General features: G+C 57.7%; 50 protein-coding genes (1 of these 50 running past the window's edge). 17 read left to right on the top strand and 33 right to left on the bottom strand.

The window, feature by feature from the left end; genetic code table 11:
* From MHN28_RS07910 to acs, 4 genes are all read right to left on the bottom strand, one after another.
* Nucleotides 1-217, bottom strand: partial view of a sodium:solute symporter family protein gene (locus MHN28_RS07910; RefSeq protein WP_239337769.1) — the beginning only. It extends 1,742 nt beyond the left edge of the window; 217 of the gene's 1,959 nt are visible here — the first part of the coding sequence; the start codon lies at nt 215-217; its stop codon lies beyond the left edge, outside the window.
* A 5-nt stretch (nt 218-222) separates the two neighbouring features.
* Nucleotides 223-507 carry a DUF4212 domain-containing protein gene (locus MHN28_RS07905; RefSeq protein WP_239337767.1) on the bottom strand — a complete coding sequence of 95 codons (285 nt, stop codon included), beginning with the start codon at nt 505-507 and terminating at the stop codon, nt 223-225.
* A gap of 185 nt (nt 508-692) precedes the next feature.
* Complete coding sequence (locus MHN28_RS07900; protein ID WP_239338172.1) at nt 693-1,376, bottom strand: adenylate kinase; 684 nt, start codon at nt 1,374-1,376, stop codon at nt 693-695.
* A 7-nt stretch (nt 1,377-1,383) separates the two neighbouring features.
* On the bottom strand, nt 1,384-3,348 hold the full coding sequence (acs, locus tag MHN28_RS07895; RefSeq protein WP_239337765.1) for an acetate--CoA ligase: 1,965 nt from the start codon (nt 3,346-3,348) through the stop codon (nt 1,384-1,386).
* Nucleotides 3,349-3,775: 427 nt separating this feature from the next.
* On the opposite strand from acs, the gene dctP reads away from it, so the two are divergent.
* From dctP to MHN28_RS07880, 3 genes are all read left to right on the top strand, one after another.
* Complete coding sequence (gene dctP / locus MHN28_RS07890; RefSeq protein WP_239337763.1) at nt 3,776-4,792, top strand: TRAP transporter substrate-binding protein DctP; 1,017 nt, start codon at nt 3,776-3,778, stop codon at nt 4,790-4,792.
* Nucleotides 4,793-4,855: 63 nt separating this feature from the next.
* Nucleotides 4,856-5,485 (top strand): TRAP transporter small permease, encoded by a 630-nt coding sequence (locus MHN28_RS07885; RefSeq protein ID WP_239337760.1) that lies wholly within the window; start codon nt 4,856-4,858, stop codon nt 5,483-5,485.
* 3 nt (nt 5,486-5,488) lie between these two features.
* Nucleotides 5,489-6,892 carry a TRAP transporter large permease gene (locus MHN28_RS07880; RefSeq protein WP_239337759.1) on the top strand — a complete coding sequence of 468 codons (1,404 nt, stop codon included), beginning with the start codon at nt 5,489-5,491 and terminating at the stop codon, nt 6,890-6,892.
* 52 nt (nt 6,893-6,944) lie between these two features.
* Here the strand turns inward: MHN28_RS07880 and MHN28_RS07875 are convergent, their stop codons facing one another.
* From MHN28_RS07875 to rocF, 3 genes are read right to left on the bottom strand one after another with little or no spacing between them, the layout of a single operon-like run.
* Nucleotides 6,945-7,988 carry an ornithine cyclodeaminase gene (locus MHN28_RS07875; protein ID WP_239337758.1) on the bottom strand — a complete coding sequence of 348 codons (1,044 nt, stop codon included), beginning with the start codon at nt 7,986-7,988 and terminating at the stop codon, nt 6,945-6,947.
* Between the two features lie 6 nt (nt 7,989-7,994).
* The gene (gene ctlX / locus MHN28_RS07870) at nt 7,995-8,915 is read right to left on the bottom strand and encodes a citrulline utilization hydrolase CtlX (protein ID WP_239337757.1); all 921 of its coding nucleotides are present in this window, start codon (nt 8,913-8,915) and stop codon (nt 7,995-7,997) included.
* A complete protein-coding gene (gene rocF / locus MHN28_RS07865; RefSeq protein WP_239337756.1) occupies nt 8,915-9,835 on the bottom strand; it encodes an arginase in 921 nt (306 codons plus the stop codon). The genes ctlX and rocF overlap by 1 nt, the downstream gene beginning before the upstream one ends.
* An 86-nt stretch (nt 9,836-9,921) precedes the next feature.
* Between rocF and MHN28_RS07860 the strand changes: the two genes are divergently transcribed.
* Both MHN28_RS07860 and mprF read left to right on the top strand, forming a co-directional pair.
* Nucleotides 9,922-10,350, top strand: a complete 429-nt coding sequence (locus MHN28_RS07860; RefSeq protein ID WP_239337755.1) for an Lrp/AsnC family transcriptional regulator — start codon at nt 9,922-9,924, stop codon at nt 10,348-10,350.
* A 97-nt stretch (nt 10,351-10,447) separates the two neighbouring features.
* Nucleotides 10,448-13,057, top strand: coding sequence for a bifunctional lysylphosphatidylglycerol flippase/synthetase MprF (gene mprF / locus MHN28_RS07855; RefSeq protein ID WP_239337754.1), 2,610 nt, complete (start codon nt 10,448-10,450; stop codon nt 13,055-13,057).
* Between the two features lie 3 nt (nt 13,058-13,060).
* Here mprF and MHN28_RS07850 read toward each other — a convergent pair whose 3' ends face one another.
* The 6 genes from MHN28_RS07850 to MHN28_RS07825 all read right to left on the bottom strand — a co-directional run bounded on the left by MHN28_RS07850 (nt 13,061) and on the right by MHN28_RS07825 (nt 17,810).
* Complete coding sequence (locus MHN28_RS07850; RefSeq protein ID WP_239337752.1) at nt 13,061-14,623, bottom strand: efflux transporter outer membrane subunit; 1,563 nt, start codon at nt 14,621-14,623, stop codon at nt 13,061-13,063.
* An 11-nt stretch (nt 14,624-14,634) separates the two neighbouring features.
* Nucleotides 14,635-15,780, bottom strand: coding sequence for an HlyD family secretion protein (locus MHN28_RS07845; RefSeq protein ID WP_239337751.1), 1,146 nt, complete (start codon nt 15,778-15,780; stop codon nt 14,635-14,637).
* A 21-nt stretch (nt 15,781-15,801) separates the two neighbouring features.
* Nucleotides 15,802-16,164 (bottom strand): DUF3302 domain-containing protein, encoded by a 363-nt coding sequence (locus MHN28_RS07840; RefSeq protein WP_239337750.1) that lies wholly within the window; start codon nt 16,162-16,164, stop codon nt 15,802-15,804.
* Nucleotides 16,165-16,198: 34 nt separating this feature from the next.
* Nucleotides 16,199-16,768, bottom strand: coding sequence for a disulfide bond formation protein B (locus MHN28_RS07835; protein ID WP_239337749.1), 570 nt, complete (start codon nt 16,766-16,768; stop codon nt 16,199-16,201).
* Nucleotides 16,769-16,777: 9 nt separating this feature from the next.
* Nucleotides 16,778-16,933, bottom strand: a complete 156-nt coding sequence (locus tag MHN28_RS07830; RefSeq protein WP_239337747.1) for a DUF5993 family protein — start codon at nt 16,931-16,933, stop codon at nt 16,778-16,780.
* A 115-nt stretch (nt 16,934-17,048) separates the two neighbouring features.
* Nucleotides 17,049-17,810 carry a DeoR/GlpR family DNA-binding transcription regulator gene (locus MHN28_RS07825; RefSeq protein WP_239337746.1) on the bottom strand — a complete coding sequence of 254 codons (762 nt, stop codon included), beginning with the start codon at nt 17,808-17,810 and terminating at the stop codon, nt 17,049-17,051.
* A 214-nt stretch (nt 17,811-18,024) separates the two neighbouring features.
* Here MHN28_RS07825 and glpD point away from each other — a divergent pair, with 214 nt between their 5' ends.
* Nucleotides 18,025-19,617, top strand: a complete 1,593-nt coding sequence (glpD, locus tag MHN28_RS07820; RefSeq protein WP_239337745.1) for a glycerol-3-phosphate dehydrogenase — start codon at nt 18,025-18,027, stop codon at nt 19,615-19,617.
* Nucleotides 19,618-19,669: 52 nt separating this feature from the next.
* Here glpD and MHN28_RS07815 read toward each other — a convergent pair whose 3' ends face one another.
* The 3 genes from MHN28_RS07815 to metG all read right to left on the bottom strand — a co-directional run bounded on the left by MHN28_RS07815 (nt 19,670) and on the right by metG (nt 25,993).
* A complete protein-coding gene (locus MHN28_RS07815) occupies nt 19,670-22,807 on the bottom strand; it encodes an efflux RND transporter permease subunit (RefSeq protein ID WP_239337744.1) in 3,138 nt (1,045 codons plus the stop codon).
* A 3-nt stretch (nt 22,808-22,810) separates the two neighbouring features.
* On the bottom strand, nt 22,811-23,989 hold the full coding sequence (locus MHN28_RS07810) for an efflux RND transporter periplasmic adaptor subunit (RefSeq protein WP_239337743.1): 1,179 nt from the start codon (nt 23,987-23,989) through the stop codon (nt 22,811-22,813).
* A 285-nt stretch (nt 23,990-24,274) separates the two neighbouring features.
* Nucleotides 24,275-25,993, bottom strand: a complete 1,719-nt coding sequence (metG, locus tag MHN28_RS07805) for a methionine--tRNA ligase (RefSeq protein WP_239337740.1) — start codon at nt 25,991-25,993, stop codon at nt 24,275-24,277.
* A gap of 174 nt (nt 25,994-26,167) precedes the next feature.
* On the opposite strand from metG, the gene MHN28_RS07800 reads away from it, so the two are divergent.
* Nucleotides 26,168-27,106 carry a hypothetical protein gene (locus MHN28_RS07800; RefSeq protein WP_239337738.1) on the top strand — a complete coding sequence of 313 codons (939 nt, stop codon included), beginning with the start codon at nt 26,168-26,170 and terminating at the stop codon, nt 27,104-27,106.
* A 134-nt stretch (nt 27,107-27,240) separates the two neighbouring features.
* Here the strand turns inward: MHN28_RS07800 and MHN28_RS07795 are convergent, their stop codons facing one another.
* The 7 genes from MHN28_RS07795 to MHN28_RS07765 all read right to left on the bottom strand — a co-directional run bounded on the left by MHN28_RS07795 (nt 27,241) and on the right by MHN28_RS07765 (nt 34,192).
* Entirely contained in the window at nt 27,241-28,464 is a 1,224-nt protein-coding gene (locus MHN28_RS07795; protein ID WP_239337736.1) for an MFS transporter, read from the bottom strand.
* Between the two features lie 80 nt (nt 28,465-28,544).
* The gene (locus tag MHN28_RS07790; protein WP_239337734.1) at nt 28,545-29,141 is read right to left on the bottom strand and encodes a YceI family protein; all 597 of its coding nucleotides are present in this window, start codon (nt 29,139-29,141) and stop codon (nt 28,545-28,547) included.
* Nucleotides 29,138-30,352: a CynX/NimT family MFS transporter gene (locus tag MHN28_RS07785; protein ID WP_239337733.1), complete on the bottom strand. Its 1,215-nt coding sequence runs from the start codon at nt 30,350-30,352 to the stop codon at nt 29,138-29,140. The genes MHN28_RS07790 and MHN28_RS07785 overlap by 4 nt, the downstream gene beginning before the upstream one ends.
* Nucleotides 30,353-30,414: 62 nt before the next feature.
* On the bottom strand, nt 30,415-31,035 hold the full coding sequence (locus MHN28_RS07780; protein ID WP_239337732.1) for an ImuA family protein: 621 nt from the start codon (nt 31,033-31,035) through the stop codon (nt 30,415-30,417).
* A 60-nt stretch (nt 31,036-31,095) separates the two neighbouring features.
* On the bottom strand, nt 31,096-31,677 hold the full coding sequence (locus tag MHN28_RS07775; protein WP_239337731.1) for a TIGR02281 family clan AA aspartic protease: 582 nt from the start codon (nt 31,675-31,677) through the stop codon (nt 31,096-31,098).
* A gap of 41 nt (nt 31,678-31,718) precedes the next feature.
* Nucleotides 31,719-32,342, bottom strand: a complete 624-nt coding sequence (locus MHN28_RS07770; protein WP_239337730.1) for a MarC family protein — start codon at nt 32,340-32,342, stop codon at nt 31,719-31,721.
* Nucleotides 32,339-34,192 carry an ABC-F family ATP-binding cassette domain-containing protein gene (locus MHN28_RS07765; protein ID WP_239337729.1) on the bottom strand — a complete coding sequence of 618 codons (1,854 nt, stop codon included), beginning with the start codon at nt 34,190-34,192 and terminating at the stop codon, nt 32,339-32,341. The genes MHN28_RS07770 and MHN28_RS07765 overlap by 4 nt, the downstream gene beginning before the upstream one ends.
* A 106-nt stretch (nt 34,193-34,298) precedes the next feature.
* Here MHN28_RS07765 and MHN28_RS07760 point away from each other — a divergent pair, with 106 nt between their 5' ends.
* Together MHN28_RS07760 and ndk are read left to right on the top strand one after the other, a co-directional pair.
* Nucleotides 34,299-35,501, top strand: a complete 1,203-nt coding sequence (locus MHN28_RS07760) for a multidrug effflux MFS transporter (protein ID WP_239337728.1) — start codon at nt 34,299-34,301, stop codon at nt 35,499-35,501.
* Nucleotides 35,502-35,615: 114 nt separating this feature from the next.
* Complete coding sequence (ndk, locus tag MHN28_RS07755) at nt 35,616-36,038, top strand: nucleoside-diphosphate kinase (RefSeq protein WP_239337727.1); 423 nt, start codon at nt 35,616-35,618, stop codon at nt 36,036-36,038.
* A 56-nt stretch (nt 36,039-36,094) separates the two neighbouring features.
* On the opposite strand, the gene MHN28_RS07750 is transcribed toward ndk, so the two are convergent.
* Nucleotides 36,095-36,442 carry a TfoX/Sxy family protein gene (locus MHN28_RS07750; RefSeq protein ID WP_239337726.1) on the bottom strand — a complete coding sequence of 116 codons (348 nt, stop codon included), beginning with the start codon at nt 36,440-36,442 and terminating at the stop codon, nt 36,095-36,097.
* A gap of 150 nt (nt 36,443-36,592) precedes the next feature.
* Here MHN28_RS07750 and MHN28_RS07745 point away from each other — a divergent pair, with 150 nt between their 5' ends.
* From MHN28_RS07745 to MHN28_RS07730, 4 genes are read left to right on the top strand one after another with little or no spacing between them, the layout of a single operon-like run.
* A complete protein-coding gene (locus MHN28_RS07745; RefSeq protein ID WP_239337725.1) occupies nt 36,593-36,778 on the top strand; it encodes a hypothetical protein in 186 nt (61 codons plus the stop codon).
* Nucleotides 36,778-38,292, top strand: coding sequence for a CHAD domain-containing protein (locus MHN28_RS07740; protein WP_239337723.1), 1,515 nt, complete (start codon nt 36,778-36,780; stop codon nt 38,290-38,292). Before MHN28_RS07745 ends, MHN28_RS07740 begins: the two co-directional genes overlap by 1 nt.
* A gap of 3 nt (nt 38,293-38,295) precedes the next feature.
* Nucleotides 38,296-39,051 carry a ParA family protein gene (locus MHN28_RS07735; RefSeq protein WP_239337721.1) on the top strand — a complete coding sequence of 252 codons (756 nt, stop codon included), beginning with the start codon at nt 38,296-38,298 and terminating at the stop codon, nt 39,049-39,051.
* On the top strand, nt 39,048-39,515 hold the full coding sequence (locus MHN28_RS07730) for a CYTH domain-containing protein (RefSeq protein ID WP_239337719.1): 468 nt from the start codon (nt 39,048-39,050) through the stop codon (nt 39,513-39,515). The genes MHN28_RS07735 and MHN28_RS07730 overlap by 4 nt, the downstream gene beginning before the upstream one ends.
* Here the strand turns inward: MHN28_RS07730 and MHN28_RS07725 are convergent.
* The 5 genes from MHN28_RS07725 to MHN28_RS07705 all read right to left on the bottom strand — a co-directional run bounded on the left by MHN28_RS07725 (nt 39,512) and on the right by MHN28_RS07705 (nt 46,972).
* The gene (locus MHN28_RS07725; RefSeq protein ID WP_239337717.1) at nt 39,512-40,882 is read right to left on the bottom strand and encodes a HAMP domain-containing sensor histidine kinase; all 1,371 of its coding nucleotides are present in this window, start codon (nt 40,880-40,882) and stop codon (nt 39,512-39,514) included. The two genes, MHN28_RS07730 and MHN28_RS07725, sit on opposite strands and share 4 nt — an antisense overlap.
* Entirely contained in the window at nt 40,875-41,555 is a 681-nt protein-coding gene (locus tag MHN28_RS07720; protein ID WP_239337715.1) for a response regulator transcription factor, read from the bottom strand. Before MHN28_RS07720 ends, MHN28_RS07725 begins: the two co-directional genes overlap by 8 nt.
* Before the next feature lie 180 nt (nt 41,556-41,735).
* Nucleotides 41,736-43,172, bottom strand: a complete 1,437-nt coding sequence (locus MHN28_RS07715; RefSeq protein ID WP_239337713.1) for a Do family serine endopeptidase — start codon at nt 43,170-43,172, stop codon at nt 41,736-41,738.
* Between the two features lie 752 nt (nt 43,173-43,924).
* A complete protein-coding gene (locus tag MHN28_RS07710) occupies nt 43,925-44,524 on the bottom strand; it encodes an NTP transferase domain-containing protein (RefSeq protein ID WP_239337711.1) in 600 nt (199 codons plus the stop codon).
* A 30-nt stretch (nt 44,525-44,554) separates the two neighbouring features.
* Nucleotides 44,555-46,972: an FAD-dependent oxidoreductase gene (locus MHN28_RS07705; protein ID WP_239337708.1), complete on the bottom strand. Its 2,418-nt coding sequence runs from the start codon at nt 46,970-46,972 to the stop codon at nt 44,555-44,557.
* A 195-nt stretch (nt 46,973-47,167) separates the two neighbouring features.
* On the opposite strand from MHN28_RS07705, the gene MHN28_RS07700 reads away from it, so the two are divergent.
* Nucleotides 47,168-48,736 carry an ABC transporter substrate-binding protein gene (locus MHN28_RS07700; protein WP_239337705.1) on the top strand — a complete coding sequence of 523 codons (1,569 nt, stop codon included), beginning with the start codon at nt 47,168-47,170 and terminating at the stop codon, nt 48,734-48,736.
* 64 nt (nt 48,737-48,800) lie between these two features.
* On the opposite strand, the gene MHN28_RS07695 is transcribed toward MHN28_RS07700, so the two are convergent.
* The 3 genes from MHN28_RS07695 to MHN28_RS07685 form a co-directional block, all read right to left on the bottom strand.
* Nucleotides 48,801-50,108: an HlyC/CorC family transporter gene (locus MHN28_RS07695; RefSeq protein WP_239337702.1), complete on the bottom strand. Its 1,308-nt coding sequence runs from the start codon at nt 50,106-50,108 to the stop codon at nt 48,801-48,803.
* Nucleotides 50,109-50,171: 63 nt separating this feature from the next.
* Entirely contained in the window at nt 50,172-51,128 is a 957-nt protein-coding gene (locus MHN28_RS07690) for a site-specific tyrosine recombinase XerD (protein WP_239337700.1), read from the bottom strand.
* A gap of 2 nt (nt 51,129-51,130) precedes the next feature.
* Nucleotides 51,131-52,654, bottom strand: a complete 1,524-nt coding sequence (locus MHN28_RS07685) for a hypothetical protein (protein ID WP_239337699.1) — start codon at nt 52,652-52,654, stop codon at nt 51,131-51,133.
* Between the two features lie 218 nt (nt 52,655-52,872).
* On the opposite strand from MHN28_RS07685, the gene MHN28_RS07680 reads away from it, so the two are divergent.
* Both MHN28_RS07680 and aroB read left to right on the top strand, forming a co-directional pair.
* Nucleotides 52,873-53,460 (top strand): shikimate kinase, encoded by a 588-nt coding sequence (locus tag MHN28_RS07680; protein WP_239337698.1) that lies wholly within the window; start codon nt 52,873-52,875, stop codon nt 53,458-53,460.
* Nucleotides 53,461-54,573 carry a 3-dehydroquinate synthase gene (gene aroB, locus MHN28_RS07675; RefSeq protein ID WP_239337697.1) on the top strand — a complete coding sequence of 371 codons (1,113 nt, stop codon included), beginning with the start codon at nt 53,461-53,463 and terminating at the stop codon, nt 54,571-54,573.
* On the opposite strand, the gene MHN28_RS07670 is transcribed toward aroB, so the two are convergent.
* The gene (locus tag MHN28_RS07670; protein ID WP_239337696.1) at nt 54,574-55,644 is read right to left on the bottom strand and encodes a site-2 protease family protein; all 1,071 of its coding nucleotides are present in this window, start codon (nt 55,642-55,644) and stop codon (nt 54,574-54,576) included.
* 568 nt (nt 55,645-56,212) lie between these two features.
* Between MHN28_RS07670 and MHN28_RS07665 the strand changes: the two genes are divergently transcribed.
* The gene (locus MHN28_RS07665; RefSeq protein ID WP_239337695.1) at nt 56,213-57,361 is read left to right on the top strand and encodes a hypothetical protein; all 1,149 of its coding nucleotides are present in this window, start codon (nt 56,213-56,215) and stop codon (nt 57,359-57,361) included.
* Nucleotides 57,362-57,671: the final 310 nt, after the last annotated feature.

Here is a 57,671-nt window from a genome sequence, read left to right as displayed (position 1 = left end):
TGTCATAGCCGGTAAAGGCAATCAGGCCCGCCATCGAGATGAACGAGGCCGCAGACATCCAGTCTGCCGCAGTCGCCATACCGTTGGTGACCGGGTGAACGCCGCGACCGGCGGCGTAGAATTCGGATGTGGAACCCGCGCGGGCCCAGATCGCGATGCCGATGTACAGCGCAAATGACGCGCCGACAAACAGCAGGTTAATGGTAAACTGGTCCATTCTGCTTACTCCTCATCCACGCCGTATTCAGCGTCCAGCTTGTTCATGCGCCAGGCGTAGTTGAAGATCAGCACCAGGAAGACCAGAATTGATCCCTGCTGGGCGAACCAAAAGCCCAGGTCGGTGCCGCCGACTTCGATACCAGACAGTAGTGGACGCAGCAGAATGCCGAATCCAAAAGACACCAGCGCCCAGATCACGAGGCTGATGTAGATGAGACGCAGGTTCGCCTGCCAATAGCCCTTGTCGGCTTCGGCAGTCTGCGCGGAGTTTGTTGATTGATCCGCCATTGCGGGTTCCTCCTTCGCTTCCTCCTTGGGCGACCCTTTGTCCAAATCCTCCAGCGCGCGGGGCCGCTTTTCGTAATGCCGAATGCCGGCGTGGCATCAGGCAAGACTTCTCCGGTCCGCCAGGGCGGGTCCATTGAAGTTTTCCTTTAGGAATTGGGCCCTTATTCAGGGTGGGCCGTCCTCCCTTAGTTCATCGCGTCGCTGACGATCCTTTCCAGATTGCCTGCGATGTCTTCGATATTGCCCATGGCGTTCAGGCCTTTCAGAACGCCATGGTCTTGGTAATAAGTAATCAGCGGCGCGGTTTGCGCGTGATAAGCCGCCAGACGCGAGGCAACCGTCTCAGCGTTGTCATCGGCACGGCGCTTGAACTCGGTGCTGCCGCACTTGTCACATACACCCTCAACCGTCGGGACCTTGAACGTATCGTGATATCCTTCGCCGCACCCGGCGCAGGTGTATCGGCCCGAGATGCGGGTCACCATTTCGGCGTCTTCGACCTCGAGGCTGATGGCCGCGTTGATTTTCTGCCCGGTCTCCGAGAGTAGCGCGTCCAGCGCCTCGGCTTGAACCGTGGTGCGCGGAAAGCCGTCCAGAATAACACCCTTGGCGCAATCGGGCTCGGCCAGTCGATCGCGAAGGATGGCGATGACGATCTCGTCGCTGACCAGATCGCCGGCTTCCATGACGGCCTTCGCGGCTTTGCCAGCCTCTGTCCCAGCCGCAACAGCCGCACGCAGCAGGTCGCCGGTGCTGAGTTGAACCAGTCCGAACTTGTCTTCAAGCATCCGCGCCTGCGTTCCCTTCCCGGCGCCCGGAGGGCCGAGAAGGATGAGAACGGCGGGAGATATGGTCGTGGCAGCGTCCATCATATCCTCACTTGTTCGCACGGTTTTCGATCAGGTCTTCGACCACCGACGGGTCGGCGAGCGTCGAAGTATCACCCAGAGAGCCAAAGTCGTTCTCGGCAATCTTACGCAGGATACGGCGCATGATCTTGCCCGAGCGGGTCTTCGGCAGACCGGGGGCCCACTGGATCACATCAGGCGATGCAATCGGGCCAATCTCAGTCCGAACCCAGGTGCGCAGCTCTTTCAGCAGCTCATCCGAAGGCTCACGGTCATTCATCAAAGTGACATAGCAATAGATGCCTTGTCCTTTGATTTCATGGGGATAGCCGACCACGGCGGCCTCGGCTACAGCGGCATGTGCGACCAGAGCGCTTTCGACCTCGGCCGTGCCCATGCGATGGCCCGAGACGTTGATCACGTCGTCAACACGGCCAGTGATCCAGTAGTCACCATCCTCGTCACGGCGGCAGCCGTCACCGGTGAAGTAGTAGCCTTTGTAATCTGAGAAATAAGTCTTCTCGAACCGCTCGTGATCGCCCCAGACGGTGCGCATCTGGCCGGGCCAGCTGTCTTTGATGCACAGAACGCCCTCGACGCCATTGCCGCTGATCTCGACGCCAGATTGTGGGTCCAGAACGACGGGCTGAATACCAAAGAACGGCTTCATGGCTGAACCGGGTTTCATCGCGTGGGCGCCGGGCAGGGGGGTCATCAGGTGACCGCCGGTTTCGGTCTGCCACCAGGTGTCCACGATCGGGCAATTGCCCTTGCCGACGACCTCGTTGTACCAGTTCCATGCTTCGGGATTGATCGGTTCGCCCACGGTGCCCAGCACCTTCAGGTCGCTCAGGTCGCACTTTTCGACAAACTCATTACCCTGACCCATCAGGGCGCGGATCGCAGTCGGAGCCGTATAAAACTGGTTCACCTTGTGCTTTTCGCAAACCTGCCAAAAGCGGCTGGCGTCCGGGTAGGTTGGAACACCTTCGAACATCAGCGTCGTCGCACCGTTGGCCAGCGGGCCATAGACGATATAGCTGTGACCGGTGACCCAGCCCACGTCAGCGGTACACCAGTAAACATCGCCGTCGTGGTAATCGAACGTGATTTCATGCGTCATCGAGGCATAAACCAGATAGCCGCCGGTGGTGTGCACCACGCCCTTGGGCTGACCGGTCGAGCCAGAGGTGTAAAGGATGAACAGCGGATCTTCGGCGCTCATCTCGGCAGGCGCGCAGTAATCGTCCGCCTCCAGCGCCATTTCGTTGTAGTCATAATCGCGACCGCCGATCCAGGTGGTCTGACCACCGGTACGCTTGACGACCAGACACTTCACGGTGTCCTTACAGTGCAGCAGGGCGGCATCCGCGTTGGATTTCAGCGGGGTTTTGCGGCCGCCGCGCGGTGCTTCGTCGGCGGTGATGACGACCTTGGCGTCGCAGCCATTGATCCGAGCGGCCAATGCGTCGGGGGAGAAACCCGCGAAAACGATGGAGTGGATCGCACCGATCCGCGCACAGGCCAACATGGCATAGGCGGCTTCGGGGATCATCGGCAGATAGATCACGACCCGGTCGCCTTTGCGTACGCCCATCGATTCCAGAATGTTGGCCATCCGGCAGGTGCGACGGTGCAGCTCGGCATATGTGATGTGCTGCGCTTCGTCATTTGGATCATCCGGTTCCCAGATGATGGCGGTCTGATCGCCGCGGGTCTTCAGGTGGCGGTCCAGACAGTTTGCAGAAACGTTCAGCGTGCCGTCTGCATACCAGTTGATTCTGACCGAACCGAAATCATAGCTGACATCCTTGACCTGCGTGTAGGGTTTGATCCAGTCCACCCGCTTGCCTTGCTCATCCCAGAACGCCATGGGGTCGTTGATGGAGGCCGCATACATCTCATTGTATTTTTCAGCGTTGACATGTGCGCGGGCTATAGTGTCGGCGGACGGCGGAAAGGTCTTGGCATCTGCCTGGGCAGCGGTTGTCATTCTGAGGCTCCTCCCTCTGGACTATATTGAACTGAGCCGATTTTGCCTGCTGAACCGGCAATGTCGACCCATATCCTCCCTGCTGGCCATAATACGGAGGGTTGAAAACAATGAAATAAATTACAGAAAACTCAGGATTAGTTTGTAAATTTGTTTCGGTTCAATCGGTGTATTTGTAAAAAATTGGTGAAGAGATTGTAAAAATAGAATAAAAACAAATACATGTGTGTAACGATTTTGTCAGCTTGTTCAGGCGGTCGACGACGAACAAATGGGTATTCAGAACTCATCTTTGAGTTGTTAGCGTATGACGGTTCCTTTTGCCGTCGACTGGGATTGTTGTCCGGGGGTTGGCACATACCGATGTTGGCGCTAGCTTTGAGCACAAGCGCCTCGGCAAGGGGGTGCAACAAAGGGAGAAATCATTATGAAAAAGATGTTGAGCGGCGCCGCTGTGGCCGCTTTGGGCGTTGCGTTCGTGTCCGAGGCCGCCGCAACAGAGTGGAATGCGTCAGTCTGGGGCAAGCGCCGCGCATTCACCGAGCATGTTGAAAAACTCGCGGAACTGGTCAGCGAAAAGACCAATGGCGATTTCACCATCAACGTCAGCTATGGCGGCCTGTCCAAGCCGCGCGAAAACCTGGATGGTATTGAAATCGGTGCTTTCGAAATGGCGCAGTTCTGTGCCGGGTATCACCGCGACAAGAACCGCGCGATCACCGTACTTGAGCTGCCGTTCCTTGGCGTCAGCAATCTTGATGAAGAGGTCGCGGTCAGCCACGCTGTTTACGATCACCCCGCTGTCAAAGATGAGATGGCGCAGTGGAACGCCCGCATCATCATGACCTCGCCGATGCCGCAGTATAACCTGGTTGGCACTGGCGAGCCGCGCGATGAACTGGCCGAGTTCGAAGGGATGCGCGTCCGCGCCACGGGTGGTCTGGGTCAGGCGTTCGAAGCTGTAGGTGGTGTGCCGACATCGGTGCCTGCGACCGAAGCGTTCAACGCGATGGAATCCGGTGTTGTCGACACAGTGGCCTTCGCCCAGCACGCGCACCTGTCCTTTGGCACGATCAACGAAGCCGATTGGTGGACAGCCAACCTGAACCCCGGCACCGTCAACTGCCCGGTTGTGGTCAATATCGACGCCTATGAAGCATTGCCTGCTGAGCATCGCGAAGCGCTGGATAGCTCGATCGACGAAGCGATTGATCACTATCTGGCCAACTACGGCACCTTGCTGGAGCAGTGGGACGGTGTTCTGTCCGAAAAAGGCGTTGAAAAAGTGCAGATTGAAGATGCGGTAATCGCCGAGTTCCGCACAAAGGCTGCTGACCCGATCCGCGAACAGTGGATTTCAGACATGTCCTCTCAGGGTCTTCCCGCGCAAGACCTCTATGATCTGGTCCAGTCCACTCTGGAACAGCAACGCAGCGGTAACTAATCGCGAAATCCGGGTGCCCATCGGGGCGCCCGGACAACAATCAAAATACAGGGGAACACCGGAATGGCAGGACAGGCCACGGTGCTTGAGGACAACAGCCTTCTGAGTTCGCTGGATCGTAAACTGCTGAGGTTGGAGCGTTTTCTGGCTCTGATCAGCGGCCTTGCCGTGTTTGGGCTTATGGTTCTGGCCGTTGTCTCCGTCAGCGGTCGCAATGCAATCAACGCGCCATTGCCGGGATATGTCGACTGGATCGAACAGGCGATGCCACTGATTGCGTTTCTGGGGATTTCCTATGTTCAGCGCGATGGCGGTCACATCCGGATGGATATTGTAATCTCGCGCCTGCACGGGCGGGCACTGTGGCTGTTCGAGCTGATCTCGGTCCTGCTGATCCTTGTGCTGATGCTGGCGCTGGTCTGGGGCAGTTGGTCCCACTTTGACCGCTCGTTCGACTTTGGCGCGCCGATGTGGAGCCGTGACAGTTCGATTGATATTGGCATTCCGCTCTGGCCTGCCAAGCTGCTGGCGCCGGTGGCGTTCTCGGTTCTTTGTTTGAGGCTGCTTCTGCAGGTTTGGGGCTATGGTCGTGCCTTGATTCTGGGCATCGAAAGCCCGGTTGCGGTGCCTCTGATACAGGACGCGGCCGCACAAGCTGCCGCCGAAGCCGAGCAATTCGAAGGGCAGGACTAGCACATGGACACAATCGAGATTGGCCTTTGGGTCACGGGTGGCCTGCTGGTTCTGGTTGTTACGGGGATGCGCGTGGCCTTTGCCGCTGGCCTTGCGGGTCTGGTTGGACTGGTCTGGATATTCTGGGCCAAGTTTGGGTACGATCCGGACCGCTTTGGCAAAGCACTTACGGTCGCTGTCAAAACAGCTGGGCAGGTACCCCATTCCAAGGTTGCTGCCCACACGCTCAGCCTGATCCCGACCTTTATCCTGATCGGCTATCTGGCTTACTACGCGGGACTCACACGTGCGCTGTTCGAGGCTGCGAAACGCTGGGTCGCTTGGGTGCCTGGAGGGCTGGCGGTTTCGACCGTATTCGCCACTGCGGGATTCGCCGCCGTTTCCGGTGCCTCAGTCGCTACGTCCGCTGTGTTCGCCCGGATTGCCATCCCTGAGATGCTGAAGGTCGGCTATAATAAGCAATTCGCGGCCGGGGTCGTCGCCGCAGGTGGTACGCTGGCATCCCTGATCCCTCCGTCTGCGATCCTTGTGATCTATGCAATCATCGTGGAACAGGATGTCGGCAAGCTTCTGTTGGCCGGATTTATCCCCGGCGCGTTCTCAGCTGTTGTTTACGGCCTGCTGATCGTAGGCATAGCGGTTGTTTTCAAATCCGTCGGCCCGCCGGTCACAGGCTTTACCTGGAAACAGCGCTTTGCCTCGTTGCCCGGCGCGTTTCCAATCGTCGCCGTGATCCTGATCATCATCTGCTTTGTCTATAACCCGTTTGGAGAAAAAGCCTGGGGAACTCCGACAGAAGGCGGCGCAATCGGCGCTTTCATCGTCTTCTGTTTCGCGTTGTTCCACGGCATGCGGTGGCCCGAGTTGAAATCGGCCCTGCTGGAAACCGCAAAGCTGACAGCCATGATCTTCACGATCATCTGGGGCGTTTTGATTTATGTACGTTTCCTTGGGTTTGCCGATCTTCCAGGCGCGTTTTCGAACTGGATTACCTCGTTGGAAATGTCGCCAATGCTGATCCTGATCTGCATTCTGCTGGCCTATGCTGTTCTGGGCATGTTTATGGACGCTATCGGGATGTTGTTGCTGACACTGCCAGTGGTTTACCCGGCGGTCATGGCCTTGAACGGGGGCGAAACGGTCAGTGCCGCCGACAGCGCGTTCGGCATGTCAGGTCCGATGTGTGCGATATGGTTCGGCATTCTGGTGGTTAAAATGGCCGAGTTTTGCCTGATCACACCACCTATTGGTCTGAACTGTTTCGTGGTCGCTGGTGTGCGCCCGGATCTGAGTGTTCAGGACGTGTTCAAGGGGGTGACGCCGTTCTTCATCGCCGATGGCGTGACAATTGCACTGCTCGTGGCGTTTCCGGGCATCGTACTCTACCTGCCGTCTCTGGCCGGATAGAAAAAGCCCCCGGTGGTGAACCGGGGGCCAGTCGACGTGAAGCGCGGGTTCTTCAGTTCGCCCGCATCAACATCCCGTACAGGTCACGCGGGTCGTCGGGGTCGGCCAGCATGTCCAGAGGTTCAAAGAAATCAGTGCCTTCGATGGCGGACTGGATGTAACGCAGGGCCGAGAAATCCTCGATCGCGAAGCCAACGCTATCGAAGAGCGTGATCTGCAGGCCATCGGTGCGGCCCTTGGCTTGACCGGTCATGACCTGCCACATCTCGGTCACCGGATGATCGTCGTCCAATGCCTGAATCTCGCCTTCAACACGAGTTTGCTCGGGATATTCGACAAAGATCTCAGACCGCAAAAGGATATCGCGGTGCAGTTCTGTCTTGCCGGGGCAGTCACCGCCGATGGCGTTGATGTGAACACCCGGTCCGACCATGTTGTCGGTCAGGATCGTGGCGTATTTCTTGTCCGCCGTACAGGTGGTGATGACCTGTGCGCCTTCGATGGCATCCTCGGGCGTTTTGCACAACACAACGGTCAGACCGGAGTTCTTGAGGTTTGCAGCACATTTCTCAGTTGCAGCATGGTCGGTGTCGTACAGGCGCACGGTGTCGATCCCGCACATGGCCTTGAACGCCAGACATTGGAATTCGGACTGCGCGCCGTTGCCAATCATCGCCATAACGCGCGCGGACTTCGGCGCCAGATAGCTGCCCACCAGCGCAGACGTAGCCGCAGTTCGCAGAGCGGTCAGCATCGTCATCTCAGTCAGCAGGGTTGGGTAGCCGGTATAGACGTCAGCCAGCAGGCCGAACGCTGTTACCGTCTGCAGGCCCTCGGACGTGTTCTTGGGGTGGCCGTTGACATATTTGAACCCATAGGCCTCACCATCCGAGGTCGGCATCAGCTCAATCACGCCATGGGGTGAGTGGGCCGGGATGCGCGGGGTTTTGTCAAAGCTCTCCCAGCGTTTGAAGTCGGATTCAATCTGAGCCGCGATCTGAGTGATCATCTTTTCAAGCCCGATATGGTGCACCAGCCGCATCATGTTGTCGACGGATACAAAGGGCACAAGCGCCTTGTCGGAAGGTTGCATCATGGTCTCCTATCGGCGGGAAAGGTGGATTCCGGCGATCATGCAACGTACTGATCCTCCGGCTGTTTCTATGGTTGGAACCGACAAAGGCAGCAGGTTGGCGCTGTCTTCGATGGTGTCGATCTGTTTGGGCGTCAGTGCTTCTTTGGCGCGGCTGGACAATGCCAGTACAAGGCCTTCACGACCACTGAGCTCAATGGTGTTTCCGGCAAAATTCGCGATCTGCTCATGGGACAGGTCGATGACGGTGCGGCCGGATTCTTCCAATCGCGCCTGCACGGTCGTGCGGCGTTTGGGGTCGGTAATCATGTCGAGGCAGATCAGAGCAAAATGTGTGCCGATCCCCATTAGCACGTTGGTGTGATAGACATCTCGGCCTTCGGCATCCCGGGCTTCGAACGCGATGGGTTCGTAGTTGAAATTGGTGCAGAACCGCTCCAGCAGAACGGGGTCGGCGCGGTTGGATTTGACCGTATAGGCAATGCGCCCGACGTGATCGAGAACCATTGCTCCGGTACCTTCCAGCGCAAGATCGTCCTGTTCCAGCCCCGAATAATCGATCACGTCCTGAACGCGGTATTGCTGTTTCAGCAACTCGATGACATCTGTGCGGCGTTCGCGTCGGCGCGACGGAACAAACATCGGGTAGATCGCAATGTGCCCGCCGGGATGCGTCGAGAACCAGTTGTTAGGGAAAACACTGTCCGGCGTGTTCTGTTGACCGTGATCGTCAAAGACATGAACGGTGACACCAGCCCCACGCAGTTGTTCAACCGCCCGATCATGTTCATCGCGCGCGGCTGCTGACGTTGCTTCGGCAGAGCGGTGTGCCAGCGTCTGAAACGCATTGTCGTGGCGAGTCTCTGGGTTCGAAACAAACTCATGCGGGCGGACCATGACAACGGCAGAGGGAGATTGAAGAGAATTCATCAGAAGCTCCGGGTCGGGCGGTCGAAGATGCGGCGACCCAGCAGGGAGGCAGCCAGATCGACCATCAGTTTTGCGGTGCGTCCACGCTCGTCAAGGAACGGGTTCAGTTCGACCAGATCCAGTGAGCAGACCAGTCCGCTTTCGTGCAACAATTCCATCACCAGATGGGCTTCCCGTTCGGTGGCGCCTCCGGGAACGGTGGTGCCCACGGCCGGAGCGACCGAAGGGTCCAGAAAGTCGACATCCAGCGAGACGTGAAGAATACCGTTTTCCGCCCGGACACGGTCAAGAAATGCTATCAACGGTGCCTTGATACCATGCTCATCGATGCTGCGCATGTCGGCGAGCATGGCCTGATCCTGTTCAAGCCTTGCGCGTTCTGCAGGGTCCACGGACCTGAGGCCGATCATACCCACGCGGTCTGTCGGAACAGGGGCGGTCAATGGTGGGAAGGCGTCAAACCCGGGTTGCCCCGTAAAATATGCAACCGGAGTGCCGTGCAGATTACCGCTGCCGGTGCTGTCCGGAGTGTGAAAATCGCTATGCGCATCCAGCCAAAGCACGAACAACGGGCGTCCGATCCGGTCGGCATGCGTGGCCATTCCTGCAACGGTGCCCATAGACAAAGCGTGATCGCCGCCCATGAAGATCGGCAGGCCCTTGGGTGCGGTTTCCTGTGCCGCGCGGCTAAGCGCGCTGGTCCAGCCGACACATTCGGGTAGGGCAACTAGATGCGGGTGCTCTGGCACGTCCGACGGATCGGCGCTTACATTTCCGATATCCGCAACTTGATGCCCCAGATCTGTCAGGGCTTCTTGAAGGCCCGCTACCCGATACGCGTCGGGACCCATACGGCACCCCTGACGACGCTTGCCCGCGTCCATCGGCGCACCGACCAATATCACGTTTTTAGTATCCATATGTCTATGTACTCACACAGGATGGCTTGCGAAAAGACAACAAAATGTTCAAAATGACACTTTGATATACGAACTGGAAAGTAATCATGGACGATTTGGATGGCAGGCTGCTAAGCGCCTTACATCGGGATGCACGGGCATCGCTGTCTGAACTCGCTGAAACGCTGGGTGTGACGCGCACGACCGTCCGCAGCCGGTTGCAACGCCTCAAGCAGTCAGGCGAGATCGTAGGATTTACAGTTCTCACCCGTCAGGACGTGGCGCAAAGCCCGGTGCGTGGGCTCATGATGCTGGAAATCGAAGGCCGGGGAACCGAGCGCACGATGGCCCGCATCGCCGCAATGCGTCAAGTGCGCGCCGTGCATTCAACGAACGGCAGCTGGGACCTGATCGCCGAAATCTGGACCGAGACTCTGGCCGAGCTGGACGAGGTTCTGTTTCAGATTCGCCGCATGGAGGGGATAACCCGGTCCGAGACCAACCTGCTGCTCTCGACCCGAAAGGGGCGGTTCTGACCCCGTAGTGCTTTGAGCCTGAACGAAATTGTGCGAAAGTTGCTTTGCGTGATCCAACCGCGCCGGACGTGACAGGGCCTGAGAGCAGGGACAAAGCATGGCAACGCAAGAGAACGTCGAAGAACTCTGGGCTGTACGCTTGGCGGAACGGGTGGCGGGGTTTCTGGAGAAGCCCGCGGTCAGGATCGCGATACCGATTCTGGTAACCCTCATCGCACTGACAGTTCTGCACGAGCTGTCATCCCATGTGAAATGGGCTGATGTGCAGACGGACGTTGCGAACACGTCGTGGAAACTGATGCTCATTGCGCTGTGCTGGACAGCGTTCAGCTTTTTTTCGCTGTCGCTCTATGACGTATTTGCGGTGCAAAGTGTGGCAGACGGCGAGGTGCCATTGCCCGTGGCTGGTATGGCCGGGGCCTGCGGGTATGCAGTGTCGAATTGTCTTGGATTTTCCTACATTACGGGCACGGCGATCAGGTATCGGATCTATGCGTCCCTCGGGTTGGATTTAGGCAGAGTCGCGGGCGTTGTTGCCACCTCATGGATTGCTTTCTGGTCGGGTTTTGTTCTGCTGTTGGGCACTTTGCTGGCGCTGCATCCGGACGGAATCTCCAAGATTTTGCCCATAAGTGATGTCACCGAAACCGTGATCGGTGTGGGCTTGCTGGTAGCGCTGGCAAGCTTGTTCATTTGGCTTTCTAGGGGCGGGCGCAGACTGGCCACGGGTGGGTTGGGCTTCAACCTGCCGGGCGGCAAATTGGCTGGACTTCTGACGCTGGCCGCGGTCGGTGATCTGTTCGGGGCATCGATGACCCTATACGTTCTGATGCCGGATGATATTGGGGTTGGATATCCGTTCTTCTTCACAATCTACATCGGAGCCATCGCCGTCGGCATCCTCAGCCACGCCCCCGGCGGGATTGGCGCGTTCGAAGCAACTCTGATCGCAGGGCTAGGGGCCTCGGGGCGGTCCGACGTGATCGCAGCGTTGTTGCTTTATCGGTTGGTCTACACGTTTCTGCCTTTTGCGATCGCCACATTGTCTATCGCCGTGGCGTCGGCGCTGACGCATCGCCACCACATCAGCGGGGCGGCGACATGGGTTTATCGCGTGATCCGACCGATCATCCCGATGGTTGCCGCGGGCGTTGCTGCGGTTGCCGGAGTCATCCTGTTGGTATCCGGAGCGTTGCCCACCAGCAGCCAGAGTCTGGGCGCATTGCGTGACTTCCTGCCCTTGTCATTTGTCGAGGCGTCTCACCTTGCGGGTAGTGCGGTCGGGGTTTTGTTGCTCCTTGTGTCACGGGGGTTGTTCCGCAAGCTGTACCGCGCCTGGGTGGTCGCCATGTTGTTGATGGTTGCGGGGTTCATTGCGTCGCTGACAAAAGGCCTTCACACCCATGAAGCAATCACAATGTTGTGCACTATCGCCTTGCTGGCCACGTTTCGGGGGGCCTTTTACCGGGTCAGCGGCGCGTCGATCTTCCGCCTGAACATTCCGTGGCTGGTCAGCGTGATTGCCTTGCTGCTGGTCATTTTCTGGATCGGACTGTTTGCCTATTCACATGTCGAGTATCAGAACGCCCTTTGGTGGGAATTCGCCTGGAACGGAAATGCCTCGCGATTTTTACGCTCGAGCCTTGTGGTCGCCGTCATTCTTGGTGTGGTGGCAGTGAACTCTTTGTTCGGGCGTGAAGTACCGGAACCGATGAGGACCGAGATACCGGAAGTTGTCGAACGGCTGGCGCTGGAAAGCGAAGACACCGAGGCGCAGATCTCCTTGACCGGCGACAAACAGTTCCTGATTTCTCCAGACGACAAAGCGTTTCTGGCCTACGCCGATACCGGTAATGCTCTGATCAGCAAGGGTGAGCCCGTGGGGGATGAAACGGCTGGCCAGCAACTGGTCTGGCAGTTGCGCGAGATGGCGGATCGCGAGGGCAAGTTGTGCGCGTTTTACAGCGTCTCGACCAAGTACCTGCCGACCTTTCTGGATCTGGGCCTCTCCATCCTGAAAATCGGAGAGGTCGCGCGCGTTCCGCTCAAGGATTTTTCACTGGACGGAAAGCCGCGCAAAAGGTTCCGTCAAGCCAAGCACAGGGCCGAACGCGAAGGATACGTGTTCGAGATCATTCCAAAGGAAAAACTGGCCCCGGTTCTGCCAGAGTTGCGCAAGATCTCAGATGACTGGTTGGAGCACAAGGCGGGAGAGGAAAAGGGCTTTGCGCTGGGCGGATTCGACGATGAATATCTGTCTTATTTTGATTTCGCAGTTCTGAAGAAGGCCGATACCGGAAAGATCGTGGCCTTTGCCAACCTTTTCCAAGGCGGGCACAAATCCGAATTGTCGTTGGACCTGATGCGGTACGAGCCCGACGGATCGAACTTCATTATGGACGCGTTGTTTGCCGAGATGATGACCTGGGGGGCAGAGCAGGGCTTCCATTGGTTCTCGCTCGGGGCCGCACCGTTTTCGGGGATCGAAAACAGGCAGCTGGCATCCTTCTGGAACCGTGTTGGTGGGTTCGTTTATGAGCATGGCGAGCAGTTCTATCACTTCGAAGGACTGCGGTCCTTCAAGCAGAAATTCGACCCGGAATGGAGCCCGAACTATCTGGCCAGTCCCGGCGGTCTTGCGGCTCCGCGGATTCTGTACGAGGTGAACATCCTGATTTCCGGCGGGTTACGTGGGCTGACCAAGTAAGCGTCAGTTCAGGCTGGCACGCGTTGGGGTTTCCTCCAGCAGGTCACCCCAATCGGTGCGATATGCCATCTCGGCCAGAACGGTCTCGGGCAGGAATTCCTGATTCTGCCGGATTTGCCAGCCCCCGCCCAATCCTTTGTAGACCGCAACCAGATTGCTGGACACTTGCTGGCGCGCTTCGATCAGATTGGCCTGAGACCGCAGCAGGGCAGTTTGGGTGTTCAGGATTCGAGAATAGCTGGCGATGCCGTCCCGGTACTGATCGATGGCGATCTCGGCCGCTTTGCGCGACGCCGCCACGCTGTTCTCATAAAACCCGACCTGCTTGCGGGACTGTGCGTAGGCCACCATCGCGCTTTCGACCTCGGAATAGGCGGTCAGGACCGTATTCTGATAATTGGCGATCAGAGCCTGATAGGCGGCATCCTGCGCCCGCACGTTGTTCTTGATTCGGCCGTAGTTCAACACGTTCCAGACGACACCAGCGTTGGCGAGCCCTGTGTTGCTGGCCGACGAGAACAAATCTCGACCACCCGAGGCCTGCAGGCCAATTGAGCCGGACAGAATGAACTGCGGATAAAGATCAGCCAGCGCGATACCGACCTGAGCGGATTGCGTTGCCGCTGCCAGTTCTGCCGCGCGGACGTCGGGGCGGCGACGCAGTAGTTCTGCCGGAACACCGACCGCCACGTTTGAACGTGCAGAAGGGATGCGACCAGAGTTACCCAACAGGCTGGTCATGCGGGATGGCGTCGCGCCAAGCAATACCGCCAATGCGTTCTTGGCCTGTTGAAGATCGCTTTCGATTTCAGGAACCAGAGCCTTGGTGTTGTTCAGCAAGGCCTGCGATTCCTGAACGTCCAACTCTGTTGTAACGCCATTGTTGAACCGAAGCTCGGTCAGGTCGGCAGATTCCTGTTGCAGCTTGATGTTCTCGCGCGCGACCGCCAGCGACTCCTGCAGGGCCCGGATGTTGACATAGAGAGCCGCGACATCGCCGGTCAGCGTGACCAGAGCATCGTCATAGTTTGCCACCTGCAGCGCCAGATTGGACCGCGCCGCCTGCACGCCGCGGCGTTGCTGGCCCCAGACGTCCAGTTCCCACTGCGCGTCAAACCCGACCTGCGAGGTCGAAAACTCGGTGTCCAGCGGGATGATCCGGCGGATATCCGAAATTGGCCCGAGGTTGTCGCTGACCTGACGGCGTTCAATGGATGCGCCGATAGCCTGCGATTGCGGGTACAACTCACCGAACGCGATGCCCAGCTGCGCGCGTGCCTGCAGGACACGTGCGCCCGCGACCTGCAGATCCAGGTTCTGTGCATAGGCTTCGGCTATCAGTTTGTTCAAGGTGGGGTCGTTGAAGGTCTCCCACCATTTAACTACCGGCGCGCTGCGCGACGTTAGCCCGCTTTGCCCTGTGCTTGGGCTGTTCACTTCGATCCACTGCTTAACGACCGGAGAGTTGGGACGCACGAAATTCGGACCAACTGGTGCGCATCCCACCAGAAGCGTCGCACACAGGGCCGTGCCCATCAGTCGGCGGTAAAGTCTGGACCGGGTCATGCTAAGCGTCCTCAGATATCCAATGGTCGAATGAAGTTGGCGAAGGAGTACAGCCGGATATTAATCCGCCGCAGAAACTCAAAGCTCTTGCCTTGCCCTGTGTAAATCGCCACGGCTGCGTGACCGCCAGCAGGGAAGGTGTGCCCGTCAGGGATGTCGACCGAGATTTGCACCGCGATACGTCCCGGCAGTTTCGGCAGTTCAAAGCCGGGCAGGCGGCCCGAGGGCAGGTACTGGCCCTGACGGGTGGCCCACCAGATCGCCTCGACCTTGCCGGTCAGAATTTCGCCGGGGTAGAGGTCAAGCGCGACCTCGACGGGTTGGCCGACTTCGACAAATTTCAGGTTTTGTTGCCGGTAAGTGGCCAGAATGTAGGGATTGTCCTTGGTCACAAAGCTGGCAATAGCCCCCAGGCGGATATCGCCAACGACAAGTCCCGGACGCGCCTGTTGAGACACGATCATCCCGTCTTCGGGCGCGTAGATCGTTGTATTGTCAAGAAAATACTGAGCCTTATCCAGCTGAGCCTGTGCCTGCAGGATGCCCGTATTGATCCCATCTATTTGCGAAGCCAAAGCCAGATTGGCCTTTTCCAGATTTGCCTCGGCCTCTTTGATCTGCGCCTCGTCTTCTGTGACCTGCTCGTTCCAGCGATCCAGTTCGTCCTGACGCGCACCGCCTGCAGGTACCAGATTTTCGTACCTAGCCTGCTGCGTAAGCGCGTATGCCAGTTGGGCGTTCGCGCGTTCAACCGCTTCGGCTGCGACGATCACATCCTGTTCTAGGATTTTGGCATTTTGCTGTGCCGCAACCAACTGCGCGGTGGCTCCTTCGACTTCCAGCGCGAAAACGGTGTCGTCAAAACGATACAGGGGATCGCCCTTTTTGACTTCGGTATTCGGTTCCACCAGCACTTCGGTCAGGATCGTAGGCTCGGTCAGGCGCGGGACGATCTGGATGGTCGAGCGCACAACGTGACTGTCGATGGAAAACGGCTGAAAGAACCGCAGCGCGACCAGAAATACCAGCAACAGGTGTGCGCCCACCCAGAAGGTCACGATCCCCCAGGTGATGCTGAACTTCAGCCACTTCACTTTGAAGAAGATAAACCAGACGAAGATGATATAAAAAAGCGTAATGCCGAGGGCGACGAACATATTGAGTAGTTTCCTTTGGCCTTAGCTTTTCTGCGTCTCGTCGGGATCAAGCGGGTCGCGGTATTCCTCTGTCAACTCTCCGCCCAACCTCTTGATTTCCTTGCGAACGGCGTCTCGTTCGTCTTCGGGCATTCGGCGAATATCGACAACGGTTCCGTCGTGGAATGCCCAGATAAAGGCGTGGACCCACGGGACGATGGCCAGAAATCCCATCCACCCCATGATCTTTATCGCCTCGGCATGGGGGTGGTTGCGTTTGATCGCGATGCGTCCCGGCAATCCCATGACGAACAGGAACAGAGCCATCACCGCCGCCAGCAGCAATATCAATGCAAGAAACGTCAGGTAGTCATAGTAATCAAGCGGCTGCCCAAGTAACCCCATGTTCGTGCCTCCGTTTGGGAAGGTTACCCCATCCTCAATTGTTGGTGCCCAGTTCGTCAATCAATTTGTAACTGGTTGGCGGGTCGGCGCAAATTCCCGGGCCGCACTCGATCAAGGTTGAAACAGCGTTCAGCACTGCCAAGCCCAGCATGATGAAGAATGCCGTTTTGGCCAGAGTGCTGCCGCCAAAGCGCGGCTGGTCCGATGTGTCGGTGGCGTATTGCCGTTCAAACATCAGCATGATCGCCGTGCCCAACAGGATCAGGAAAAAGCAGATGGCGGCCCATGTGTAGTAATGGAGGCCTAGAACAGGCGAGCCATAATGTCCGGTGCCCGGAACAATATGTAGAAGGATCTGCCGCACTGCGACGCTGCCGCCGAACAACGCGGCAATCAGCATCAGCGCGTAATGTTGGGGGCGGGCTCCGTATAGCAGGTTCAATCCCAGACCAACGCCCACGGCGACAAATCCCACACGTTGCAGCAGGCAAAGCGGGCAGGGCAGTTCATACAGCGTCAGTTGGTAGATATAGGCCAGCAACAGCACGAGGCTGACGGCCAGCATGCCAATTGCGTTCAGAGTTCGGGACAGGTCCGGTGTCATCTCTGCCCCCTACAACTGGATCGTCAACTGGCTGGTGGCATGAAACTTCAGCCAGTACACGCTCAACGCAAGCGTGAAAATGAACAGCGTGTTGGCTGCTGTTGTTCTTCTAAAATAGTTCAGCCCCATGGTGGCTGTAAGTAACGCAAATAAAAGCGCTATCATGGCCCGGTTCTCCCCTTCCGTGCAACGATCGCAATACGGGGATACTGTCAGGCGAAATGGTATCTGGCAAGGAAAGGGTTGCAAGGTTCACCTTTTAGGCGAACCGCTTACGCCGCTATTGGCATATGCGCACGATCGTTTCCCAATCGTTGCACCGGTCGCGCAGATAGGCTGTCAGCGGTTGGTCGGTGTAGAACGTATCGATTTCGGCCAAAGACGAGATGCGGGCCGGAGCCGCCCTCTGAAACTTGGAATGATCGGCCACAAGAAAAGTGCGCCGTGTCTGGGCGAGGATTGTCTGGCTGACGTGGACTTCTTGAAAATCAAAGTCCAGAAGATCCCCATCGGCGTCCAGCGCAGAGCAGCCGATAACGGCGTAGTCGAACTTGAATTGCCTGATGGTCGATATCGTCAGATTGCCGATCAACCCACCATCCGAACGGCGCAGGACGCCCCCTGCAACGACAATTTCGCAATCGGGGTTTTCCACCAGAATGTTGGCGACGTTCATGTTGTTGGTGACGACCATCAGATCCTTATGGTTCAGCAATTGGCGGGCAACGGCCTCGGTCGATGTCCCAATATTCATGAAAACGGACGCGCCATCGGGAATGTCACCGGCGCAAGCCATCGCAATACGTGCCTTGGCATCTTCGTTCAGGGCGCGACGGTCTTCGTAGCCAATGTTGGAGACGCCGGACCGCAACACCGCGCCGCCATGTACCCGGTCCAATTTTCCCATATCGGCCAGTTCGGAGAGGTCGCGACGAATGGTTTGAACCGTAACGCCGAACCGCGCAGCCAATTCTTCCACCATTACCCGACCGTCTTGTCTGGCAATGTTCAGAATATCCGACTGACGAAAGGAAAGGGACATGTTTGGCTCCGGATGAGTGGGTATGTTCGTTTTTGTTCTATTTGAAGAATAAATCAAGCATTTGAACGAGGGTACGCTGTTCTTACAGTTACCTTGTGCTAATTCGTGCACTCTCCCGAAGTGAAAGCGAAAAAAACCGAATAGCGGCATTGACGAAACGCGCCTGCGCCGGGTTAATGGCCGCGACTTTTCCAGCATAGGGAATCATCCGGATATGGAACGGCAAAGTGGCGAGGTCACAGACCTTTTCATCATCGGTGGCGGGATCAACGGGTGCGGCATCGCGCGAGATGCAGTTGGGCGAGGGTTGTCCGTCACTTTGGCTGAGATGAACGATCTGGCCTCGGCGACTTCGTCAGCCTCGACGAAGCTGTTTCATGGCGGTTTGCGGTATCTGGAGTTCTTCGAATTTCGCCTGGTGAGAGAGGCTCTGATCGAGCGTGAAACGCTACTGCGCGCGATGCCCCATATCAGCTGGCCGATGCGCTTTGTGCTGCCGTATCACGCTGACATGCGGTTCGACTCCGAGACACCGACGTCCCGGTTGCTGAACAAGGTGATGCCGTGGATGCGGGGACAGCGCCCAGCGTGGCTGATCCGTTTGGGGTTGTTTATGTACGACCACCTTGGCGGGCGTAAAATCCTGCCGGGGACAACTTCGCTGAACTTGCGCAGCGCTCCGGAAGGTGCGCCGCTGCAGGATAAGTTCGAAACTGCTTATGAGTATTCCGACTGCTGGATCGAAGACTCTCGCCTGGTAGTACTGAATGCCCGCGATGCTGAGGCTCGCGGCGCGAGAATTCTGGTGCAGACCGAAGTTCTCTCCGCTGAACGGGTCGATGATCTGTGGAAGGTCACAATCCGTGATCGGCAAAATGGAGAAACACGCGTCGTTCGCGCCAGAATGTTGATCAATGCGGGTGGACCGTGGGTCGGAGACATTATCCAGACCAAGATCCGGGTCAATTCCCGCGAAGGGGTGCGCCTGGTGCGTGGCAGCCATATCGTGACGCGCAAACTCTTTGATCACGACAAGTGCTATTTCTTTCAGGGCGAGGATGGGCGCATTATCTTCGCCATCCCCTATGAGCGCGACTTTACCCTGATCGGTACAACAGATCAGGATCATCCGAACCCATCAGAACCACCGGTCTGTACTGAGGCAGAGCAGGATTATCTGTGTGCGTTCGCGACAAAGTACTTCAAGCAGCCGGTCGCGCGCGATGATATCGTATGGACCTATTCCGGCGTGCGACCTCTGTATGACGATGGGGCCAGCAGTGCGACGGCTGCGACCCGCGATTACACCCTGAAGGTCGACGCGCAGGGCGGGGCGCCTGTGTTGAACGTATTCGGCGGAAAGATCACCACGTACCGGCGTCTGGCGGAAAGCGCGATGGAAAAGGTAGCCGAGCACTTCCCCGATTTGCCAGGCCCATGGACAGCTGGCGTCGCGTTGCCCGGCGGGGATTTTCCGGTCGATGGCGTACAGGATTTGGTCGCAGGGCTATTGGCTGACTACGCGTTTCTCGACCGAGCCTGGGCCGAGCGGCTGGTCCGCGCCTATGGCACCGAAGCCCGGATCGTTCTGGGGGATGCCACCTCCATAGCAGATTTGGGCGAAGACTTCGGCGCAACCCTGACTGCGCGGGAATTGGCGTGGTTGATGGACAAGGAATATGCCCGCACGGCCGAGGACGTTGTGTGGCGCAGGAACAAGATGGGCCTGAGACTGACCGCCGAGCAAATCGAGCGCATTCAGGGGTGGATGGACCACCAAAACACGCCAGCGGTCGTTTCGGCCTAAGCAAGCCGGCCTAAAAAAAGCCCCGCCGGATTGGCGGGGTTTTTGTTTTGGATCAGGCAGTTTCCTCGGAAGAGCCCGGATCGTTTTTCGTTCCCTTGATCCACTCCCGCAGGCTTTGCATCAAGGCATACAGGACCGGCACGAGGATTACCCCGACCAGCGTCGCTGCCAGCATTCCGCCGAACACGGCCACACCGATGGCCTTCTGGCTTGCAGCGCCCGCGCCGCTTGCTGCGAGCAGCGGAACCACACCCAGCAGGAAGGACAAGGCCGTCATCATCACCGCGCGGAAACGTTGATACGCAGCTTCGGCGGCGGCGTCCCTGATCGAAAGGCCTTTGGCCCGCTGCTCCATCGCAAATTCGACAATGAGAATGCCGTTTTTCGAGGCAAGACCTACAAGCATGATCATCCCGATCTGCGTGTACAGGTTGATGTCGCTGCCAACGATGGCCACAGCGGCCACCGCACCGAACAGCGCAACGATCACCGACAGCAGGATCGATACCGGCATCGTCCAGCTTTCGTATTGCCCCACAAGGAACAGGTATCCAAAAAGGATCGCCAGCCCGAGGATGACGATGACCAGACCACCGGAAGCCAGCTGCTGTTGCGCCGTCCCGGTCCATTCAAAGGCGTATCCGGGGGGCAGGGCGGTGGTCGATTCCTCGGTCATCACTGTGATCGCATCGCCGGTCGAAAGCCCCTCGGCAGGAACGGCCGTCACAGTCGCGGACCTGAACAGGTTGTGACGCTTCAGCAAAACCGGACCCAGAACGTTTTCGACGTCAATGAGTGTACCCAGGGGCACCATCTCACCTTTGGTCGACCGCACGTAGAGGTTCGAGATATCGTCAACATTGTCCCGATACGACCCGTCGGCCTGGATCATCACCCGATACACCCGTCCGAACAGGTTGAAGTCGTTCACGTAATACGACCCCAATTGCGCCTGCATCGTCTGGAAAACCTCGGCAACTGAAACCTCCAGCGTCTTGGCTTTCTCGCGGTCCAGATCGACGAACAGCTGCGGCACGTTTGCGCGGAAGGTGGTATAGGCCTGTCCGATTTCTGGACGTTGGTTGGCCGCGTATACAAACGATCCGACCGCCGAGGCCAAGTCCTGAGGCGTGCCGCCCCCCGTTTGCTGAACCTCCATCTCAACACCCGCCGAGTTTCCGAGACCCTGAATCGGCGGTGGGTTGAATGCCACGATCGAAGCCGCGGACTCACCATATGCGATGGCCAGAACCTTTTGCAGAATGGCGTCCGCACTCAGGTCGTCTTCTTGACGGTCGTCCCAGTTTTCGAGGTTCACGAAGATCGCAGCGCCGTTTGTGGTCGTGCCGTTGAGGATCGAGAAACCGTTGATCAGAACGGTACTGGACACGCCCGGGATCTGCTGGATCTGGTCATCGACCCGACCGGACACGACCTCGGTGCGTTCCAGAGTCGCGGCGTCGGGAAGCTGAATATCAACAAACAGATAGCCGTTATCCTCAAGCGGAAGGAAGCCGCTGGACGTATTGGACATGATCGTGCCCGTGCCCATGGCCAGCACAACAATGACACCCAGCCCGACAACCGGCAGAATAAGCAGCTTGCGAACGATTGCGACATAGCCGGTCCGAATGGTGCCGATAAAGTTCTCGAACACCGCCAACAGCCCTTTGGGCGGGCCAGACCGCGGTTTCAGCACCAGCCCGCACAATGCAGGCGATAGAGTCAAAGCATTGATCGATGAGATCACAACCGCGGTCGAGATCGTCACAGCGAATTGCGAATAGAGCCGCCCCGAGATGCCGGGCATGAAGGTCACCGGTACAAACACCGCCAACAGAACCAGCGTGGTTGCAATCACCGGGCCAGTGATCTGCCCCATAGCTTTGCGTGTCGCCTCAGCCGGGGGAAGACCTTCGTCCGCGATGATCCGCTCGACGTTTTCGACCACAACGATGGCGTCATCCACCACGATCCCGATGGCCAGCACCAGCGCGAACAGCGAAATCGTGTTCAGCGACATGCCGAACAAGAGCAGGAACGCAAACGTACCGATCAGAGAGACCGGGATCGCAACCGCGGGAATGATGGTTGCCCGCCAGCTGCCAAGGAAAACAAACACAACCGTGATCACCAGCGTGAAAGTCAGGATCAGGGTCGTGACCACGTCATTCAGTGACTGTTCTACAAAGTCAGTGGTGTTGAAGGGAACGTCGTATTCGACATCCGTGGGAAAGGTGCGCGACAACCGTTCCAGTTCAGCCTCGACGCGTTCAGAGACCGCCAACGCGTTCGCACCGGGTGCCTGATAAATGCCGATTACGGTGGCCGGAACACTGTCAAAAAAACCAGAGGCTGCATAGTATTCCGCACCCAGCTCGACCCTGGCGATATCCTTGACCCGCACAATAGACCCTGCATCACCGGTTCGGATGACAATGTCACCAAATTCGGCAGCCGAGGTCAGGCGGCCTTTGGTTTTGATCGTGTACTGAAAAGTCTGTCCTTCTGGCACCGGAGGCGCACCGATGGAACCGGCCGAAACTTCGACGTTCTGTTCGCGAATGGCGTTGATCACGTCGCCCGGTGTGATGGACAGAGCTGCCATCTGATCGGGGTCCATCCAGATCCGCATGGCGTATTCCAGATTGGTCAGAACGTCCGCTTTACCAACGCCCTGAACCCGCGCCAGAGCGTCTTTCAGGTTGATTGAGGCATAGTTGGACAGGAAAACGCTATCATATGTGCCGTTCGGCGATGTCAGCGTCACCAGCAACAACATGTTGGTCGACGCCTTTTGTGTTACCACCCCTGACGATGTTACCTCTGCCGGTAGCGAGGACATCGCTTGTGCCACGCGGTTCTGCACGTTTACGGACGCGATATCGGGGTCAGTACCCACTTCAAACGTAATGTTCAGCGAATACGAGCCGTTGTCGGATGAGGTGGACGTCATATAGATCATGTCGTCCACACCGTTCACCTGCGCCTCAATCGGGGCGGCAACGGTGTTTTCCACGGTTTCGGCGTTGGCGCCGGTGTAGGTGGTCGTCACACTGACCACTGGTGGTGTGATGTCCGGGAACTGGGCGACCGGCAAAACCAGATAGCCGATGCCGCCCATGATGGTCAGGACAAGCGAAATAACAAGCGCCAGCTTAGGCCGGCTGATGAACAGGGCTGAGAACATCCGTTATTCTCCCGGCTGTTCAGAAGCGACGACGGCATCCACCGCCACACCCGGGCGAACCCTTTGCAGGCCCTCGACGATCACGCTTTCGCCTTCGCGCAAACCATCCAGCACGATGATCGCAGTTCCGACGGTATCGCCCGTGGTGATGTAACGCTGTTCGACCAGTTGCTTGTCATTGACCACCAGAACAAATTCGCCGCGCTGATCGCGCTGCAAAGCGGCCTGGGGGACCAACACCTGAAGCGTCGGCTCCAGCGCCTCGATCTGAACGCTCAGGAACTGACCGTCTACGATCAGGCGGGCGGCATTGGGGAATTGCGCCCGAAGTGTAATCGCACCTGTCAGCGGATCGATGCGGTTATCTACAAAAACGATCTCACCGGTTTCGTCCAGCGCTGTTCCATTGGGCAGGGTCAGGTGCACGTTCGGACTTTGGTCGCTTTCGGCCAAGGACGCTGCGCTTTCACCATATTGTTCAAGAACCGAAGTGAACTGTTTTTCGTTCAACGAGAAATTCACGAAGATGGGCGCTTCGCTGACAAGGTTCACGAGCGGCGGGTTTGTTGGCCCGACCACGTCGCCGACACTTGTATTCACGCGACCGATCCGGCCGGCAAACGGCGCGTGAATTTCCGTATAGCTCAGGTCTAGTTCGGCTTGCTGAATGGCGGCATTAGCAGCTTTTACCTCGGCTTCCGCGACCAGTTCGTTGGCGCGGGCGGTGTCACGTTCGGCTTCCGGAGTCGCATCGCGTTGATACAGCTCTTCCTTCCGGGCTAAATCAATCTTGGCCAGTTCCAGATTGGCCTCGGCGCGTTCCAGATCTGCTTTGCGAGCCTCTAAAGTCGCCTCATAAAGGTCGGGTTCGATGGTGAACAGCAGGTCGTCTTTTTGGACCAGAGCACCGTCATCAACATCCTGAGTTTCAAGAAACCCGTTTACCCGGGCAACGATGTCGACCTTGTCGATCGCCTCGGCGCGCCCGATGAACACTGCCTCATCCGTGATCTCTTCGGTGTATGCAGCCGCAATCGAGACTTTCGGTGGCGGGGCTTCGCTTTGGTCCTGTGCGACGGCGGCGTGTGCCAGTCCCAGACAGATCACAGCGGCGGAGGGCCAGAGGAATTTGCCGGCACGGCTGCTGTGAGGGGATTTCGAAAACGTCGGTACAAGGGACATGGCAATTGCCTCGTTGAAGAAAACTATACACGACCCGAACCGTCACTAACGGGCCGAGTCGCCAGAACTTTTCGTCAGGATGGCGGGTTTGAATGTATTTCTCAACCTTGTTGACGCCCGTTACTGGATGTCGGTTCCAGAAATTATCACGACAGGTCGCAGGTTTACCGGCAGCTTTTGACAATTGGTAGGCGGATTGGCGCCGTAGCAATTAGAGGGCAAAGTGGATAGCCAAAGAAAAAGGGGAGCAAATTGCCCCCCCCTTAGGTTGTCTGAATGATTTTCTTAGTCCCGCGTGCCTGCGAACCGGGACTGCCAGTCTTCACGTTGATCATCCGTGATTTTGGCGAACAGCACGTCCGGAACCGCGAAATCATGCCCGGCGGGCAGGGCATTCAACGCGGCCGCCACGTCTTCGGGCCAGCGGGTATCAAGCGTGTTCATCGCGCTGAGCATTTTAGCCGACGTTTCCGGAATGAACGGAGCGCTGAGCACTGCATAGAGACGGATCAGGTTGAGGCCCAGACGAACTTGTGCCGCTGCCTGTTCCGGATCTTCCTTAAAAGTCGACCAGGGGGCTGCCGCCTGCAGATATTCGTTGCCCGCAACCCAGATCGCGCGCAGCTCCTGCGCGGATTTGCGAACCTCCATCGCCTCCATATGCCCTTCATAGGCCCGGATTCGTTTGGTGAGCTCATCAATCAGCGCCTGTTCGCGTTCGCCATAGGCACCACCCTCGGGCACAGCCTCACCGAATTTCGAACGGCAAAACTTGGTGATCCGGCTGACAAAGTTCCCAAGAACATCCGCAAGGTCCTTGTTCACGGATTGCTGGAAGTTTTCCCAAGTGAATTCACTGTCACTGCTTTCGGGCGCATGGCTCAGGAGCCACCAGCGCCAATAATCGGCGGGCAGGATTTCAAGCGCCTGATCCATGAATACGCCACGGCCCTGGCTGGTCGAGAACTGGCCGCCGTCATAGTTCAGGTAATTGAACGATTTCAGGTGGTCGACCATCTTCCACGGTTCGCCCGATCCCAGAATAGTCGCCGGGAAAGACAGAGTGTGGAAAGGCACGTTATCCTTGCCCATGAACTGGACATAGCGCACGTCTTCGGCACCTTTGTCGGTGCGCCACCAGCGTTCCCAATCGGCGTCGGTCTTGCCGTTGGCGTCGGCCCATTCCTTGGCGCAGGCAATGTACTCGATGGGCGCGTCGAACCAGACGTAGAAGACTTTGCCTTCCATGCCCGGCCAGTCCCGATCGCCTTTCTTGACCGGCACACCCCAATCCAGGTCTCGGGTAATGCCACGGTCTTGCAGGCCGTCACCGTCATGCAGCCATTTCTTGGCAATCGAAGTGGTCAGGATCGGCCAGTCGTGTTTGCTGTCGATCCACGCATCCAACTGATCCTTCATTGCCGATTGGCGCAGATACAGGTGCTTGGTCTCACGCACTTCCAAATCGGTCGAGCCGGAAATGGCCGAGCGTGGCTCGATCAGGTCGGTCGGGTCCAGCTGCTTGGTGCAGTTCTCACACTGGTCACCACGCGCGCGCTCATAACCGCAATTGGGGCAGGTGCCCTCGATATAGCGGTCGGGCAGAAAGCGGCCATCGGCGTTGGAATAGACCTGTTTCTCGCTGACTTCGCGGATCAGGCCCGCGTCGTCCAGCTTACCGGCAAAATGTTGCGTCAGACGCTTGTTCTGTTCGCTGGACGAGCGACCAAAGTGGTCAAAGCTCAGCCCAAAGCGGTTGGCGATGTCGGACTGCACTCCATGCATCTCGGCGCAATACTCGGCGACTGGTTTGCCTGCTTTTGCCGCCGCTAATTCAGCCGGGGTGCCGTGTTCATCGGTGGCACACAGGAACATGACCTCGTTCCCCCGGCCGCGCTGGTAGCGCGCGTACAGATCTGCCGGCAATTGCGAGCCGATCAGGTTTCCGAGGTGCTTGATCCCGTTGATGTAGGGGATCGCCGAGGTGATGAGAATCCGAGCCATGTACCGTATCCACGTAACTGTCTGCGCGCCCGTCTACATTATGTAACGGGCCAGCAAAACCCCGCATTCACGGATAAGCGCCTGAAAGGCAGGTAAGAGCGGGTCTGACACGGGCCTTCGCGTAGTTTCCCGTAAACGTGTATTATTAGGCGCATCAGTCACGTGGGGGGCAATATGAAACTATTTTCGGTTGATCGCCTGAAACATCTGTCCGTTATTCTCTGTTTGAGCGTTTTTGCGGTACCACCTGGCGTTTGGGCCGATCAAAGTAAGGCCATGGACGCTGTCGGGGCCTTCGACAAAGCTATGCTGTCGATTTTTCGCCGGGGTCAGGATGCGCTGACGGCAGAAACCCGACCTGTAATGGTGATCGCGCGGGACGTTACCATCATGTCCGACAATGGCGAGGTTTCGTTCCCAAGGGGCGCACCGAACTATCTTATTTTCAAGTCAACTTCCCACGTTCTGCTGGGGATTATCGGAGCAGTCACCCCGTGGCCGAACGAAGACAGCGAGAATCCGCGCTGGAAGCGGGATTTTGCAACCATCGCACAGGAAATCGACACCCTCCTGCCCGCGATAGATGGCATCGACCTGCCGCAAGAAGAGATCGCCCGGCAACGACAAATGCTTGAGGGCGCTCGTAGCTTTGTGAGCGGGGCGGTCAAACGCGGGACACTCACGCGACAGGACGTGACAGATGCGATCAACGGCATGCGCCCGATCTGGGCGGCCAACATGCGTGAAGCGGCGCGGGCCGAGCTGGCCACGTTACACAAGGCCGTGTCGGACGCGCGCGCTGCGGTCAGCAAAGAAGTCTGGGACGACATGTATGTTGTTCATCACGGCGGGTCGAATGTGACGGGGATAAACGTTGTTGAGCTGTATCTGGAGCGGGTAATGCCGAAGAAAGTCGCGGCGGGCCAGGTCATGTTTGCCGAAAACGCGCATGGCAACAAAGCGATGGCCGATTTCGTCGGTTACGAGCGAATGCAACGTCTTGTCGGCGCCTGGGCGTTCGGGGATCCGGGGCGTATGGAAGTTGACCTGCTGGGATATGAAGCAGGCTCTCTTCTGGATGAAATGATCCCATCCCCGCCGCCGTCGGAGTAGCATTCCGGGCTCCATCCCTCGGGCAATCGCCTGAGCGGCCGACCATCGGACAAGTCGATAAGTTCGGGCTTGTCCCCGAAGAAGCTGCGACCAATCAATAACATAGCTGAGCCGGAAAAATCCCGCCTCTTGTGCTACCGGCCTTCGCGTGACCGCTTCAGTAAGCGACCAATCGTAAACGACGTGCGCGGCGCGTAGACATAGTTGGTTCTCTCTTCCGGTGTTGGGCGCGAGCGCATCCGCGCAAGGCCGAAGATGATCAGGAAAACATGTCCAAGCGCTACGAAAGCGAACAAGGCACCTGGGCCGAATTGCTGGATCAATGTCGAAGAGATATAGGGCGAGGCAATCGCACCCAGCGCGTACCAGAACATCAGCGCGGCCGATAGCTCAACCCGTTGTTCCGTTGTGGCAAAGTCATTTGCGTGCGCCGATGACACCGAGAAGATCGGGAACGTTGTGAAGCCGAACAGAACGGCGGCCGTCATGACGCCTATCGTGCCAGTCCCGCTTGCGGCCATTGTTATCCCGCAACTCAGGACCGCGGCAACGGAAAGCCAGATCAGCACCCAGCGACGGTCGTATTTGTCCGCAAGCCAGCCCATCGGATATTGGGCCAGCGCCCCGCCCAGAACAAAAGACGCCAGGAAGAAGGCGATTTGATCCACGCCCAGCCCAACCTCTTGCCCGTAGACGGGACCCACCATCCGGAACGAAGCCGAGCTCAACGCCGCCACGATCACACCAGCAACCGCCAATGGCGAACTGCGCCAGGCCAGTTTCGGTCGCAGGCGCGGAGCATCCGGCGTTTTGGGCTGGCTGGCTCGCGTCATCGTAAGGGGCAAAAGGGCGGCGCAGCAAAGAATCGCCAACAGGTTGTAAGAGACATAAGATGCGGGTGGCAGAACGGCGATGATCAGCTGCGCACCAAGGGACGCCCCCATATCGACAATGCGGTAGGTGCCCATGGCGCGCCCACGTGTCTCATTTGTGACCTTGGCGTTCAGCCATGCCTCGATCACCGTATAACTGCCTGCGACGCAGGTGCCGGATGCGATCCTGAGCGCGGCCCAGATATACGGGTTGTCGGTCAGTGTGTGACCGATCAGACCCATCGCACCCAAGGCTGTGCAGACCGCAAAGGCGCGAGAGTGGCCGACATTGCCCATAAGCCGCGGGGCCCACCAGCACCCGATAAAGAACCCAAGAAAATGCGCCGATCCCAACAGACCGATCTGCTCGGTTGTGAATTCAAGCGTGATGCCCGAGATCGCATCCAGAGGACCAACGCCGCCCGTCGAGAGCTGCAGAAGAATGACCGAAAGAAAAAGGGCGGCAAAAGAAATGATCGTGCGCATAGTAGGGCCAGCATTACCGCATTAACCAGCGGTGCGCGTTCTAATTCGACTTTTGCGCGTCGTTTTTTGCCTTTCGTGTGTCAGGTCTTCCGGATCAGTTCGGCTCGGATGTTGAGCGTGACGGTGTCCGCGACCAAATCCGGGTATCCGGATGCACCATACGCATGGCGATTCAAAGCACCGGATAGCAGAATGGACAATGCGCTCAGATCATCCGCTGCAGTTCCTGGCCTGCGGTAGAGATTGGCCCGAAGCGTCACCGGACGCGTCACACCGCGAACGGTCAGATCTCCGGTTATGGTCGCACCCTCAGAGATACGACCGGTCGGGCCAAGCTGTATTCGGGTGGATTTGAATGTGATGGTGGGAAAGTCCTGTGCGTTCAGAACGCTTTGACTCAGCATCGGGCCGCGGGCAAAGGGCAGCCTGGTGCGTGCAGCGGCCACATTTAACACCACGGTAACACGGCTGTTTTGCAACTGATCAGTGTCGATCTGGACGTTTGCCGATTGGATTGGCATCGTACCTGACTGGGCGACCCCAGAGAGCATGAAGGAAAAGCCGACGGATGTCCCGACCGGAGACAACATGTAAGGGACCAGTGCGGCTTGTGCCTGCCGTGCCAGCGGCAACGCCACCAGACCCGCCAGCATGGATCGTCTTGTCAGCGCGCTCATGCCGGAACCTCTTGCCTGCGCGGCCGGGAACGGCTGAGCAGGAATAGCAGAATGCCGATGTTCAGACCGTTCCAGAGGATACCGTTGATAAAGGCCAGTTGGTAATTGCCGGTGACGTCGTAGATCCAGCCGGACATCCATCCCCCCAGTGCCATGCCCATGATGGTCATCATCATGACAAACCCCACACGTGCACCCGCTTCCTGAGGGGGCATGTATTCACGCACCACCAACGCATAGCCGGGGACAATGCCGCCCTGCGAAAGGCCAAAGAGCAAACTGATCACATAGAGCGAGACCATTCCGTCGTAAGGGAGGAATAGTAGCAATGCGAGACATTGCAGGACCGAGCCAATAAGGACTGTTCGAACGCCGCCCAGTTGATCGGCGACAAGGCCCGAGATGACTCGGCTGATGACCCCTCCGAACAGCATCAGAGACAGCATCTCTGCGCCGACTGTGGGTCCGTAACCCAGCCCGACGCAATAGGATACGATATGCACTTGAGGCATCGACATTGCGACACAGCACGAGATCCCGGCCAGCCCCAGAACATATCGCAGCGTCCGGGGAGAAATTCCGACGCTGCGTGCTTTGATTTGCGCTGCAGATGCGGCGGTGCTGTGCGCCTCGTCCGGGACTTGTCGACGAAGTAGCAACGATAGTGGGATGACGACAACCAACGTGATGACCGCCAGTGTCAGGTAAACCTGCTGCCAGCCTTCTCGCGCCAATATGCCGGACAGTAAGGTGGGCCAGATCGCCCCGGACAGGTAGTTGCCGCTGGCCACGAGGCCCACGGCGATCCCACGTCGTTTCATGAACCAGTGCGAGATATCTGCGATTAGCGGTCCAAAACCGATAGATGCTCCGAGCCCCAAAAGAAGATGTGCGACAGATAAAAGAACAATGCTGGGAGACAGCGTTGCCAGCAGATAGCTGACGGCGCTTAGGATTGCGGCCCCGATCAGGGCTTTGGTTACACCCAGCCGGTCCACCAATTGCCCCATCCACAGATTGCCCAGCGCAAAGCCGATCATGGCCAGTGTGTAGGGCATCGCCGCTTCTGCTCGTCCGGCGCCGAATTGTGTTTCGACGGCAGGCATCACGACGATGACGGCCCACATTCCTACATTCGCCACGGTTGCGATGATCAGGGTGATCGCAAGGCGCAGCCAGGAATACGAACTATCGTGGATCGCATGGCTCATGCCGAAACGCTAGGGCTCGCCCCATGTTTTGGCCAGTCACAACTCCCGTGAGGGGCGCATGATCACACGGGTGTGTCTTCTGTGGCGATCTGCTGCAGGTGCAGGCCGGCGCGCGGTCTGGTCTGGGTGGCGTGCCAGCTGACCGGGGGCAGGGCGCGGGCGCGGCGGCGGGTCAGGGTCCAGCGTCGGGCCTCGGCCTTGTGGGTTGCGGCCATGTGCCAGCGCGTCTCGACCCCCTGCGCGCCGCCGTCACCGGGCGTCAGCAGCAACCCCAGCGGAGCCCGCCCCATCGCGCCGCCCTGTTCGGCGGCCAGATGCATCCGCCGTACCGGCGTCAGGCCCGGTGCGCCGGGCAGATCACCGATGACCAGCGGGATGGCCCCGCTGCGCAGCGCCTCTTCGATGCACCACAGCAGGTCTTCGGATCGGGTCGGGCGGACAAACAGGAACCGGGCCGGGTCGGCAAAAGCCATCATACCGTCAGGATTCAGTTGCCCGGGTTCCCACGCGGGCGAAATCCACAGCACCGGCCCCTGTGCCTGACCGGCCAACCACATGGCAAAGCTGCGCCGGGCAGGGCCGCAGGCCTCGTGTACGCGGGCCAGTTGCAGGCTGATCTGCGGATGGAGGTTTATCCCCGGCGCCTCACGCGCGGGTTTGCGGCCAAGAAGGTTTGTAGACATGCCGTGAGACTATCATGTTCTCACTTTGTTCTCAATCGGGGAATGTGGCCGATGATCCGTTCAACGCGCCAAAATCAGACGACCATCGGCGAACTGGATATTCGAAAACCGATGCAGATAGTCCATGCCCAGAAGCGATTGATGCAACTCACCCTCATTCACCCAGGCTGACACGTTTCGGTCGGTGATCGGCCCAAGGGTCAGGGTGTCGAGGCGCACCGGCGCTGTGCGGACTTCTCCGTTCGCGGTGGCGGCGCGACCGAAATAGTTCAATTGGTCGGGGTCGATGCCAATACGCTCGGCGTCTTGTTCGCTCAGGACAATCTGGCTTGCGCCGGTGTCGACAAGGAAGGTGATCGGCTCGCCATTCACCTCAACAGGCAGGTAGTAATGCCCGTCATAAGCGCGCGGAACCTCGACCGTTTGGCCGGTGACTGTCATCTGCGGGGCTGGGCTGACGGTTGTGCGGATGTCCTCCCACAAGCCGACAACAGCGATGACGCCGATAAAAATCAGCACCCAGGCAACGACCTGTTGCAATGTCTTATTCAGCGTTTGGCGATTTTGCGAAAAAAACCATGCCGCAACGGCCGCGCCGAGCAATCCCAGATACGCCAAACGTGCAATGCTGTCGCCGTCCATACCGTTACCCTAACCAATTCACCTGAAAGGTATATGGGGATTTATGACGCAAATCCAAAGGCCTTCAGACCATCCAGAATGAACTGGACCGATAGCGCCGCCAGCAACATGCCCAACAGCCGCGTCAGCACGTTCAACCCGGTTTTGCCCAGCATGCGCGCAATCAGGCCGCCTGACAGGAAAAACGTCAAAACCACGGCCATGACCGCCAGCATGACGATGCAGGCTTCGGCAATGCCGAGAATGCCGGGATGCTGACCGGCCAGCAGGATGATCGTCGCAATCGATCCCGGTCCGGCGACCAGTGGAATGGCCAGAGGGAACACGGATGGGTCCGGGTGTTCCTCTTCTTCTTCGACCCGGTCTTCGCGGCGTTTGGTGCGGCGTTCGAACAACATGTCCAACGCGGTCAGGAACAGCAACGCGCCACCAGCGACCTTGAACGCCTCCATCGAGATGCCGACAAAGCCCAGAACCGCCTCGCCGAAGGCGGCAAAGGCGATCAGGATTCCCGAGGCCGTCGCGCAGGTACGTAAAGCCACCTTACGGCGGGCGCGGGAGTCCATGCCCTGTGTCAGCGCCACGAAGATCGGGGTCGTGCCAAAGGGGTCGATCACCACGAACAGCGTGGTGAAGGCGGTGATGAAAAAGGCCAGGTCCATCATGCGGCGTTCTCGGCGTTTTCAAGGCGTTCAGCGGCAGCGACCCACAGGGTTTCCGCCTTTTGCATGGCTTCGACGACCTCAGCAAACTTACGGTTCCACGCCTCAAGATCGTTGATCTTGTCATCCTCGTACAGGGCTGGATCCGCCAGTTTGGCCGAGAGTTTGTCGTGCATATCCGTCAGTTTCTCGATCCGGTCTTCGCATTTGCGCAGATCGGCACGCAGCGCCAGCACCGCCTCACGCGAGGGACGTTTGGGTTTTGCGGCCTGCGGCTTTTCTTTCACCGGTTTGTCGCGTGCCAGCAGCATGGCACGATAGGCCTCAAGGTCTCCGTCATACTGCTTCACCGTTCCGCCCGAGACCAGCCATAGCCGATCCGCAACCAGCGAGAGCAAGTGCATATCATGGCTGACCAGCACAACGGCGCCGGAATAGGCGGTCAGCGCTTCGACCAGCGCCTCGCGGCTTTCGATATCCAGGTGGTTGGTCGGTTCGTCGAGGATCAGCATATGCGGCGCGTCGATTGTGGCGATCAGCAAAGACAGGCGCGCCTTCTGACCACCCGACAGTCGGCCAACCAGTGTTTCCGCCTGATCTGCGCTCAAACCAAACCCAGCCAGACGCGAACGCCATTTTCCCGGCGCTTCGTCCGGGCGCAGGCGGCGCAAGTGATCCAGCGGTGTCTCGTCCACATGCAGCTCATCCACCTGATGCTGCGCGAAGTAACCGATGCGCAACCGGTTGCTGCGCGTCATCTTGCCTGCCATTAGGGGCAGGCGGTCGGACAGCAGCTTGGATAAGGTCGATTTGCCCTGACCGTTCTTCCCTAGCAGCGCGATCCGATCATCCTGATCAATACGCAGGTTCAGTCGGCGCAGCACTTCGGTCTCGCCATAGCCGGTCACACCGCCTTCGATCTGGATGATCGGGGGAGACAGTTCTTCCGGTTCAGGGAAGGAAAACGCGCGCAAGGCGGCCTCTTGTGGGGTCGAGACTAATTGGATGCGCTCGATCATCTTTAGGCGAGACTGCGCCTGAACCGCCTTGGACGCCTTGTAGCGGAAGCGGTCGACGAAACTTTGCAGATGAGCGATGCGGGCCTTGGCCTTGGCGTTCTCGGATTCAGCCTGTGCCAGACGTTCGGCGCGGCGTTCCGCGAACTTGTCGTAGGGAACCGCGTAGTAGGTCAGCTTGCGGTCTTCCAGATGCAGGATCGAGCCGACCGCCCTGTTCAGCAACCCCCGGTCGTGGCTGATGATGATGACGGTATGCGGATACTTCGCCAGATAGCTTTCCAGCCACAGCGCGCCTTCAAGGTCCAGATAGTTGGTCGGTTCGTCCAAAAGCAGCAGATCGGGCTGTGAAAACAACACCGCCGCCAGCGCCACACGCATCCGCCATCCGCCCGAGAAATCGGAACAGGGGCGCAGCTGGTCCTCGTCGTCAAATCCCAGACCCTTGAGGATCGAGGCCGCGCGGGCCTCGGCCGACCAGGCATCGATATCTGCTAGACGGGTCTGTATCTCGGCGATGCGTGCCGGATCCGTTGCGCTTTCGGCTTCGGCCATCAGGGCACTGCGCTCAACATCGGCTGCCAGTACCGTATTAATCAGAGAGACATCCGACGAGGGCACCTCCTGCGCAACGCCACCAATCCGCGCGCGTTTCGGCAGCACGATATTTCCCGATTCCAGGGCCAGTTCCCCCCGGATCAGCCGGAACAGGGTCGTCTTCCCTGTGCCGTTCCGGCCCACAAGACCAACCTTGTGGCCGTCGGGAATTGTCGCACTGGCCCCGTCGAACAGGGGGCGGCCTTCGACCGCGTAGGTTATGTCTTCGATCCGTAGCATGATGCGCTCTTAGCAGAGCAGTGTTGCCACCGCCAGCGGCTTGGCATGTTCAATATCGAAGCAATGTGTTAGCGCTGGTCCGGTTGGATTTCTTTACGGTTTCATCATGCGCGCGGCCCAGACGCCCCCCACATTGATCACGTTGATTTTCGCGACCGCTTTGTCGGTGCTGTCCCTGAATATGTTCCTGCCATCGCTGGCGCGGATGGGAGACGACTTTCAGGTTGATTACGCCCTGATCAACCTGTCGGTTGCGGGCTATCTGGCTGTGTCTGCCGTACTGCAATTGATCATGGGACCATTGTCGGACCGTTTTGGTCGCCGCCCGATCCTGCTGATTTCCATGGGTATATTCGCCTTCGCCTCTTTAGGCTGTGTGCTGGCAGAGTCGATCTGGGTGTTCCTTGGCTTCCGCCTTTTGCAAGCGGCTGTCGTAGCGGGCCCTGTGCTGTCCAGCGCGTCGATCCGAGATCTGTACACCCCGAACGAAGCCGCCAGCAAACTCGGCTATGTCGCCATGGCGATGGCTTTGGCGCCAATGCTTGGGCCGATGCTGGGCGGGGCACTGGATATGCTGTTTGGCTGGCGGGCCGGGTTCGTATTGTACTCCACCCTTGGTGCCGGAATGCTGCTATTGTTGTGGGCGGATATGGCCGAGACGAATACGAACCGGTCTGCAACGTTCTCGGCCCAATTGAAGGAATACCCGCACCTTTTTCGCGCACGCCGGTTTTGGGGCTATGCGCTGTGCGCCGCTTTCTCAATCGGTGCGTTCTTTAGCTTCATCACTGGTGCGCCCCTTGTAGCCGCCGTTTGGTTCGATCTGAGTCCGGCCATGCTGGGCCTTGGGATCGGCATCATCACCGGTGGATTCATGGTGGGAAATTTCATCACCGGACGCATTGCGGCCAGAACGCAGTTGACGACCATGATCCTGATCGGCCGGGTTATTGCCTCGGTTGGCCCACTTTGTGGTTTACTCTTATTTTTGGCGGATCAGGGGTCAGTCTGGGTGTTCTTAGGCTCTGCTGTTTTCGTGGGGTTCGGCAATGGCCTGACGAACGCCAATGCCTCGGCTGGAGTGATGTCGGTGCGCCCAAAGCTGGCTGGCAGCGCGGCGGGGCTATCCGGGGCCATGATCGTGGCGCTGGGGGCGGTGCTGACATCAATGACGGGCGCTTTCGTCACGCCCGAAAACGGGCCGTACCTGGTGCTGGGGATGATGTTTGCCAGCAGCTTTATCGGCCTGCTCGCCGTGCTTTACGTCCGCCGGGTCGACGCGTTGGAGCCCTTGCCGGACACAATCTGACCGCCAAAAACCGCAGGCGCAATCATTCCACTTTTCATGAGGCACATACCGTGTTAGGCGGCGCGCGATGGATTTCGGCGCGGGCCCCGCGCCATATAGTAAGGAGAGGCCGACATGGCACTGGAACGCACATTTTCGATCATCAAACCCGATGCAACCCGCCGCAACCTGACTGGCAAGATCAACGCCAAGTTCGAAGACGCCGGCCTGCGCATCGTTGCGCAAAAGCGCATCCACATGACAAAAGCTCAGGCTGGCAAGTTCTATGACGTGCACGCCGAGCGTCCGTTCTATGACGAACTGTGCGAATTCATGTCGTCGGCTCCGGTCGTCGTTCAGGTTCTGGAAGGCGAAGGCGCCATTGCAAAGAACCGTGAAGTCATGGGCGCAACCAACCCCGCAGACGCAGCACCCGGCACCATCCGCGCCGAGTTCGCTGAATCGGTTGGCGAAAACTCGGTCCACGGTTCGGACGCACCTGAAACCGCTGCTGTTGAGATCGCCTACTTCTTCTCGGGCATCGAACTGGTCGGCTAATCTGTCGCCAGTCAAAGATCAGGGCCGCATCCATCCGGGTGCGGCCTTTTTCGTTGTCAGACCTGTTTGAGGTCTTTCGGCGCGATCCGCACACCTATCGCGTCCAGTTCCGATATCATCAGATTTTCCGGCGCTGTGCTCACGCTGGCTTTGATCGCGTCGAATCTCTGACGCAGGGCTTTCTTTTCCTCGCCCTTGCAGTCGTTCCACGGACGACCCTGCAGCCCCATCACCAACACATAGTATCCGATGAAATGTGGACGCGTGCCTGCCTGCAACAGACGCGCGTAGGCCTCGTCTGCACCAAGCTCGCGCAATTGCTGCGCCGAGTGTATGTCCGCACGCCCGCAAGACTGTTCGAAGGCCGGGCCGAGGTTGCGGATTGATGAGACGGGGTCAGACATGCCCTTGTCTTAGCCGGATGGCCCGACAGAGTCATTTGGTTGTTTCGCGCGCTCTGTGCAAATCGTGTCTTACGTATGGTAAGTGGAAATATAAATTGATCCAATTTCCGGAATGTGACCACATGACGTCATGCTGTCATGAGGTCGTCCATGCCGAAGAACAAGGAAACCCCAAAAAAGACCGTTAAGGACAAAAAGAATACCTCATTAAGGCTGGATGGGAAAACACTGAAGGCCTTGAAAATTCGCGCGATCGAAGAGGGGACCAGTGTCCAGAAGATCGTGGAAACACTTGTGAACGACTATTTGGACATGCCGCGAAAAGGACGGTCCTGATGGCTCTGGTCGAGTGCTTCTTTGTAATCCCCGGTGCGTTTGACGAAGCCTGGTTTTCTGGCGGTTTGAAAGGGCTGGATCCTCGGTTTGAAGACGCAAAGCCGGCACAGGGCTTTGAGATCCTCGACTGCCATGACCAATCTCTCAGGGCGTCGGGCAAAGTTCTGATCGAATCCGGAGGAACATTGCGCTTGTTGCACGCGGGTGAACCCGTAACCCAGCGATGCAAAGGCAAGGGCAAGTTTGCGCAGGACTTACCCAAAGGGCCGGTACGCGATGGTCTTGCAGGATTTCCAAAACTTCGTGCGCTGATGAGCATGGGGGCAGGGCAACTTGAGAACCGCTCGTTTGCCATTCTCGATGATCTGCAGAAAACTCAGGTGCGCGGTTCCATGATGACGTTGTCCTCGGATTACGGGCAGGTGTCACTTGTGGCCGTGCAGCCCATGCGGGGTTACGACCGCTCATTTCAGGCCGTTTGCGGCAAGTTTGATGAGATGGCGGCGGGGGCGACCGGAACCGAACCTTTGTTCCAGGCATTGTTTCCGAATTTGGTTGTGTACAAAGCCAAACCTCAAATCAGTATTGGTACGCAAGAGCCGTCGATCGAGGTAGCCACCGATATCATCCGTACCTATCTTGCAGTCGCCCGCCAGAATGAGGCGGGCGTGCTCGCGGATATCGATACCGAGTTTTTGCACGATTACCGCGTCTCGCTGCGTCGTGTGCGTTCGGTGATCAGCTTATTCAAAGGGGTGTTCTCGCCAGACCAAACCACCGCTTTGAAGCGCGAATTTTCCGACCTTATGGCCCCTACCGGCCGGGTTCGGGATCTGGATGTCTATCTGCTTGAGAAGGACGATTACTTTGATCTGATCCCGCCCAACCTTCACGAGGGCGCCAAGGCCATGTTTGCGCAGTTCGAAAAAGAGCGCGCGCAGGCGCTCAGCAGTCTGTCCCGGCGCTTTCGTACTGCGTCTTACGATCAACAGATGAATGATCTGGCCGCGCTTTTTTCTGATCATGGCAACCTGCAACCGGGCGAAAATGCGGATCGAGCCGCATATGAGTATGCATGTGCCCTGATCTGGAAACGCTATCGTAAAGTCTGCAAACTGGCGCGGCGGATTACTCCGGATACACCAGATGACGACGTGCATGAATTGCGCATCGACTGCAAAAAGCTGCGGTATCTGATGGAGTTCTTTGCACCACTGTTCAATGCGAAAGCTTTCAAGACGATTATCAAGCCTTTGAAAAAGCTGCAGGATAACCTGGGGCTGTTCAACGATTTCTCAGTTCAGCAAGAGGCGCTTTTGCGTTTTGTTGCACAGCAAAGCAACAACCAAGGCCGTGCCAATGCACAGATTGCCATGTCGGTTGGGGGGCTGATTGCAGTTCTGAATCAACGCCAAAGGACCGAGCGCGACCGGGTGGTCGCAAATTTCCAGCATTTCGATAGCCCGGAAATCCGGCATCTGTTCCGTAGTTTGTTTCATAAGAAGGAGGGCTGAGGATTGAAGATCATTGCCTGCTACAGCAACAAGGGCGGTGTTGGTAAAACCGCAACCTCGGTTAATCTTGCTTATGCCTACGCCATGGCGGGGCAGACGGTTTTGTTATGCGATCTGGACGCGCAGGGGGCGGCTGGCTTTTACTTTCGGGTCAAGCCGTCGAAAAAGCTGACGGATGCCCGGTTCTTCGAAGATGTTGAACGGTTTACGGCATCAATCCGCGCCAGTGATTTCGAAGGGCTGGACGTGCTGCCCGCCAACATGACCTTCCGGGATTTCGACGTGTTTTTGTCGAGGATGCGGAACAAGCGCTCGAGACTGAAAAAGGCTTTGGTTTCGGCAGGCAGTGACTACGACGTGATCATTCTGGACTGCCCACCGAACTTTTCGACCCTGTCCGAAAACATCTTCAAAGCGGCTGATCAGATCGTTGTCCCGGTCATCCCGACGACCTTATCGGAACGTACATTCGACCAGCTTGTCAGCTTTTTCGACACTAAGAAGCTGCCGAAGAGAAAGCTGAAGGCGTTCTTTTCCATGGTGCAGCGCCGAAAGACCCTGCATCTGGAAACGATGGACGAGATGCAAAAACTGTATCGCAAGCGTTTCCTGCACAGTTCGATCCCTTTCGCGGCAGATGTCGAACGCATGGGGCAAAATCGCGCACCGGTTAGTGTTTTTGCGCCGCGCAGCGCTGCCAGCGCGGCTTATCAGGCGCTGTATGACGAGATAGAAAACGGAGTTGTTTCAAGCCAATGAGCACCGAAATTGAACGTAAATTTCTGGTGGCCGATCTGCCGGACCTGAGCGCTACGAAAAAGGCGGTGGTCCGTCAGGGTTATCTGACGGCACCGGACGATTCCACGGAACTGCGCCTGCGGCAGAAGGATGATAAACACTTTCTGACCCTCAAGGGGGGCGGCACGATGGTGCGTGTCGAACGTGAGGCCGAAATCACCGCTGACCAGTTCAACACCTTCTGGCCCGAGACCGAAGGTCGCCGGGTGGAAAAAGAGCGCTACACCGGGCAGTTGCCCGACGGACGGGTTTTTGAACTGGATATCTTTCTGGGGGACCTTGCACCGCTGCAATTGGTCGAGGTCGAATTCACCTCGGAATCCGAGGCGCGGGATTACACACCGCCGGTATGGTTCGGAATGGATGTCACTGCCGATAAACGCTACAAAAACAAGATGATGGCCATCAAGGGTGTGCCGGATTAAAGCTTGCGCGCCAACTTGATTGTAGCTTCGAGGCCCGGGTTGCGATTGTGTGCCTCAAACGCGCCTTGATGCATGTGAGATATCGCTGCGACCAGAGCGAGGCCCAACCCGGCATTTCGCTCGGTCCGTGCAGGATCGAGTGTTACGAACGGAACCTGCAGACGCGGCAGTTCGTCTTCGGGCACACCGGGGCCCCGGTCACGTACGCTCAGGCAAGCGAAGGGACCGTCTTCTGACAAGGTGATCGTAATGGCCGTTTCTTCCGGCGCGTAGCGCATGGCGTTTTCCAACAGGTTCGACAACGCCTGCGACAGAAGAGGGCGGTGGCCCTGAACGGCATTTGCAGTTCCAGTGACCTCTAGCGTAACCCCTTGATCAGAGGCCACAGGCTCGTAAAGCTCGACGACATCGCCGACCAGCTGCTGCAGGTCCACGGGCTCGAATTGTTCGCGGCCCACGCCGGCTTCGGCACGCGAGATCTCGGTCAGTTGTCCAAGAACGCGGAGTACGTGATCGATCTCGGTGGTTGCGCGGGCCACATCCACTTCGCGGTCCAGATCGCTTTTGTCGGGATCGGACAGCGACTCGACCCTTTGACGCAAGCGCGAAAGCGGTGATCGCAGGTCATGCGCGATTGAGTTGGATGTCGTGCGCAGGTTACTGATCAGTTCCTCGATCCGGTCCAGCATGGTGTTCAGAGTTCCGGCGACCTGATCAAATTCATCCCCGGTTCCACGCAATTGCATGCGACGGGACAGATCGCCGGAAACGATGTTTTCTGCCGTGCTTGCGATGTCCGACAATCTTGAAAACACCAACCGGGTGAACAGCCAGCCAGTCAGAAAGCTGAGGGCCAAAGCAATCGCCAGCGCCAGCGCAACGGCGCGCAACAGCGCCCGGTCGAATTGCTGTCGTGCCAAGGCGTCGCGACCAACCAACAGGCGTTCGCCTCCGGGCAGTCGAACCGAGGCCGCTGAAATTGGAACCAATTGGTCATTGTCAGCCCGCCGCAGTTCCAGATCGACCCAACCGCTGCCCGCGGTAACTTCGGTGGGCCAGTGCTTCAGGTTGCCAGCCAGCTTGACCCCGAAGCGATCGGTCAAAAGATACAGCGCGTCGCGCTCCGACGCCGTGGGCAGCCGCCGTTCGATAGCCTGTAACAGCCCGATAAGACCGCGCCGCTCGTATTCATCGGCCAGACCTGTCAGTTCGGCAGAAACCACCGAACGTGTTTCACCTTCAATGCTGCGATTGGCCGTGAAATACACAAGACCCAGCACAATTGCTGTCAGCAAGGTGCTGAGAACCATGCTGGCCAGGACTAGTCGGGTGCGCGAATTGTTGAACGAAAGTCGCAGGTTATCCATCGGATATCATGTAACCTGCGCCTCGAACTGTTTCAATCAAGGGTGGTCGGCCGCCTTCATCCAACTGGCGGCGCAGCTTTGAGATATGAACGTCGACCACGTTGGTATTCGGGTCGAAATGGTAATCCCAAACACCTTCCAGCAGCATGGTGCGCGAAACTACGCGGTTTTTACGGCGCAAGAAGAACTCAAGAATCTGAAACTCGCGCGGAGTCAGTGAAATCTCATGCCCGTCGCGGGTGACTTTGCGCGTCAGCAAGTCCATCTCAAGGTCGCGGCAGGTCAGCGTTGCAGTTTCCTCGGATTCCTGAGGACGCCGCAATAAGGCTTCGATCCGCGCGTGCAGTTCCTGAAACGAAAACGGTTTGACCAGATAGTCATCGGCACCTGAGCGCAGGCCTTTGACCCGCTCGTCAACGGCGCTCATAGCGGTCAGCATTAAGGTCGGGGTTTTCACCCCCGCCGCCCGCAGGGATCTGATCAGCGACAAGCCATCAAGGCCCGGCAGCATCCGATCCAGCACAATGGCGTCAAACCCGCCATCCGTGGCGTGGTACAGACCCTCACGCCCGTCGGCGGCCTGCTCGACCACGTAGCCTTCTTCGCCAAAACCCTTGGCGATGAATTCACGGGTGTCTTCGTCGTCTTCGACGATCAGCAAGCGACGGCTCATGTTTTGCCTTCCTTTCCAGCGGGATTTAAACACAAAAATCAGATAAAGCACAGGATTTGAAAAAATACGTGCCGGGTGCGTTGAGGAGCACCCGGCAGTCCCGGCGGAGAGCGGACAATTCAATCCGCCAGGGAGGCGCGCGCCAGAATTCCCCATCAAATGGCGCGCACAGGCTTAAGTTCAGGCGATTTCCACCGCCACGAAGATCTGGTTGCCGCCGCGATTGATCAGCACCAGGGCCGGATCGGTCTTTTCGCTGTCCAATGCGGCCTTCAGCGCGTCAGGTGTCGCGGTTTCCTGGCCGCCCAGCTTCACGATCACGTCGCCGCGTTGCAGACCGGCCTTGGCCGCGGGGCTGTCGGGCTTCAGCTCGGTCACGACCACGCCGTCGACGTTTTCAGCAACGCCCATCTGGGCGCGGTTGCTGTCGGTCAGCGGGGCGACGGTCACACCCAGGGCTGTGCCCGAGATGCCTTCGTCCACTGATTTGTCGATCTCGGCCGAGGCGCTCTGGTGCTGGCCGATTGTCAGGTTCAGCGTCTCTTCCTTGCCGTCGCGCAGAACGGTCAGGACACTGTCAGTGCCGACTTTGGTCGTTCCGACGAGGATCGGCAGGTCGCTGCTTGAGTCCACGGCTTCATCGTTGAACGTCAGGATGACATCGCCCTGCTGCAGAACGCCTTCGGCGGGGCTGCCGGAAACGACATCCGAAACCAGCGCGCCCGATGAGGCGTCGATGCCCATCGCGGCGGCAATCTCAGGACTGACGTTCTGGATAGAAACACCCAACCAGCCGCGGCTGACCTGACCATCATCACGCAGGTCCGCTGCAATATGTTCGACGATGTTCGAGGTCACGGCAAAGCCCAGGCCAACCGAACCACCGGTCGGTGAATATATGGCCGAGTTCACGCCGACAACTTCACCTTCCATGTTGAACAGCGGACCGCCCGAATTGCCCTTGTTGATAGCAGCATCGGTCTGGATAAACTCAGCGTAGGGGCCGGCCGAGATGTTGCGGCCTTTGGCCGATACGATGCCGGTGGTCACGGTAGAGTGCAGGCCGAACGGGTTGCCGATGGCGACAACATCTTCGCCTACGCGAATGACGTCGCTGTCGCCCAGTTCAACCGCTTGCAAGGTTTCACCCGCATCGATTTTGAGGATGGCAATATCGGTCAGCGGGTCGGTACCGATAATCTCGGCATCAAAACTGCGATCGTCGCTCAGGCGGACGGTTACAGTCGAGGCGTTGTCGACCACATGGTGGTTGGTCACGATGTAGCCGGCTTCATCCAGTACAAAGCCCGATCCCAGTCCCTGAGCCGGGCCGCGTTGCGGCATTTGAAAGCCCTCAGGGCCACCGAAACGCTCGAAGAACTCTCCGAATGGGTGTCCTTCGAAATCAAAGTTCTGTCCCTTGGCCTGTGCGGGCACGACGTCCTGCTCGGCGATGATTGTCACCACCGAGGGGGACACACTCTCAACCAGATCAGCCAGGGCCTCGTCCGCCAGCGAGGGCAGGGCGGTTGTGGCCAACAGTGCAGCGCTAAGCGCGGATACGCCGGCCCAGCTGGTAACACGTGGCAAAAGCAGAGAGGATTTACGGATGCTCATTTTAGTCTCCTGTTTATATCGCGCGATTGCGGCCGCGCGTTGAAAGAGGAGATGCGGCATCAGTCTGTGAGTTTCCTGTGCTGCACATTAAGAAATCTTAATTTCGCCACAAACGTGCCGTTCTATCGCTCCGACCCGAGAGATTGATGAACCGGCTGCGAATCAAAAGATTCGAATCAGTGGATTGTTGCTGAATTGACGGTCAATCTCTGAAATGACTTGAATTGATTCAGTTTTGGTAACAAAGGGCTGCCCGAAGACCGCTGAATGAAAATATTCGTCTTTTGGTTGTGGCCTGGTTTTTTGAATTTGTGCATAGTTAAAGCATATGCACCCAATAAGATTATTATATGCCCAATTAAGAATGTGCATAACACTGAATCTGGTGCATCAGGGTCGTTTTTGTGATCGCCTTTAAGTAGAGTTGCCTTCGGCGGGATGTTGCGCAAAAGCCAACCCGATATGCGAAAAATTAACTGTTCTTTCCAATTTTACGTTGTTTGGACGCACCGGATGGGTGACGATGATCTTGCCCAAGCGAGGGGGAGCCGACGGCACTAGGGGGTGCCAACGGCTTGTCACAGTCACTGGAAACGCTGAGCGGCATGTTAACGAGGGGGTCTTGTTTAGGTTCAGCAGCGGAATAGCCAGGGTGTCTTTAGACATTTTTGGCCGCGTTTTCGGGATTGGTGAAAAGTGGTAGTCCTGTTTTGGGCAAGCGGCCCGGTCGAAATCGACCGGGCCGCTTCACGTTAGGTGGTTCTTTGTGATCGCCATTGCGCCCAATCCTCAGGCGTATCCAAATCCAACAGAGCGTTCCGGCCCGGCAAAGGCACAAGGCACACCTTATCCTTGTGGGCGCGCACAACCGATTGCGCACCGTCATCACCGGTCAGGCGGCTGAGTTCGTCAAAAAGCTGGCGATCAAAAATGACCGGGTGACCGGGCTTTCCGGCAGAGGTCGCGCCGCGCCAGATCAAGTGATCAGGTTGTTCGTGGACAGAGGCGATGACGCTTTTCAGATCGTCAACGGTTATGTCCGGCAGATCGGCCAGCAGAACCATCACAGCGTCCGCTTCGGGCGGCGTATGTGCAAGTGCGCCGCGCAGGCTTGCGTTCATACCCTCATCCGCGTTTGGAATGCCCACTTTTGTCAGATCCAGCCCGGCCAGCGCCTCGTAGCGGGGGTGCGGGGCAGGCGGCAGCGCAACAATAACAGGTCCGGTCTTAAGCGCAGTCAGCGCGGATCGGCGCAACAGGGATTTGCCCTCGATGCTCTGCAACAGTTTATCCGCACCCGCCATACGGCGGGATTGTCCGGCGGCCAGAAGGATGATGGGAATTTCGATCATGCCATCACATAGCCGCCAGAGCGTCCCCTGTCATCCGCGCATGCGCGCGCCGTCCGCGTCGAACAGCGGAGCGGAAATCACGCGGGCCTTGCGCATCTGTCCCAGAATCTCGATCTCGACTTCCAGCCCATCACGCGCGCGGTCAGAGGGTAGGAACCCCATGGCGATCGACTTTTCCGAGAAATGCGAATAGCCGCCAGAGGTGCAGAATCCGACGACCACACCGTCCAGCCAGATCGGCTCATAGGCGTTTACATCCGCATCGTCGGCATCCACTTCGAACGACACCAGCTTACGCGCCGTACCTTCGGCCCGTTCAAGCTCGGCAGCGGCTCGGCCGATAAAGTCGACGTTCTTCGAGAAGGATATGAAGCGATCCAGCCCGGTTTCAGCGGCGGTGTAATCCGGGGAGAACTCACGCATCCAGGACCCAAAGAATTTGTCCAGACGCAAGCTCATCATTGCGCGCATGCCAAAGGGAACCATTCCATGCGGCTGACCGGCTTGCCAAAGGGTCCACCAGAGTTGTCGTTGAGCCATCGGATCACAGTAGATCTCGTACCCCAGATCCCCTGTGTAGCTGACCCGCTGGACGGTGCAATCGGTCATGCCGATGGTCATGCGACGCACATCCAGGAACTTGAGGTCCGAGATGTCTGCGCGGGTGCATGCCGCCAGCACCTCTGCTGCCTTTGGTCCTGCGATTTGAAATCCATTCAGCCGGTCACTGACGTTTTCAATAGAAACACCGTCTTCCTGATGTTGCAGGAACCACCGCATGTGGAAGGCCTGACTGCCGTATGAGGCAGTCAGCTGGAATTCTGTCTCACTCAGGCAAGAGACCGTGAAATCCCCGATCAGCTTGCCTTTTGGCGACAGCATCGGTGTCAGAGACAACCGCCCCGGTTTCGGAATGCGCCCGGCCATAATGCGGTCCAGCCAGCCGCGCGCGCCGGGACCGGTAATGCGGTATTTGCCGAAGTTGTGGACCTCGTTGATCCCGACGCCGTTGCGAACGGCGCTCACCTCGCGGCCTGTGGCATCGAATGCGTCGGATCGGCGGAAAGACGGCGTTTCGTATTCGGGTTCACCGTCTTGGGCGAAGTAGTTCGCGACTTCGAGGCCGTATTGCTGACCCCAGACCGCGCCCAGTTCGCTGAAGATGTCGTACATCGGTGTTGTCCGGTTCGGGCGCGCAGCGGGCAGTTCTTCGTTGGGGTAGGCGACGCTGAAGCGTTTTTGATAGTTCTCGATCACCTTTGGGCGCGTGTAGCCGGGGCTGATCCAGTCACCAAACCGGGCGACGTCCATCGCGAACACATCCCGTTCGGGCTCACCTTCGATCATCCATTGCGCCAGCGTCAGGCCAACGCCGCCGCCCTGACTAAACCCCGCCATCACACCGCAGGCCGACCAGTAGTTGCGCATGCCCGGCACAGGCCCGACCAGAGGGTTGCCGTCCGGCGCAAATGTGAACGGACCGTGGATCACGGATTTGACGCCCGCCTCGGCCAGAACCGGGAAGCGTTTGTAGGCAAACTCGATACTGTCAGTGATCTTGTCATAGTCGTCGGGCAGCAGTTCGTGGCCAAACTCCCAGGGCGTTCCGTCAACGGCCCAGGGCTTGCAGGGTTGTTCGTAGAATCCGATGCACAACCCGCGCCCTTCCTGTCGCAGATAGCTTTCGCCGGCGGGGTCCATCACGTGCGGGTGCTCGCCGCCGGCGTCTATGATTGCCTCTATCTGAGGGATCGCGTCCGTCACAAGGTACTGGTGCTCCATCGGGTTCAGGGGGAAGTAAATGCCCGCCATCGCGCCAACCTCGCGCGCCCATAGACCGCCCGCATTGACGATGTGCTCGGCGTGAATGGTGCCTTTGTCGGTTACGACATCCCATGTGCCATCAGTGCGCTGGTTGGTTTCGCGCACCATGCAATGTGTTTCGATCGTGGCACCGCCCATCCGGGCTGCCTTGGCATAGGCATGGGTGGTGCCCGATGGGTCCAGATGCCCGTCCAGCGGGTCGTAGAGCGCGCCGATGATTCCGTCTGTGTTGGTGATTGGCGCGATCTTCCTAATCTCGTCCGGCCCAACGATTTCGGTTTCCAGCCCCATGAAGCGATGCTTGGCGCGTTCGGCCAGCAGCATGTCGAACCGGTCCTGATTGTCGGCCAGCGTTACCCCGCCCACATGGTGCAGCCCGCAGGACATACCTGTGATCTCTTCCAGCTCTTTGTACAACTGGATCGTGTATCCCTGCAGCGCCGCCATGTTGGTGTCGCCGTTCAGTGTGTGAAACCCACCCGCCGCGTGCCAAGTCGATCCGCTGGTCAGCTCGGACCGTTCCAGCAGAATCACGTCTGACCAACCCAGCTTGGTCAGGTGATAGAGAACCGAACATCCAACGACGCCTCCGCCAATGACTACGACTTGGGTTGTTTGTTTCATGAACGACTCCTGCTGGTTACGGCGTCAGTCTGAATAGGACGACCGCCAATGCAATAGCTCCAGCGACAGAAAGTGTCGCAGAGGGCAATCCGAACGCTTTGCATTCCCGCCAAATCTGGTCACAAGACTTTTACAGAATCGAACTAATGGCCTGTCGACTGAATGTCAGGTCAACCACTCTGCAAGGACACCCCAATGAAGAAGTTCAACCTCAACCCCGAAATGCTGAGCCGCCGTGATTTCATGGCCAAGGCCGGCGCGCTAGGCCTGAGCGCTACGGCCGCCAGCATGATCTGGACCGAAGCCGGTCTGGCGGACACGCCAAAAAAGGGAGGACACTTTGTTCTGGGCCTGAAAGGTGGAGAAAGCACCAATTCCCTGGATCCTGCGCTGTCTGCGTCTCACGTCACTGCGAAGGCGCTGCGAGCTTACGGCAACACGCTTACGGTTCTGACGGCCGACGGCGGAATCGCGCCCAGCATCGCGGAAAGCTGGGAAGCGTCTGAGGACGGCAAGGTGTGGACTTTTGCCATCCGCAAGGGCGTTGAGTTCCACAATGGTAAATCGCTGACACCTGAGGATGTCCAACTTACGCTGGAGCGGCATTCCAACGAAGAATCGCAGTCCGGTGCTCTGGGTATCATGCGCGGTGTGGAAGACGTTCGTGTTGACGGCAATAACGTAGTGATCACTCTGACAACTCCGAACGCAGACCTTCCTTATCTGATGTCGGACTATCACCTGGTCATGCAACCGGGTGGCGGCATCGATAATCCGGGCGAGGGCATTTCGACCGGTGCATACAAAGTCATCGCCGACGAACCTGGTGTACGTTACGGGTTCGAGAAATTCGCCAACCACTGGGACGACAGCGTTGGCCATTACGACAGCCACGAAATTCTGGTTCTGAACGACGACACTGCACGTTCCGCGGCTCTGCAAGCCGGTCAGGTTCATGCGATCAACATCGTTCCGCCGCGCACTGCCAAACTGTTCGGTCGTGCACCTGGTGTTACACTCAACGCCACTTCGGGTCGCGGGCACTATATCTTTGTGATGCACACCGACACCGCGCCGTTCGATAACAAGGATTTGCGTCTGGCGCTGAAATACGCGATCAACCGCGAAGAATTGGTCGACAAGGTGCTGCGTGGTTATGGCTCGATCGGCAACGATATTCCGATCAACGAGGGCTACCCGCTGTTTAACAATGCGATGGAACAGCGTCAGTTCGATCTGGCCAAGGCTGCCGAGCACTACAAGGCTTCGGGTCATGACGGGTCGCCCATTGTTTTGCACGTCTCGGACGCGGCGTTTGCCGGAGCGATCGATGCAGCCCAGCTGTTCCAGCTGTCGGCGCAAGAGGCGGGCATCCCGCTGGAAATTCAGCGCGAACCGGCGGATGGCTACTGGTCGGAAGTCTGGAACAAGAAACCGTTCTGTGCGTCCTATTGGGGCGGCCGCCCGGTGCAGGACCAGATGTGGTCGGTTGGGTATCTTTCGACAGCAGACTGGAACGATACCCGCTTCAAGAATGAAGAGTTCGATGCTCTGCTGCTCAAGGCGCGGGCCGAGCTGGACGAGACCAAGCGCAAAGAAATCTATACTCAGATGGCGCGGATCGTCTGGGAAGAAGGTGGCCTGATCAACCCGATGTTCAACCAGACCATCGATGGCTACTCGGACAAGGTGACCGGATGGGGTGCACATGCCAATGGCGACCTCATGGATGGCTACGTTGCCAGCCGGACATGGTTCGCCTGATCGGAAAAAAGAAACCGGCGCTCAGAATTGAGCGCCGGTTTTTCTTTGGACGCGTTGGAAGTCGTCAGAGAGGGCGGATTTTCAGCTCGGTGATCCGGTTGCCCTGACGTTCGGTGACCTCAAAGCGGAAGCCGTGGAAAGAAAAGACCTGACCCACGATAGGGATCATCTGCGCCTCGTGGATGACCAATCCGGCAACAGTGTTGGCCTCTTCGTCGGGCAGGGACCAATCCATCGCGCGGTTTGCGTCGCGGATTGTCATTGAGCCTTCGACAAGGAACTGCCCGTCGTCAGTCCGCGTTACGGGCACGTCTTCTTCAATGTCGAATTCATCGGCAATTTCGCCCACGATTTCCTCGAGAATATCCTCAAGCGTGATCAATCCGCGCAGCGACCCATACTCATCGACGACCAGCGCAAAGTGGCTGTGCATCCGCAGGAACTCCCGCATCTGGTCGTCCAGCGTAGTAGTTTCGGGTACGAAATAAGGATCGTTGGCAACCTTGAGGATGTCGAATTCCTGCAGACGATTTGCATCGCTTTCACTGCTTCCGGCGTGCGCATACATCGCCCTGAACAAGTCTTTGGCGTGGACAACACCGACAATGTTTTCCTGCTCGTTCCGGAACACCGGCAGGCGGGTGTGGCGGCTTTTCAAACACTGCTGAAGGATCGACTCGGGCGGTGCGTCCGCATCGATCATCTCGATATCTGAGCGGTGCAGCATGATTTCTTCGACCGCCCGGTCGCCAAGGTCCAAAGCGCCGAGAATCCGGTCACGGTCTTCTTTTTCGACTACGCCTTCGGAATGGCCAAGCTGCAACGCACCGGCGATTTCTTCACGAACTGCCAGAATGTTGCTGTCCGGGTCAATCTGAACGCCGAACACCCTTAGGACACCGCGCACCAGCAGGCGCACTGCCGCAACCATAGGAGAGAAGACGGTCACCACAACGCTGATAATCGGTGCCACGGCAGCAGCGGCCTTTTCAGCGTTGGTAATGGCATAGGTCTTGGGCAAAACCTCGGCAAAGACCAGAACCAGCAGCGTCATCACCAGCGTTGCCAGCGCCACGCCGCTTTCACCGAACAGGCGCGTAAATAGCGCCGTTGCAAGCGACGCCGCTAGAATGTTGACTAGGTTGTTGCCCAGCAGGACCGAGCCTATCAGCCGTTCGTTGTCATCGGTGATGTCCAGCGCTTTTTGCGCCCCGCGCGACCCTTTGTCAGCCTGCGCACGCAGTTTACCGCGCGATGAGGCGGTCAATGCTGTTTCAGAACCCGAGAAGAAGCCCGACAGGACAAGCAAAAGTAAAATGGCGCCTGTGGTAAACCAGAATGCGCCGTCGATCAGAGAAGAAGTGGGTTCCATCGGTCCTTGGTTATTCGTGTAACTGCAACCGTTATGGGGGTGCAGGCGCATCGGTTCAAGGGGTTAGCCTTTGTCCTCGGTGCTGTCTTTGGCCAACGGGTGATGTTGCAACACCAGCTCGGACAGGCGTTCGTCCAGAACATGGGTATAAATTTCCGTGGTCGCGACATCCGCATGGCCCAGAAGGGTCTGGATCGACCTCAGATCAGCGCCATTCGCCAGCAGATGCGTCGCAAAGGCGTGGCGCAATGTGTGCGGAGTGACCTTTTCGGGCGAAACTCCGCCCTCTAGGGCCAGTTCCTTGACCAGAAGGAAAAACCTGTGCCGCGTCAGATGCCCGGATTTTCCGCGGGACGGAAACAGGAACTTTGAGCGCTGGCCACCGTTTGCAACGCTTTGATCCTCGGTTTCATCTCGGATCACCAGCCACGCTGCCAAGGCGTCGCGCGCCGGAGGAGACAGGGGAACCATCCGTTCCTTGCCGCCTTTGCCCAGCACAAGCAGCATGCGCGGATCGCCCCGGGCCGAGGACACGGGCAACGAAACCAGCTCGGTCACGCGCATGCCGGTGGCATAGAGAACTTCCATCAGGCAGGTGTTGCGCACCCGGTCACCTACGGCACGGCCAGTTCGTCGGGCGGCATCCAGCAACCGGTCGACTTCGAGAACGTCCAGTGTCTTGGGCAGTCGCTTTTGCCGTCCGGGGCCCTTGATCTGAATGGCCGGGTTGGTCTCGCGCCAGCCTTCCTCGAACGCAAAGCGGTAAAGCTGTTTGATCGCAGACAAGCGCCGGGCACGGGTCGAGCGGGACAGGCCCTGTGCGTCGCAATCGATAAGGTATTGCTCGATCTGCTCCCTCTCGGCGTCAGGAAAGTTCGACTTGCGGCGATCAAGCCAGCCAGAAAATTCCTTAAGATCACGGCCATAAGCCAGCAGAGTGTTCGTCGCAGCCCCCAACTCGGCGGCCTGAGCCTGCAAAAACGTGGAAATCCACAATTCCTGTGTTGCCGGGGATGCCATGGTCAGCTGTCCTGCAATATCAGCAGGCTCAGCGCCGCGCGGCGGGCGGTATCTTCAAGCCCCACGCGCCGCAGCGTTGCGATGGCCGCTGTCAGATCGACAAGGTTGCCACGCGATCCGTGTGCAAACTTCTCCATGGTTTCCAAAATCGCCTCGCCCAGTTGATCGTTGTCCAGCATCGCCTCGATATTCGATGGAACCGGAGCAGCCCAAGCAAATCCCTGCGCCACGGCGTCTGCCAAAGGTGAAGGTGACTTGGCGCGACCCGGGTCACCCTGTGCCAGCGCTGCCAGGAACTGATTTTCTTCGGAATCGTCCGGAACGGACAGGGCTGCGGTTTCGTATAGTTCCGACAACAGCAGGATACGCCAGCGCAATTGTTCGACCGCAGGGTCTTTCAGCGTTAACTGCGACAAGCGACCCGCAAAGAGTTCGGCGAAGGGTACTTCCAAGCCGACCGATCGCATTTGCGTCCAGACCGAAGGCAAGGTCGCGGCGATCTTCTCTGCATTTCCTGAATTCAGTGCAGCCTCGAACCGTTGAACAGCCGAGACCCTGTCCCAAACCGCACCGGACGCCGCCGGCGATCGTTCGGTGTAAAGTCCAAGCAACTGATTAGGGGTCAGCGCGCCGATCCGGGTCAGACGCTCTGCTGCTTCGATCTGCGCTTTCCATCCGGCCACATCGCGTAGATCCGCATTTGCAAAAGCGCGGGGCAGGGGCGTGGAAGGCAGACGTTCGCCTATTGCTTCGAACAAGCGAAAACTCAGCGGGTTCGGGTCGTCGGGCTGCGGCAGATACGCGGCACCCTCGAAAAGCTCGGGGCTGAGAAAGCGATCCAGAACGTCCAGTTCTTCGGGCGGCAGAATTTGCAGCGCGTGCGCCGCTTCCAATGTCAGGGCGGCCGAGGGCCAATCTCCGCGACGGGCTTTGCAGAATATCTGGGCGGCGTAATCCTGTGACAGATGCGGGGCGGCGATCAGCGCCGTGCAACTGCGATCCTCGTCCCCGGTCAGCAAGGTAGCGTCAAACCAGCGCTGAAACCGCGCGCGGGTGTTTGTCGGCCCGGCCAACTGAACCAGTGATTGCGCCGGGTCGGCCGCCCCGAGTTGCATCAGACGGTCGATACGTGCCAGCAGCAGAGTTTCCTCGGCATCCGAGCCTGCAGGCGCGCGCGCTTCGGTCAGGATAAGGGTGAACAGCAGACGCTGCATTGCAGGGTTATACTTTACCGGCACATGGGCGATCAGTTGGGCCAGTCGATCGGCATCGCTGTTTTGCCAGAGGTTGACCGGCAGACCGGTCACGGATGCGGACACTAGGCCCAGCGGTTGGGACAATGCCTCAAGCGGCGTGACTTCGATATCCGGCTGGACGCCTGTCTGCGTCACCGGCGGCTCCAGAAGGACCGTGCCCGGCAAATTCTCGGGCGGGTCACTCAACCACTCAATGACAGAGAGAGGTGCCTGCTGCGCCTGCGCCGATCCAGCCAGCAACAGTGCAACCACTGCGGCTCTATTCAACATTCAGGATTACCGGCTCTCGGATTTCGCTTTGCGGCGCCGAGAAGTCCACGCCAAAAATGGGGCCTATATAGGCGTACCCCACCAACCCGATAAAACACAGGCACACAAGATATAACAGGAACTTGATCAGACGGCCCATTGCTCAACGCTGCCCCAATTTTGTCTTTTGCCATAGTTATAGCTGGCATTTTTCTTAAGATCACGTCATTCACAGTGAAATGAGCGAAATTAAGCATAACACCCACACCGAGGACACCGAAGCGGTCTTTGCACTGCACAAAACGGTTGTTCTTGTGGGTATGATGGGGGCCGGAAAGACAGCTGTGGGCCGTGCATTGGCCGCGAGGCTTGGGGTTCCCTTCCTCGACAGCGATGCCGAGATCGAATCGGCTGCCAATATGACCATCCCCGAGATCTTCGAGCGCGACGGAGAACCATTCTTTCGCACCAAGGAAAGTCAGGTCATCGGGCGCTTGCTGGATGAGGAAAAAGGCATCCTATCCACCGGTGGAGGTGCCTTTCTGGCCGAGCAGAACCGCCAGATGATTACCGAGCGCGGCGTGTCGGTCTGGTTGCGGGCGGACCTGAACGTTCTTTGGAACAGGGTCAAACACAAGGACACGCGACCTCTGCTGCGCACGGCGGATCCCTATGCGACCTTGCGCACCTTGTACGAATCCCGCGTGCCGGTTTATGCGCAGGCAGACCTGACGGCTGAATCCGATGGCGAAACCTCGATTGAGAATATGGTGGAGCGGGTGGTGAATGCCTTGCTGACACGACCCGACGTATTGGAACGAAAGTAAATGCACCAAACCGTACATGTTGAGTTGGGCGAACGGTCCTATGACGTAGAAATCGGCCCCGACCTGCTGGCGCAATCGGGTTCGCTGATCGCGCCCTTGCTGCATCGGCCCAAGGTGGCTGTTCTGACGGACGAGAACGTGGCCAAGTTGCACCTCGAAACATTGAGGGATGGTTTGGCTGCGGCAGGGATCGAGATGACGTCTCTCGCTTTGCCCGCAGGCGAATCCACCAAAAGCTGGCCGCATTTCGAACGCGCGGTCGAGTGGCTGTTGGCGGAAAAGATCGAGCGTCGCGATGTGGTTGTCGCCCTCGGCGGCGGCGTCATTGGCGATCTGGCTGGTTTTGCCGCTGCCGTTCTAAGGCGTGGTGTGCGGTTTGTTCAAATCCCGACATCATTGCTGGCACAGGTGGATAGCTCCGTCGGAGGCAAGACCGGTATCAATGCGCCGCAAGGCAAGAACTTGATCGGCGCGTTTCATCAACCCTCGCTGGTTCTTGCTGACACCTCGGTGCTGGGCACGATGACCCAGCGGGATTTCCTGTCGGGTTATGGCGAGGTGGTGAAATACGGCCTGCTGGGCGATGCCGAGTTCTTTGAATGGCTGGAGGTCAACGGCCCCGACGTTTCCGCCGGCGACATGGCTGCGCGGGTGCGGGCTGTCACTCGGTCGGTGCAGATGAAGGCTGATATCGTGGCGAGGGACGAGACCGAGCAGGGCGACCGCGCGCTGTTGAACCTTGGCCATACCTTCTGTCACGCGCTCGAGGCTGCTACCGGCTACTCTGACCGCCTGCTCCATGGCGAAGGCGTTGCCATTGGTTGTGCTCTGGCGTTCGAACTGTCCTCACGTCTGGGACTGTGTTCGCAGGAAGACCCAAGCCGGGTGAGGGCGCATTTGCGCGCGATGGGGATGAAAACCGATCTGGCCGATATTCCCGGAGACCTGCCCGGTGCCGAGGCGTTGGTCGATTTGATGGCGCAGGACAAAAAGGTCATTGACGGTCAGCTGCGCTTTATCCTGGCGCGTGGGATTGGGCAGGCATTCGTCACTTCTGAAGTTCCGCGCGATGCGGTGTTGTCGGTGCTCGAGGATGCTCTGACAACGGCCTGATCAGCGTCCGCGGATCACCATCAACTCACCGATGTTCTCGCGGGTGATGTAGCCGACCATATGGCCAGCCTGCGTGCACACAGCAACGGCCGGGGCACCTTTGTGCAGCTTTTCCAGAACGGTTTCCAAACCGCTGGTCAGTTCCACACGTGGAATATCGGTTTCCATAATCGAGGTTGCCGGATCTGACCGAGGGGCTTCTTGCGCCAGGGCGGTGAAAAGCGTGCCCCGCGCTACAAAACCCAGCAAGGTTCCATCCGACCCCAGTACAGGGAACTCGTGCTGTGTTGTGTGGATGACGGCCTGCGACGCTGTTGCAAGGGTGTCAGCGGGGGACAGCGCGTGGAATTCGGTGATCATAGCGTCACGCGCAAGCACCCGCCGGGCGACCGAGCGCATGGCGACATCCTGACTTTCCGCATTGGCCGCGACGAAGACAAAGACAGCAATAAGAACCAGCAGCGGGTTGCCCGTGCTCAGCCCAAGAAATCCAAACGCTACGGCAACAGCTTGCCCAGCCAGCGCCGCGACCCGAGTGGCTTTGACGCGGTCCATCTTCAGGCACAGCAGCGCGCGAAACACGCGACCGCCGTCCATCGGGAAAGCCGGGATCATGTTGAATGCGGCCAGCAGCAGGTTCACGTAAGCCAGCCGGTTCAGCAATCCCGCGTTAGGTGAGTCGATCTGAGCCAACGACTCCATTGGCATTCCGGCACCCAAAGCCACCAGTACAATCCAGATTACGACGTTCACCGCAGGCCCGGCCAGTGCCACCCAAACTTCTTGCATGGGCTTTTCTGGCATCCGCTCCAGTCGAGCCAACCCACCGATGGGTAGTAATGTGATGTCCGGGGTTTTGATTCCATAGCGCCGCGCCATCAGCGCGTGGCCGAATTCATGCGCGACAACACAGGCAAATAGGGCCAGAACGAAGATCAGGTTTTCGACAGCTGCCGATAATCCACCATTTGAGTAGGCGGCAAACCCGACCCAGGCCAGCAGCAGGAAAAAGGTGACATGGACCCTCAGTTCCGACCCCAGAAGCCGGCCGAGTGAGAAGGACCATGTCATGTTGTGTCTCCGTTTGCTATTGAACGGTTAAGGTAACAAAATTCCCCAACAACTGTGTGAGTGACTGCGGAGTCGCCCATAGAATACAACGGGAACCTTTGTTGGCCTGTGGTCATAAGTCGACACGTTTTGGACAAAACGTTGATTTTTAGCCGAAACTCCGGCTCATATAAAACTCTACCAGCTAAAGCCAACATTCTGCAAATGGTGCATTTTGTTGAAATCGATCTTTTGATCGCGAGAGTGAAACTCGCAATGAAGGATAGGCAACTACGCCAACTCAGCTGGTTTAACAGCGGGTGGGAATGAGGCGTCGATGAAGAGTATTCCCTTAACGCCGTGTGTAGATTCTACCGGAAACGAGTTAACTCACATCGCCAGTTATCAACCTCGGAAAAGATCAATGGTGGAAAAAGACTGGCAACTCTCAGATTTATTAGGTTCAGGGCAGCTTTCACAATCGCACCTAATGCCTGATCCTTTGCCACATTAAGTGTGAACACATAACCTTGACAGTAGGTTCCGCTATTAGAGAATATCACTAACTAGGTATGCGAGGAGGCTCTAAATGAGCAGGGTACTTACATATCCCACCTATTCCCTCCCCAAACTGGAGCTTAGAGGTTTACTCCTGTTCTACGATGAAATCTCAGCAATCGTTCCGCAAATTGATAGAGGTGGCGTAGAAAAAAGACCACAGGTCTATGAAATAAAAGAAATTGATGCCGATGCAATTAAGTTTGAAGACCCCGAACCCCACTTAAATTGGTATGAGCCTGCTGGAATTGAGCAAATCTTGAGGAATATGGCTTTGGAAAATAACGCTGTTGATCAGGAAGTTGATGATTTCCTACGATCCGCAAATTTGAACATCGCCAATTACCAACGTGCAAACTTGGAAAAAGAGCAAGCAGATCGGTTTTTTAGGAAAGGCTGGATGCTGGTGGCAGAGCAACGCATTCACCCGGATCTGATGTCTTTGCTAATCGAGCGCCGTTTAGCAGTACCGATTGCCTCTTGGCCCTACCCGGACACAAACCAGATTGCAACTTATCAGCCGTTGCTGGTCAACGGGACAGTTGCAAAGTTCGTCCTTGCTCGCCTCGCACGAGAAATTTCTGATCATAAGAAAATTCCCACTCTTTCACTTCTTGATAGCGATATATCAAATCATGCTTTCGATGGAGAGTTAGCAAAAAGGGAAACTAGAAGTGCCCTATTAGGTACTATTTTTGATCTAATTGTACCCGATGACATTGAGAAACTAACCGCGTCGGAGTTCATGGCGATAAGGAGTGATTACTCAGACATTCGAAGAAATCTAAATGTCTTTCTCCGCGATTTCGCTGTCAACAATGAATTTGACGATCTCGACCGCCTAAGGGATTTCGTTAACAACACCTCACGTATCAAATCCGTTTTTGAAGAGGAAATGGACTTGGCAAAGAACCGGCTCGGTTCACATCGCTTTTCTCAAAACCGAAAGTATGGAATTAGTGCGCTGGCAAGCATAGCGGGTGCTGCTATCGGTGGAGTCGGAGGGGCGGTTGCGGGATCTTCAATAAGTTGGCTCGGCTACAAATACGACAATCGCTTTAGCACCAGAAGCTTTCTTGATCAGTCAACAGAAGGTTTAGTGATGTTGCGTGGATCAATCAAAAAGCGCTTGCAGTCTAGCACCTTTGAGGTTCCATCATACATCCCGAAATATCTGTGACACACGGCAATAGATGCATTCAAATGCTTGGAGGATGAAGCTTTGATCAGGTCTAAAATTATACAAATGAGGACAAGGGTCATTTCGCCGGTTCTGATGGTGACGTTGTAATTATTGCCGTTTCCAGCATAGTCCATCTGTTTACATTGTCAGCACGTATGCCATCGCTTTTTCTATCCCACCTGACCTGAGCCCCAAGTTTCCTCCAACCTTCGGAGAGTCCTTGGGTTCGGTTTGATGGCCTTACGCGGCCAGTTTGTCCATGTTCATTTTCTCTGCAAATTCCATTGGCGTTAGGTTGCCCAACGCC

It is taken from the genome of Ruegeria sp. Ofav3-42, assembly GCF_022347725.1.
Lineage (GTDB): Bacteria > Pseudomonadota > Alphaproteobacteria > Rhodobacterales > Rhodobacteraceae > Ruegeria.
This window is presented reverse-complemented; position numbering and strand designations above follow the sequence as displayed.

Coding starts and splice junctions, on each gene's coding strand:
- ctlX (WP_239337757.1), bottom strand. CDS start 8,915: ATGAATTCTCTTCAATCTCCCTCTGCCGTTGTCATGGTCCGCCCGCAT.
- MHN28_RS07785 (WP_239337733.1), bottom strand. CDS start 30,352: ATGAGCCATGCGATCCACGATAGTTCGTATTCCTGGCTGCGCCTTGCG.
- MHN28_RS07670 (WP_239337696.1), bottom strand. CDS start 55,644: ATGACATGGTCCTTCTCACTCGGCCGGCTTCTGGGGTCGGAACTGAGG.
- metG (WP_239337740.1), bottom strand. CDS start 25,993: ATGGCTCGGATTCTCATCACCTCGGCGATCCCCTACATCAACGGGATC.
- MHN28_RS07705 (WP_239337708.1), bottom strand. CDS start 46,972: ATGAAACAAACAACCCAAGTCGTAGTCATTGGCGGAGGCGTCGTTGGA.
- MHN28_RS07710 (WP_239337711.1), bottom strand. CDS start 44,524: ATGATCGAAATTCCCATCATCCTTCTGGCCGCCGGACAATCCCGCCGT.
- MHN28_RS07750 (WP_239337726.1), bottom strand. CDS start 36,442: ATGTCTGACCCCGTCTCATCAATCCGCAACCTCGGCCCGGCCTTCGAA.
- MHN28_RS07700 (WP_239337705.1), top strand. CDS start 47,168: ATGAAGAAGTTCAACCTCAACCCCGAAATGCTGAGCCGCCGTGATTTC.
- MHN28_RS07665 (WP_239337695.1), top strand. CDS start 56,213: ATGAGCAGGGTACTTACATATCCCACCTATTCCCTCCCCAAACTGGAG.
- MHN28_RS07825 (WP_239337746.1), bottom strand. CDS start 17,810: ATGTCCCTTTCCTTTCGTCAGTCGGATATTCTGAACATTGCCAGACAA.
- MHN28_RS07860 (WP_239337755.1), top strand. CDS start 9,922: ATGGACGATTTGGATGGCAGGCTGCTAAGCGCCTTACATCGGGATGCA.
- rocF (WP_239337756.1), bottom strand. CDS start 9,835: ATGGATACTAAAAACGTGATATTGGTCGGTGCGCCGATGGACGCGGGC.
- MHN28_RS07720 (WP_239337715.1), bottom strand. CDS start 41,555: ATGAGCCGTCGCTTGCTGATCGTCGAAGACGACGAAGACACCCGTGAA.
- MHN28_RS07760 (WP_239337728.1), top strand. CDS start 34,299: ATGCGCGCGGCCCAGACGCCCCCCACATTGATCACGTTGATTTTCGCG.
- MHN28_RS07850 (WP_239337752.1), bottom strand. CDS start 14,623: ATGACCCGGTCCAGACTTTACCGCCGACTGATGGGCACGGCCCTGTGT.
- MHN28_RS07815 (WP_239337744.1), bottom strand. CDS start 22,807: ATGTTCTCAGCCCTGTTCATCAGCCGGCCTAAGCTGGCGCTTGTTATT.
- MHN28_RS07775 (WP_239337731.1), bottom strand. CDS start 31,677: ATGGACGGCGACAGCATTGCACGTTTGGCGTATCTGGGATTGCTCGGC.
- MHN28_RS07885 (WP_239337760.1), top strand. CDS start 4,856: ATGGCAGGACAGGCCACGGTGCTTGAGGACAACAGCCTTCTGAGTTCG.
- MHN28_RS07690 (WP_239337700.1), bottom strand. CDS start 51,128: ATGGCATCCCCGGCAACACAGGAATTGTGGATTTCCACGTTTTTGCAG.
- MHN28_RS07800 (WP_239337738.1), top strand. CDS start 26,168: ATGAAACTATTTTCGGTTGATCGCCTGAAACATCTGTCCGTTATTCTC.
- MHN28_RS07835 (WP_239337749.1), bottom strand. CDS start 16,768: ATGACACCGGACCTGTCCCGAACTCTGAACGCAATTGGCATGCTGGCC.
- aroB (WP_239337697.1), top strand. CDS start 53,461: ATGCACCAAACCGTACATGTTGAGTTGGGCGAACGGTCCTATGACGTA.
- glpD (WP_239337745.1), top strand. CDS start 18,025: ATGGAACGGCAAAGTGGCGAGGTCACAGACCTTTTCATCATCGGTGGC.
- MHN28_RS07680 (WP_239337698.1), top strand. CDS start 52,873: ATGAGCGAAATTAAGCATAACACCCACACCGAGGACACCGAAGCGGTC.
- MHN28_RS07845 (WP_239337751.1), bottom strand. CDS start 15,780: ATGTTCGTCGCCCTCGGCATTACGCTTTTTTATATCATCTTCGTCTGG.
- acs (WP_239337765.1), bottom strand. CDS start 3,348: ATGACAACCGCTGCCCAGGCAGATGCCAAGACCTTTCCGCCGTCCGCC.
- MHN28_RS07790 (WP_239337734.1), bottom strand. CDS start 29,141: ATGAGCGCGCTGACAAGACGATCCATGCTGGCGGGTCTGGTGGCGTTG.
- MHN28_RS07780 (WP_239337732.1), bottom strand. CDS start 31,035: ATGTCTACAAACCTTCTTGGCCGCAAACCCGCGCGTGAGGCGCCGGGG.
- MHN28_RS07725 (WP_239337717.1), bottom strand. CDS start 40,882: ATGGATAACCTGCGACTTTCGTTCAACAATTCGCGCACCCGACTAGTC.
- MHN28_RS07810 (WP_239337743.1), bottom strand. CDS start 23,989: ATGTCCCTTGTACCGACGTTTTCGAAATCCCCTCACAGCAGCCGTGCC.
- MHN28_RS07715 (WP_239337713.1), bottom strand. CDS start 43,172: ATGAGCATCCGTAAATCCTCTCTGCTTTTGCCACGTGTTACCAGCTGG.
- MHN28_RS07695 (WP_239337702.1), bottom strand. CDS start 50,108: ATGGAACCCACTTCTTCTCTGATCGACGGCGCATTCTGGTTTACCACA.
- MHN28_RS07880 (WP_239337759.1), top strand. CDS start 5,489: ATGGACACAATCGAGATTGGCCTTTGGGTCACGGGTGGCCTGCTGGTT.
- dctP (WP_239337763.1), top strand. CDS start 3,776: ATGAAAAAGATGTTGAGCGGCGCCGCTGTGGCCGCTTTGGGCGTTGCG.
- MHN28_RS07765 (WP_239337729.1), bottom strand. CDS start 34,192: ATGCTACGGATCGAAGACATAACCTACGCGGTCGAAGGCCGCCCCCTG.
- mprF (WP_239337754.1), top strand. CDS start 10,448: ATGGCAACGCAAGAGAACGTCGAAGAACTCTGGGCTGTACGCTTGGCG.
- MHN28_RS07905 (WP_239337767.1), bottom strand. CDS start 507: ATGGCGGATCAATCAACAAACTCCGCGCAGACTGCCGAAGCCGACAAG.
- MHN28_RS07745 (WP_239337725.1), top strand. CDS start 36,593: ATGCCGAAGAACAAGGAAACCCCAAAAAAGACCGTTAAGGACAAAAAG.
- MHN28_RS07830 (WP_239337747.1), bottom strand. CDS start 16,933: ATGATAGCGCTTTTATTTGCGTTACTTACAGCCACCATGGGGCTGAAC.
- MHN28_RS07730 (WP_239337719.1), top strand. CDS start 39,048: ATGAGCACCGAAATTGAACGTAAATTTCTGGTGGCCGATCTGCCGGAC.
- MHN28_RS07685 (WP_239337699.1), bottom strand. CDS start 52,654: ATGTTGAATAGAGCCGCAGTGGTTGCACTGTTGCTGGCTGGATCGGCG.
- ndk (WP_239337727.1), top strand. CDS start 35,616: ATGGCACTGGAACGCACATTTTCGATCATCAAACCCGATGCAACCCGC.
- MHN28_RS07875 (WP_239337758.1), bottom strand. CDS start 7,988: ATGATGCAACCTTCCGACAAGGCGCTTGTGCCCTTTGTATCCGTCGAC.
- MHN28_RS07770 (WP_239337730.1), bottom strand. CDS start 32,342: ATGATGGACCTGGCCTTTTTCATCACCGCCTTCACCACGCTGTTCGTG.
- MHN28_RS07900 (WP_239338172.1), bottom strand. CDS start 1,376: ATGGACGCTGCCACGACCATATCTCCCGCCGTTCTCATCCTTCTCGGC.
- MHN28_RS07740 (WP_239337723.1), top strand. CDS start 36,778: ATGGCTCTGGTCGAGTGCTTCTTTGTAATCCCCGGTGCGTTTGACGAA.
- MHN28_RS07840 (WP_239337750.1), bottom strand. CDS start 16,164: ATGGGGTTACTTGGGCAGCCGCTTGATTACTATGACTACCTGACGTTT.
- MHN28_RS07795 (WP_239337736.1), bottom strand. CDS start 28,464: ATGCGCACGATCATTTCTTTTGCCGCCCTTTTTCTTTCGGTCATTCTT.